General features: G+C 39.2%; 35 protein-coding genes, 6 tRNA genes, 1 rRNA gene and 1 pseudogene (2 of these 43 running past the window's edge). 4 read left to right on the forward strand and 39 right to left on the reverse strand.

Annotation, left to right across the window (positions count from 1 at the left end):
- The 3 genes in view from dndD to J5A74_00570 are tightly spaced (at most 2 nt apart) and all read left to right on the forward strand, a layout consistent with a single transcriptional unit that may run on beyond the window.
- On the forward strand, positions 1-839 hold the 3' portion of the coding sequence (dndD, locus tag J5A74_00560; GenBank protein QUI95900.1) for a DNA sulfur modification protein DndD. The gene continues 1,165 nt to the left of window position 1, outside the view; 839 of the gene's 2,004 nt are visible here — the last part of the coding sequence; its start codon lies beyond the left edge, outside the window; the stop codon is at positions 837-839.
- The gene (gene dndE / locus J5A74_00565) at positions 829-1,212 is read left to right on the forward strand and encodes a DNA sulfur modification protein DndE (protein QUI95901.1); all 384 of its coding nucleotides are present in this window, start codon (positions 829-831) and stop codon (positions 1,210-1,212) included. The genes dndD and dndE overlap by 11 nt, the downstream gene beginning before the upstream one ends.
- Positions 1,213-1,214: 2 nt before the next feature.
- Positions 1,215-2,345 (forward strand): aminotransferase class V-fold PLP-dependent enzyme, encoded by a 1,131-nt coding sequence (locus J5A74_00570; GenBank protein QUI95902.1) that lies wholly within the window; start codon positions 1,215-1,217, stop codon positions 2,343-2,345.
- Positions 2,346-2,386: 41 nt separating this feature from the next.
- Here the strand turns inward: J5A74_00570 and J5A74_00575 are convergent, their stop codons facing one another.
- The 25 genes and pseudogenes from J5A74_00575 to J5A74_00695 all read right to left on the reverse strand — a co-directional run bounded on the left by J5A74_00575 (position 2,387) and on the right by J5A74_00695 (position 36,416).
- On the reverse strand, positions 2,387-3,049 hold the full coding sequence (locus J5A74_00575; GenBank protein QUI95903.1) for a hypothetical protein: 663 nt from the start codon (positions 3,047-3,049) through the stop codon (positions 2,387-2,389).
- A gap of 2 nt (positions 3,050-3,051) precedes the next feature.
- Complete coding sequence (locus tag J5A74_00580; protein QUI95904.1) at positions 3,052-6,105, reverse strand: hypothetical protein; 3,054 nt, start codon at positions 6,103-6,105, stop codon at positions 3,052-3,054.
- Entirely contained in the window at positions 6,105-6,881 is a 777-nt protein-coding gene (locus J5A74_00585) for a hypothetical protein (protein QUI95905.1), read from the reverse strand. Before J5A74_00585 ends, J5A74_00580 begins: the two co-directional genes overlap by 1 nt.
- 12 nt (positions 6,882-6,893) lie before the next feature.
- Complete coding sequence (locus tag J5A74_00590) at positions 6,894-9,386, reverse strand: ATP-dependent DNA helicase RecQ (protein QUI95906.1); 2,493 nt, start codon at positions 9,384-9,386, stop codon at positions 6,894-6,896.
- A 4-nt stretch (positions 9,387-9,390) separates the two neighbouring features.
- Positions 9,391-12,726, reverse strand: coding sequence for a DEAD/DEAH box helicase family protein (locus J5A74_00595; protein ID QUI95907.1), 3,336 nt, complete (start codon positions 12,724-12,726; stop codon positions 9,391-9,393).
- A gap of 153 nt (positions 12,727-12,879) precedes the next feature.
- Positions 12,880-13,062 carry a hypothetical protein gene (locus J5A74_00600; protein ID QUI95908.1) on the reverse strand — a complete coding sequence of 61 codons (183 nt, stop codon included), beginning with the start codon at positions 13,060-13,062 and terminating at the stop codon, positions 12,880-12,882.
- Positions 13,063-13,165: 103 nt separating this feature from the next.
- Complete coding sequence (locus J5A74_00605; protein QUI95909.1) at positions 13,166-16,072, reverse strand: hypothetical protein; 2,907 nt, start codon at positions 16,070-16,072, stop codon at positions 13,166-13,168.
- A complete protein-coding gene (locus tag J5A74_00610) occupies positions 16,062-19,394 on the reverse strand; it encodes a UvrD-helicase domain-containing protein (GenBank protein ID QUI95910.1) in 3,333 nt (1,110 codons plus the stop codon). The genes J5A74_00605 and J5A74_00610 overlap by 11 nt, the downstream gene beginning before the upstream one ends.
- 30 nt (positions 19,395-19,424) lie before the next feature.
- Positions 19,425-19,529: a hypothetical protein gene (locus tag J5A74_00615; protein QUI95911.1), complete on the reverse strand. Its 105-nt coding sequence runs from the start codon at positions 19,527-19,529 to the stop codon at positions 19,425-19,427.
- Between the two features lie 237 nt (positions 19,530-19,766).
- Positions 19,767-20,349, reverse strand: a pseudogene (locus tag J5A74_00620) (aldo/keto reductase).
- A 16-nt stretch (positions 20,350-20,365) separates the two neighbouring features.
- Positions 20,366-20,563: a hypothetical protein gene (locus J5A74_00625; GenBank protein QUI95912.1), complete on the reverse strand. Its 198-nt coding sequence runs from the start codon at positions 20,561-20,563 to the stop codon at positions 20,366-20,368.
- A complete protein-coding gene (locus J5A74_00630; GenBank protein QUI95913.1) occupies positions 20,560-21,051 on the reverse strand; it encodes a hypothetical protein in 492 nt (163 codons plus the stop codon). Before J5A74_00630 ends, J5A74_00625 begins: the two co-directional genes overlap by 4 nt.
- A 453-nt stretch (positions 21,052-21,504) precedes the next feature.
- Positions 21,505-23,493, reverse strand: coding sequence for a lysine--tRNA ligase (lysS, locus tag J5A74_00635; protein QUI95914.1), 1,989 nt, complete (start codon positions 23,491-23,493; stop codon positions 21,505-21,507).
- Between the two features lie 21 nt (positions 23,494-23,514).
- A complete protein-coding gene (gene greA / locus J5A74_00640; protein QUI95915.1) occupies positions 23,515-23,994 on the reverse strand; it encodes a transcription elongation factor GreA in 480 nt (159 codons plus the stop codon).
- Between the two features lie 70 nt (positions 23,995-24,064).
- Complete coding sequence (gene dusB / locus J5A74_00645; GenBank protein QUI95916.1) at positions 24,065-25,033, reverse strand: tRNA dihydrouridine synthase DusB; 969 nt, start codon at positions 25,031-25,033, stop codon at positions 24,065-24,067.
- Complete coding sequence (locus tag J5A74_00650) at positions 25,017-25,379, reverse strand: hypothetical protein (protein QUI95917.1); 363 nt, start codon at positions 25,377-25,379, stop codon at positions 25,017-25,019. Before J5A74_00650 ends, dusB begins: the two co-directional genes overlap by 17 nt.
- A 2-nt stretch (positions 25,380-25,381) precedes the next feature.
- Positions 25,382-26,356, reverse strand: coding sequence for a 6-phosphofructokinase (pfkA, locus tag J5A74_00655; GenBank protein ID QUI95918.1), 975 nt, complete (start codon positions 26,354-26,356; stop codon positions 25,382-25,384).
- Between the two features lie 57 nt (positions 26,357-26,413).
- On the reverse strand, positions 26,414-29,890 hold the full coding sequence (locus tag J5A74_00660) for a DNA polymerase III subunit alpha (GenBank protein QUI95919.1): 3,477 nt from the start codon (positions 29,888-29,890) through the stop codon (positions 26,414-26,416).
- Positions 29,891-29,959: 69 nt separating this feature from the next.
- Positions 29,960-30,214: an HPr family phosphocarrier protein gene (locus tag J5A74_00665; GenBank protein ID QUI95920.1), complete on the reverse strand. Its 255-nt coding sequence runs from the start codon at positions 30,212-30,214 to the stop codon at positions 29,960-29,962.
- Positions 30,211-31,179: a DNA-binding protein WhiA gene (gene whiA / locus J5A74_00670; GenBank protein QUI95921.1), complete on the reverse strand. Its 969-nt coding sequence runs from the start codon at positions 31,177-31,179 to the stop codon at positions 30,211-30,213. Before whiA ends, J5A74_00665 begins: the two co-directional genes overlap by 4 nt.
- A gap of 1 nt (position 31,180) precedes the next feature.
- Positions 31,181-32,053, reverse strand: coding sequence for an RNase adapter RapZ (rapZ, locus tag J5A74_00675; GenBank protein ID QUI95922.1), 873 nt, complete (start codon positions 32,051-32,053; stop codon positions 31,181-31,183).
- Positions 32,054-32,968, reverse strand: a complete 915-nt coding sequence (gene murB, locus J5A74_00680; protein ID QUI95923.1) for a UDP-N-acetylmuramate dehydrogenase — start codon at positions 32,966-32,968, stop codon at positions 32,054-32,056.
- A gap of 2 nt (positions 32,969-32,970) precedes the next feature.
- Positions 32,971-33,900: an HPr(Ser) kinase/phosphatase gene (gene hprK, locus J5A74_00685; protein QUI95924.1), complete on the reverse strand. Its 930-nt coding sequence runs from the start codon at positions 33,898-33,900 to the stop codon at positions 32,971-32,973.
- Positions 33,901-33,942: 42 nt separating this feature from the next.
- Positions 33,943-35,775 carry an excinuclease ABC subunit UvrC gene (gene uvrC / locus J5A74_00690; GenBank protein ID QUI95925.1) on the reverse strand — a complete coding sequence of 611 codons (1,833 nt, stop codon included), beginning with the start codon at positions 35,773-35,775 and terminating at the stop codon, positions 33,943-33,945.
- A 14-nt stretch (positions 35,776-35,789) separates the two neighbouring features.
- Positions 35,790-36,416: a DUF1653 domain-containing protein gene (locus J5A74_00695; GenBank protein QUI95926.1), complete on the reverse strand. Its 627-nt coding sequence runs from the start codon at positions 36,414-36,416 to the stop codon at positions 35,790-35,792.
- Positions 36,417-36,514: 98 nt separating this feature from the next.
- Here J5A74_00695 and J5A74_00700 point away from each other — a divergent pair, with 98 nt between their 5' ends.
- Entirely contained in the window at positions 36,515-37,972 is a 1,458-nt protein-coding gene (locus tag J5A74_00700) for a DUF1846 domain-containing protein (protein ID QUI95927.1), read from the forward strand.
- A gap of 74 nt (positions 37,973-38,046) precedes the next feature.
- Here the strand turns inward: J5A74_00700 and truA are convergent, their stop codons facing one another.
- The 14 genes from truA to J5A74_00770 form a co-directional block, all read right to left on the reverse strand.
- Positions 38,047-38,793, reverse strand: a complete 747-nt coding sequence (gene truA / locus J5A74_00705; protein ID QUI95928.1) for a tRNA pseudouridine(38-40) synthase TruA — start codon at positions 38,791-38,793, stop codon at positions 38,047-38,049.
- A complete protein-coding gene (locus J5A74_00710; protein ID QUI95929.1) occupies positions 38,790-39,626 on the reverse strand; it encodes an energy-coupling factor transporter transmembrane protein EcfT in 837 nt (278 codons plus the stop codon). Before J5A74_00710 ends, truA begins: the two co-directional genes overlap by 4 nt.
- Positions 39,627-39,628: 2 nt before the next feature.
- A complete protein-coding gene (locus tag J5A74_00715; GenBank protein QUI95930.1) occupies positions 39,629-40,486 on the reverse strand; it encodes an energy-coupling factor transporter ATPase in 858 nt (285 codons plus the stop codon).
- A 9-nt stretch (positions 40,487-40,495) separates the two neighbouring features.
- Positions 40,496-41,353 (reverse strand): energy-coupling factor transporter ATPase, encoded by an 858-nt coding sequence (locus J5A74_00720; protein QUI95931.1) that lies wholly within the window; start codon positions 41,351-41,353, stop codon positions 40,496-40,498.
- Between the two features lie 86 nt (positions 41,354-41,439).
- Positions 41,440-41,513 (reverse strand) — tRNA-Arg (locus tag J5A74_00725).
- A gap of 40 nt (positions 41,514-41,553) precedes the next feature.
- Positions 41,554-42,372: a DNA-3-methyladenine glycosylase 2 gene (locus tag J5A74_00730; GenBank protein ID QUI95932.1), complete on the reverse strand. Its 819-nt coding sequence runs from the start codon at positions 42,370-42,372 to the stop codon at positions 41,554-41,556.
- Complete coding sequence (locus J5A74_00735) at positions 42,373-43,719, reverse strand: DEAD/DEAH box helicase (GenBank protein QUI95933.1); 1,347 nt, start codon at positions 43,717-43,719, stop codon at positions 42,373-42,375.
- Between the two features lie 123 nt (positions 43,720-43,842).
- Positions 43,843-44,505: a YkgJ family cysteine cluster protein gene (locus J5A74_00740; GenBank protein QUI95934.1), complete on the reverse strand. Its 663-nt coding sequence runs from the start codon at positions 44,503-44,505 to the stop codon at positions 43,843-43,845.
- 70 nt (positions 44,506-44,575) lie between these two features.
- Positions 44,576-44,661: transfer RNA gene (locus J5A74_00745), tRNA-Leu, on the reverse strand.
- Positions 44,662-44,688: 27 nt separating this feature from the next.
- Positions 44,689-44,762: transfer RNA gene (locus J5A74_00750), tRNA-Asp, on the reverse strand.
- A gap of 18 nt (positions 44,763-44,780) precedes the next feature.
- Positions 44,781-44,853: transfer RNA gene (locus J5A74_00755), tRNA-Asn, on the reverse strand.
- A 13-nt stretch (positions 44,854-44,866) separates the two neighbouring features.
- Positions 44,867-44,940: transfer RNA gene (locus tag J5A74_00760), tRNA-Ile, on the reverse strand.
- Positions 44,941-44,953: 13 nt separating this feature from the next.
- Positions 44,954-45,025 (reverse strand) — tRNA-Glu (locus J5A74_00765).
- Between the two features lie 67 nt (positions 45,026-45,092).
- Positions 45,093-47,157 (reverse strand): 23S ribosomal RNA (locus tag J5A74_00770) (it continues 830 nt past the right edge of the window).

Genomic DNA, 47,157 nt, shown 5'->3' on the forward strand with positions numbered 1-47,157 from the left:
GTGAAGATATAACACGGATATCATCCGAAGCGATAAGTATTATTTCAGAAAACCAAAAAGTTATAACTGAGCTAGAGCAATTAGAAGTTCACCTGAGCAGTAGTGCCGAAAAGAATGATACTATCAAGCTCCTTAACGAAATAAAGGAATTACAGGCCAAGAAAACCAAGCTAGAAACAGAGATATCTAGATGTGATGTTCAAATTCACTCCGCTCAGTTTGAAAAAGAACAAATTGAACATCAGCTAAACAAAGTACTCTTGAAAATTGCAAGTAATGCAGATACAAGCGATGATAATGTGCGAATAATTGAGTATTCAACCATGATATTAGATGTAATGCATGAATTTGTTCACCGACTGCAAACTCAAAAAGTCAATATTCTTGAAAAGAACATCACTTCCTGTTTTAAGTTCCTTGCCCAAAAGCAAGCCATAATAACATCCATTACCATTGACCCTAAAACGCTTGATATTATCTTGAAGGATTACCAAGGTGGTGTACTCCTTAAGGATCAGTTATCTGCTGGAGAAAAGCAAATGTTCGCTATATCAATATTATGGGGGCTTGCTCTTTCATCTGGCTATAAGCTCCCAGTAATAATTGATACGCCTATGGCTCGACTTGATTCCGTGCACAGAAGCAACTTTATCAACAAATATCTTCCAAATGCAAGCTCTCAGGTAATTGTTCTCTCTACAGACGAAGAAATTAATGGAAAATACCTGGATGATATAAAAGTATATGTTAATAAGGCATACACTCTTATATATAATGACTCCGAAAAATGTAGTACTATAGAACCAGGATATTTTGGAGGTAGATATAATGATCTGTAAACAATTCAAGCTTTCACAACCAGAAAAAGATAAGCTGATACGAATAAAGTCCAGAACTGGAATACAAAACTGGAATATAATCTGTAGATGGGCCTTATGCTGGTCATTAAATGAAAAATCTATTCCAGGTGGCGTGGATCCCCAGTCAGACAGCAATGTAGAAATAACTTGGCTTACATTCGCTGGTGAATACCACGAAATATATGAGGAACTCATTCGTGTTCGTTGTCTTACAGATGGGTTAAGCGATAATCCAGAAACTCTATATCGGTACTTCCGATTACACTTAAATAGAGGCATTAATCATTATAGTTCACGTGATGTTCTCAAAAGTATCCATGATCTTATCAACACCTTGCCAAAGGAGGAATAGCTATGTCCCTATACTTGGATTATAATGCTTCTACTCCAATTCTCCCTGAAGTGTTGGACACCATGATAGAAGCATACAAAAACACTCCTGGTAACGCCGACAGTCGCACTCACATATATGGCACCAATGCACAAAAGCTGGTTAACGAATCAAGAGTATCTATAGCATCTGTGCTTGGTATTAATCCATCAGAACTTATATTTACAAGTGGTTCAACCGAAAGCAACAATACCGTCATTTTAGGCATACAGGAATATGCAGAACAAACCGATAAAAAGCACATTGTAACAACAGCCATCGAACATAAAGCAATTTTAGAGCCGCTGCACTATCTTGAATCCAAGGGATACAAAGTAGATATTATTAAACCTGACTCATCAGGTCGAGTCTCAGCAAAAGATGTTCTCGAAAAAGTATCTGATCAAACATGTCTGGCTTCAGTCATGTTTGTCAATAGCGAGACAGGAATTATACAGCCGGTAGATGAAATTGGAACAAAATTAAAAAAGCTTGGTATTCCCTTCCATGTCGATGCCACACAAGCTCTTGGTAAGCTAAATCCAGAAATCCGCAAACTGGATTATGACTTATTAAGTATTGCCAGTCACAAGATTGGTGGACCACAAGGCATCGGTGCACTAATCAGGAAAAGAAACACCAATTACAAAAATCCTCCAATAAAGCAATTGATGTATGGTGGTGGGCAAGAAAGAGGTTTTAGACCCGGCACAACGCCTGTTGCACTTGTTGCAGGCTTCGCCAAAGCAGTTGAGCTTTCAGAAAAAAATCTTATTTCTTCTATAGAAAAATGCAAAGCCATAAAAGCAAAGTTTTTCGAAGCAATTACTGGTCTTACTTACGAAGTTAATGGTGATCCTAAATATTGCCTTCCTTCTACTGTCAACATAAGCATAGATGGACTTGATGCAGAGGCTGCTTTCTTGTGTCTTGGAGATATGTATTCTTTTTCCAATGGTTCAGCCTGTAATTCATCCTCGCATACTTTGAGCTATGTCCTCGATGCAATGGGGTTAAGTGAAAAAAGAAAGTCTGAAGCTATAAGACTATCTTGGAATGGCCAAAGCGATATCGATTTTAGTGATTTCATATCTGTTGTAAAATCTATGATATAAATATCAAAGAGGGAATGTCATCGATGACACTCCCTCTCTTTTTAGAATATCACTTTTATTTGTCTAGTCAAGTGATTCTCCTTTAACCAATCCATAATGTGTGGAGAAAGATCAGCAACTGTAGCTTGTTGATTCCTTACTTTCCCAATAAACTTCTCCGCTTCTTCGTCCAAATGAAGTCCATCAATCAGACCTTTGCCTCGTTTAACACTCTCTAAAAAAATATCTATCGCCTTTGAAGATCTCGGAATTGAAACCTTTGCTTTTTGCAAAGCTTCCAAAAGATCTTCTGCCTCTTGTTTGTTTTGAAGTAGCCCTTTCAACGATGTCAAAGAATTTTCAACATCATTAGAGAGATCATTTGCAGCTTCCTTCCAGATAATATCAACATTTTTGCGGCATAGCTCTATTGCGTTTTTTAATGCTGTCACAGCACTTACATCTAATGTATGATCCTTTGTCTTCTGACCACATGTATCCACAGCTTCCTGTAAAGAATCCTTTATCTCTACCGTAAAGATTTTTGATGAAATCTTCTTTTTTTGCATAGCTTTAATAAGATTCAATAACTGTTCAAGCTGCGATGTGTATTGACTCAATGTAATCACCTGATCCTTAAATGCTTTTGCAGCTTGTTTGTTACTCGTAGCCTGAACCGAATATGAAATTGTACTATTAGTAGATTTAAGTGATTCCAATATCATCCTTACACCTCCATCTCTTCTATTGTGTTGCTAAGACTTTCCAGCTCCTCTAATGCCTCTTCAAGAATAGGCGGATCGATCTGATCAATATCCCCCGACATTTTACTATGGTTGTCTTTCAGTTTAAGTGCAAAGGTTTCAACCTGTATTAGACTCGACATAATATCATCCAGTTTTTCACGCGGAGCTTCTGCAAATATTTGAAGCAGTCTCATATTATCTTTGCTCTTAGAATTATCTTTTAACAAATGATATAAGCCTATTGCCTCTTTGGCCTGTTCTTTTGGAGTCTTCCTTTCAAATTGTTCTTTCAATACACTGGCATACACTTCATGAGCCATATTACATGTTCTATAAAACTCACTTATTGCCTTCACAACATCAATAAAGTCTTCTTCCGACGGATCCGTCCCCAAGAGTTCCTCAAATTTCTTGATTGTCTTTTCAGTAAGTTTCATCTCGCTTGTAACTACCATATCTACTTTAGCATATAACCCCTGAAGATATGAACGTATATTTTCATATGCTTTTGAATTGTAATTTGCTAATTCGCTACTAATATCCCAACCTTTGGATTCCAAATGTCTTAGTGAATTAAACAATTCATAAGTTCTGTAAAACTGAACCTTTCCAGAGGCAGTATCACCGACAATTCCCATTATTGTGTTGCTTCCAGAAATAAGAGAATTTCTCACTGTGCCACGCATAGATGCCTGATTTGTAAGATAAGTCAGCACATCTTTCCATTCTTTGTTCGTTCTTTCTGAAATAATCTTGCTGCTATTTTCAAACATTATCTGATGAAGCAATTGTTCCTCAGACATCCCATCAAAACTGATTCCATTTATCAAGCCTTGAATATATCCTACTGCCATACACCATGTAATTACTGGATGTTCTTTCTCTCCGACACTATCTCCAAAAAGATTATTAATAAAGGTCTGTTTATTCTTCTCAATCCAATTAATCAACACCATTTGATAATATGGTGCATTTTCAAATTCCCAGTCCTTATAATAATCGAACAGAGATAATCCCATAAGAATGGTTCTTGCTTCTGAATTTCTTTTAAGGATTACTACTGCCTTGTTCTGATTAGTATCAAGCTTTGAATCCTCTATATAGACAAAGCTACCATTTCTTAGTCTTTGCGTTACAAGATCTCCCGGTAATCCTTCGTCCTGCCAAGCAATGGATTGAACAACAAAACTCCCAACCCACTTATTATAATCAGACGAATACTCTAAAGTCTTCTTTTCTTCAAACCAGCTCTCTATATCCTCTTTCTTTCTATTCAGAGCTATTTCTTTTTGAGATTGAGCAGGTTTTACTGGTTCTTTCCCTGCTACAGATGACTGCAGTTTCTTTATAGGTGTTGCTGAAGAGCCTCCTTCCACTCCCTTAAATGCTCCCAATCCAATTGATGCAAGGAACTCCGCCCTAACTCCACCTACTATATTCCCTCTGGCTTCTGTCGTCTCATCCCCCCATATACTAAACAACACCTTCAAACGTTGCTTATCTGAATCTAAAAAATCAGTATTTTCAACGCTATCTGCATATGGTGGTTGAAGAGTAACAACGGAGATATATGTTGGAATCTCAGGGAATCTCCAATTATCCCCGTATTCCATTCCATCCGCAAAATGTGCGAAGAAATGTTGGATTACATATGTCAAATAATATCTCGGACTTTTGTGCTTCAATTTGTTATAAAGAGAAATCAGACTCTTTTTATTAAATGGGTAGAGTGTATACTGCTTTTTATTGATTTCTACGAAATCCCATTCTATGTCAGGCTTATAAGCAGGATCAGGTAAAGAACTATTCTCTGTGTTTCCATCATACCAATCCTTTACAATATCTCTTGGACAATAGATAGCATTAAGATATCTAGCAGCAAGTTCCAAAAGAAACTCATCATCGCTAAAAGATTGTTCCGTCACCTTTATCTGCTTTGTTACCCTATCCTTGAAATTATCTCTAAACGAATCATAATATCCGTCCGTAATTCCAATAACAGATGTAACTCGACATAAATCACTATATTCACCGCCATTTTCAACTGCAAGAGCTGTGATTAACTCACTTTCAACTATACTGAAAGATGTAAAATCTTCGATAAAGATTGTAAGATTCTTACCTTCTTTGCATAATGACTTTCTCAAATTAACAAATAGATCTCTTGCATTTTCGCTGGTGATATTTGCACAACTCTGCATAACTCCAGATGTAAAATGATTAAGGTATGAAACCAGCTTAGCAATAGCATCCTCATCATCCCTTAAATCATATAAATAATAATTCCTTACTTCTTGAGCTGCATCTTTTTTTATCATATTGGCTATGTTACGAGGAAATACAAAGTCTTCCTTGTCAAAAATTATTTCCATAGAATCCGTAACCATAGCTTTAGCTCCGGATGTGATCATTTGGTAACATCTATCAATCGGTCCTCCTGCTCTCATCAAGTGTTCTTGCACACGCAAATCGTAAAGAAACGCTGCTATATTTTTACACGCTATCTGTTTATATGTAGAATTTGACACATCTGTAGCTACACGCTTTACATATTCGCTGTATATAGATGTTTTGAATTCAGATTCGCTTTGCGACTCAACCGCATCACAAAACTTTGTGAATTTCTCATATAATTCTTTATCCTGTACTAGCCCTTCGTTCAGCATCTGCTGGACAGCACCTCGAACTGTATTACCTAATCGACGCAAGAAAATTACTTTTTCCTTGCCTCCATCATAATTATCTTTATCATTTATAAAACGATTATGGAGCCAGTATATCAAATGAGATTTTCCTGTACCGTTCATGCCGCGGACTATGATCATTTGATGTTTATTAGCCTTATTAACTATGTACTTTTCATATATCTGCTCTTCCGTCAGATTTATCGATTTAGAATCTGTGTCTCCGAACTCAATAAATTCAAGTTCTCTAAAAGGAACATGGGTCGCCATGAAGTATTCATTGTCAACCGCAGTGCCATCTTTTTTGATGACATATTGATCCATACGATCAGAACAATCAATCCAATTCATCAGTCGCACCCCCTGATTACGATTTCAGAAAAGTCATTAAGTTCAACCCCGTTGAGCTGATATAATGAGGTTCTGACAGCATCTCTCGTCGAAACAAGTTCTATTACACCCTCATTGTTTAATATTCTTAATCCGTTTGAAACAGCCAAGGGCAATAAGGCCTCCGTACAGGCCGAAGCCGCTTCCGGTATATTTTCCTTAATCCAACCTACGAACTGAGTACATGACATCTTTGTATCTTTAGGTATATCTAACAATACATCCTCTATCCTTGTTTTCATATTAGGAATCAGAGTCTTATTGTACTGGTAAGCAAACCCTAAATACCGCATCCAGAATCTCCATCCCAAAATATCATTCTCAGTTACAGAAAAAACTCCTGATCTTGCTGCTGTAGCAGCAAGATCATCAAATCTGTTAAGCTTCAACACCTCATCAGAATTCTTTATAAACCATTCTGTGAGCTTGAAAAAGGTAGTCTTTTTATTTTTGAATGCAACAGAAGAAACAAGTCTCCGAAACTCTTTGGCAGTATCCAAATATTTCACATCTATTACAAGTTCATATCTATTTTTATTCTTCTTAATGAAACCAAGCTCTTCAGCAGAATCAATAGAAGATCTGATCGCTTCATCATTCAAATCAGCATCTTCATTCAACACACATTTCTTGTAAATATCCTGATTTGTATATGATCCTTGACTTATCAACCGGCAAACAGCCAGCACACGTTCAGGTGTAGGTCCTGGTCTCATATTATCGTTTTCCTTGAACACGCAAATACCTCCTTAAATGGTCTCTAAATTGCAAGTCCTACAATTGAGAAAATCATGAATCGTTCTATTCCTACTTAGAATCATAGTATCTATTTTGCAACACCAGACTTTTCTATAATACTCAATACCATTCTTATTAGCCGCCTCAAAAATTATATTATTATTATTGGCATTGTCTGATAGAATAATGAACAATCCATTTCTCATAATCCATGCAACTTTAGATGCTACCACTATAAACTCACTGTGAGAGAAAAACAAACACCCTACCTCTCTTGTTGGTTCACATCCATCTGGATAAACCACACAGGAAACATTTAGTTTCTTTGCCTTTTCCCCTATCAGATCTATATCTAAATCACGATAATCATTTATCGGAACAAGCAAATCTGTAAGAGGTCCCATATATCTTTTAAGAAGTCTTGACAGCTCCGACACCTCGCAATCAACTTCAGATTTCAATCTTATTCTTATCCTATCTTCTATTGCAGAAGTCCTTCCTTCATGTGCTGGGCATCCGCTGCATATTGGCTCTGCAAGCGAAAACAAAGAAACAAACTGCCTTCCCCAACATTTCGCCTTTGGATGATGTACAATATCAGCCATCTTATGATATCCACTTACTCGCATATCATATTCATTTTGACGGTCTGAAGCAATTTTTTCTCCCAGTCTATCTTTATCATAGAGCAGGGCAACATCAAGTATTTTCAATGTAAAGATATATGTTTTCTGTTGAGCATCATAAGATACATGAGTTATTCTGATATATCCTTTCCTATGTAGTAACAACAGCATATTAGTATTCCAGAACATATTACGCATACCAGCATATTGAGCTTCATCATCAGTAAAGGAATTGGGTACTGTATTTACATTCACTATAATTATATCGCCTTCAATCAGCGTTCTCTGGTCTTTTAAAATACTATCTAATCGAATCAATAGATTCTCTTTCTTCAGAATACTCTTATTGACCAATCCAAAAGCTACAGATAAATCATTTCTGCTGTCATCTTTTGATGTAAACACCGCCATAATGCTTAATGATGGCAAGCCATCACGACCACCTCTTCCTACTTCCTGATAAAATCTACTGAGATTTTCTGGCACACATGCATGAATAATAGTTCTTACATTGTTCTTGTCAACGCCCATACCAAATGCAGATGTAGCAATCATTACATCAAATTCATTGGCTTTCCATTTCTCCAAAAGTAGTTTCCTATCCATATCTGAAGTATCTCCCGTATAAGAGAAAACATTGGTAAATCCCATACTTCTAAGTTGTTTACAATACTTATTAGCCGTATCCGGTTCAATCACATATACAATCAAAGGTTTAGGCACATACTTAATCATCTCTATTACTGCATTTACTCTCTCATCATAATTTCTGTATTCTTTTATGATGTATCTTGGTTCCGGTCTTAATGCATCGCATCTATACTGTATATTGTTACCATCGCTACCAAACAATGAAAATAACACATCAACTACATCATCCGATAATGTAGCAGAAAGCAAATATGTTCTAATATGCTTCCTTGAAGCCTCTTGCAGTTCATTCAGTATTACTGAAAAAATCTGAAAATCTGGTCTAAAGTGTACACCCCAGTCAGGAACTATATGAGCTTCATCAATTACAATATTATGCAGGTATCCATCCTTTGCCGCTTCTCTTATTGCATTATTAAAATATATACTCTTAATTACTGCTTCTGGGGATGTGAATATCAATCTCGCTGTTTTATTTTTAATTCCCGATATAATAGCACTATTATCTGAGTCTCCTTGATAACAGAAAACACTATCACAGGCCACTTTATCCGTAATGCAGCTCTTTGCCTGTAAACACTGGTCTTTCGCAAGAGAAACTGTTGGAACTATTACCAATGTCAGTTTTGCCTCAGTAGCTGCTAAAAGCTGAGTCACCAGACTCTTACCACCACCTGTGGGAAGCGAAATCATTAGGGTATAATTATCCGGCAAATCTATAGCACTATGTACAGCTACTTTCTGCTCTAAAGAACAGTATTTTTTAAACTTCGTAAACTTATAGATGTAATCATCTCCGAATGAAGTTCGGTTGCTCTGTATCTCCACCTCTGATAATGAGTAAACTTCCTCTATGTATGTCTTTTGCTCTTTCAAAGCCTCTGGAATTATAACAGTTGCATCAACAGCACCATCACTTGCAACAAACAAGCCCAATTTACTCCCATCATGTCGTACAGCATCCTGAATAAGCCTTGGGAATCGAACTCTCCCCACATAAAGCACAAAATCTCTTAGAAACAACATCAAATCATTTCCATTTATTTTTCCAGTATTGTACTGACAATACCGAATAAAATAGGTCAAACATAATATTGCTTTTTCATACTCTTTTATTTTTTCAGACAGCAAAAAAGCATCCGCCTGTTGTCTTATAAGTTCTGACGCTTTAGTGCTATCTATATCGCCTTCTATGCATTTCAGAAATACTTCCATATAATCATCCATCGCTCTACCGCCTCGATAAAAACATTAAGGATATCGAATCTAATGAAATCACCGGATTAGACAAAGCATAATATACTGCTTCATACTGAGATTTGATTGATTTAAGATTGTCCATATCTTTTCCCAAATATATATATTCAGACTCATATCCACTAACGATACGATCTATCTCTCTCTTGGCCCCACTTAAATCCGCCAATTTGATCGCTTTCTTCTTAGCCTTATCCATCGATATTTTTCCTATTTTTCTCACAGTTTCCTGCCACTCACTCTCAGGGTATTCTTCCATAAATCTCTCTAATGGAGACATCTCTCCCCTTTTACCTGAGCGTTGTCCAATATGATCAGCATTTTGGACATTTCTTTTTTCAAAGATGTAATCTATAAGTTTTTCATCAGATACATTGTCTCCTTTGCATATGGAAACAAATACTATTATCTGCTTCATCGGCAGGTACATTCTAAACTGAGACAAGAGCTGAATCGGGATCCCATTATCATAGAGATAATTAATTTCTGGCTCTACATTGTAGATGCAAGCAAATCCCGTAAAGTTAAACGGAGCCATGTTTGCAAACACACAACAACGACCTCTGCTGCTATCAACTGCATTTCCAATGATACTATCAAAAACAGGATCTCCTGGTGCATAAAACAACAGATCCTCTCTTTTGATTGCTGTAGATCGGTCAAATGTTCCCAGTATCCTACCCTCTTTTCTTACAATAGGCGTATCATCGTATAGTTCCCAAGCTGGAGGGATAAAGAGCGACTGTATCGCAGCTCTTTCTTTAAACATTGACGCAGCAAATTGAACCACCCCAGCTTTTGACACAGAACTGCCCAAACCAACCTGCATAGCCCACCCTAACATTGATGATTGGAACAGGTCACTTTCACCACCACTATATGTTGACAGCATCTGCTTAACTGCTAACGAAAGAGGTCTATAGATAACACTACCTGAATCATATAGTTGCTCTTCCTCAACAGTGTCGCATACCTCTTCTGTCATATCTATGATTTCTGACAGTGCATTTCCCAGTCCCGTATGCACATCCTCAAAAATTGCATTCGATATTTTCTCATTAAGTTCGGCAGTAATGATTTCAAGTCCACTCAATGATTTGGTAAAAAGATTTAATCCTTCATTCCATATGCAGAATAACTGTTCCTCTATCGTTCCTTTCCCATAGAACACCACCGAATTTACCTGCATATGATTCTTATCTCTGCCCAATCTATCCAGTCTACCAATTCGTTGTTCGATTGCATTGGCCGTCCATGGTAAATCAACATGGATCACCCAGTCCGCATTTTGGAAGTTTCGTCCTTCACCGCCTGTTACATCGCAAAGAATAACACGGCACTCCTCGTTATTCTGGAAGTCATAAACACTATCTTCTAACTCTTGCTGAAGCATATTAGCTGTGAAGCAAACAGCGTTAATATCTCTCTTTTCCAGCAATTCTCCTAATTTCCAAAGCGTTGCAGGAAATTCAGAAAAAATCACAACCTTCCCATTATTGTCCTTGGTGATTCTTACTTCCTGTTCTATAAAATCAATCACATGAAGCAATCTACCTTTTATATCATCAGGATTCTCATCGAGGAGATACTCAGCTTGATTAATCTCATCATCACCCTGTGTAATCCACAACCCAAGATTTGCAAGCAGATCCTGATCATCTATGCCCAATTCATCTACGACATCCTTAAGTGCCCAAGGTGAACTAAACATAGCCTGAAGCAACAAATATAGTTTATCAGCGTCTATGCTATCTCCTTCTATTTTTCCTGAAATGTATTCAAGAAGAGCATAATAAACATTCTGCTCGGAATAGTTGTCATCAGCATTCTTTACATCATAACCATTCTCATAGATTTTTCTTTGTCCTAACGCCTCATTTATATAATTTCGCCGATTTCGTATTACATTTCTCTCTATCCGATAATTTTCTGAAATATATGACAATGCCTGTTCTGCATATTTCTGTCCGCCATCGTTATCAGAAATATTTACACTATCAATTATCTTGCTAAGGTGTATATCATCCAATTCTTCAGCAAGTTCAGTTAGTTTATCCAAAGTATCCTCTTTATAATCTTCGTATTGGTTCATGTGTATCAACATCGCATTGACACGCCTTTGTATCTTCTTCTGCCTTGCCAAAATGGATCCAAATTCCTTAACCGTCATGCGACAATACTGATCAGGCTGCAATAAAGACAATAGTTTCAGATACTCTTCTTTACGATCCTGAATAGGCGTTGCACTCAAAAATAGAGCATTAGGTACTCTTTTGCTAAGTTGGAGAACCAAATCGTACTTCTCATTTTGTGATAAAAGCCTGTGAGTCTCATCCACAAGCAGTATATCCCACTTTCTGTCCATAACATCACAATACTCATCCAAATCTTCAAGTGAAAATATTAGATGCTTTGCATATGAAGCCATTGCATCACCAATCAATGCATTTATGTTAAACTTATACTTCAACTCATTTAACCATTGTTGTGCTAATGCAGCCGGAACAATGTATAATACCCTTAAGTTCTGTGTTTCTGACAACAATATCTTGATTATTGAAGCGGCTTCTATAGTCTTTCCAAGTCCTACCTCATCAGCCAACATATACCGAATAGGTCTTGATTCAAATGCCCTTACAATAGTGCTTATCTGGTGTTCCATCAAATATGTCCTGCATCCAGCAAGCTCCTTAAAACCATACACAGTATTATTAACCATGTGCATATTATTACTTACATGGAGCCTATTTGCATACCATGTTGGATTCTGAAACTCATATTGCATCATCTGCTTTAATGGTTGATAGTCTGATGCAGAATATTCTATTTCCAATATATCCTCAGAATAAGAATTAATTTCACCGTTGAAAAGCATAACATAATATTCGTACATTGCATCTTCTGTTTGTTCAATCTTTTTGGAAAGGATTTTTCCCCTTCCGTCAGGGGTAACAACAGGTGCACCTTTTGTCGCACCACATCTCCTTACCTTATCAATGGCGAACTTACACTTTTCAAAGGCATGCACATAAAACCTCTTACTGTCCTTCAGGTCGTAAATTTTCACATCTATTTCACCCGAAAGATCATTTATCGAAGTAATCTTTCCCAAGACAAAGTTACGCGGAAAGTAAGTATCATTCTCTTCAAATACAATTGGGCATCTCACATATTGTCCGACTTTCATGTAATAACCTCCAAATACAATAATAAGTCCAGCGAATTCGCTTATATCTTCAAAGTAATCCTCATCTATTTTATAAACGATGTACTCTTTTATTCTTTCAAGTCCAACGCTATGCTTTATCATTAACTCAACTCGGAAATCTCCATCAATCCAATTTGTTTTCTGCTTTTTACATTAACAAAATCCAGTATTTCTTTTGTAAACTTTGATGTTATAATGACAACCCCTTTCTCGTCCTTTTGCATCACTCCAATAAAGCGTTGAATTTATGGTTACCTAACCAGATTTATCATCGCATCCATAGCCCATAGCAAGTAAAAAATCCACTACCAGCTTTTCAAAGAAACTCAGATGGCATTCTCTTACTTTCTTAAGCAAGAAATGCTTTAAAACCCCCAAATATCTGTGATATGCTTGTGCCATTTTTTCCTCTGGTAGCAGTTCATCTTCAATGTCCAAAACATATTACAAATTTTCTAGTTCAATAGAAGATGGATTCATATCATCAACTAAGCTATAATTGCATCACATATTGTTCTCTTCTTCATATCCCACATCACCTCTATTTATTCTCTACCACATAGGATTCTAAGCATATACCTTTATTAGGGCAGAAGACACACCAGCTTCCTGCATGTGCCATATTCTCATCAGTATCATTCAAATACTGCAAGGTAGCTTCGATTAATTCTTTCTTCTCCAAAATTGGTATATCATGTAGTCCGTAAATCTTCTTTCCGTCTTCCCACCTTGTTATATTTTCAAATGTCTTATATGGATGTGATTTTGGATAATCCTGACCATTTTCAGCAAATAAAGCATTTCCAAAGTTTTCTCTTAACTGCATATGTGTCCGATCACACTTGTGCACTTTAGTGTCCCCATCACGAAATATGCTATGGACCACATAGTTTTCCGCTCTTCTTTCAAGATCGAGAATCTCCGTTTCTCTAAAGAACGGGAAATATGGTCTCATTTTTTTAGATTCTGCCCCTACCACAGACGACAATACTCTTTTGGCATCATTCATCGGCTCGTTATCAAGCTGTTGCCATACACTTTTTATCAGTAAATTCTCATAAAGTTTCTGGAACAAGAATTTCCCTGAAAAAATAGGCTGTGGATTCAATACAAAATCAAACAGATATCTGTATGGGCACAAAAACATATCTGCCATTTGTTCCGGTGCATAAGTCATTGAAATAATCGGTTCTGTTCCGAACTCTATTCTGATCACATTATCACAGTCACCCATCCTTTCCCCATCAGGACCATCAGCCTTTTCTACGCCAATGAGTTTTAGCATCTCATACAAGTCAGTTGTATTATCTCCATATCTTTTTACAAAGCTGATCTTTGATTCGCATTGGTTGAAATATAGCCCATAAAACAGTGCATATCGCAAGAAATTACTCTTTTCTCCCAAAGCTGCATAATAAACTTGAAACAGTAGCTCTTTAGGATTATATGCTCTTTCAATGAACATCTCTGATAAAGGCCATGGTAACAAGTCATCAATATCTTTATTCATATCTGCATCGGATACGCATGCAAAATGATATACTTTTTTAAATCCTGGTTTATTCTGTGCCTTACTATTTAATACATCACCATCTATCTGTTCGAAATTCTTTACAAACCAATCTGATACTGGTTCTTCTTTTTGCTTTAAGAAGAAATACAATCCTTTACGAAGGTCTTCAAAAGTACCCTCATATTCATCTTCTTTTTTCTTCATCTGGATTATATCCAATTTAGTAAGAAGCTGAGTTATGAGTGTTTTTTCCTCTTCACTAACCAAGGTATCCTGTCTCTCTCTTACAAATTCTTCAAGCCGTTCAAAATGCTTCTTAAAATTAATCTTGTCTTCGGTGGTTCCTGTAAACAGTTTCTTTGCTATCTCATTAATCTCACATATTGCCTTATAAAGATTATCAAAATCATTTGCAGTAATCTTATATGTATTATATATGTTCATTGCTTTAAGTGAAAAAGCAATCGAACCCTGATTTGAACTAGATACCTGAGAATAAGCATTCTTATACTTTTTGCCAATAATCCTATCAAAATCCTCAACTGTCTCAACATGTTCAAATAAAGGCTGAACATTCATCAATGTTTTAAGTAGTGCTTCAGCACTATACTTTGAAAGAATACCGGAATTAACGCATTCCCTCAGAAAGTCGTAATCCAGTCCAAGACTTTGAGTGTCTGGATCCCACATAGCATAAAGGGCAGTAAAAAACTGTCCTACTGGATAAGCGAGAAAATGTCTGTTTCTGGCATACTCAGGATGATACACCTGAAGTAAGTCATCGACATCCTTATTAGCTGTATATACAACTTCCTGCATTTTTCTTAAAATCGCCGCAGTTCCTGCATTTTTCTTAAAAGGCTTTTCAGATAACGACATTGTATCACTCATGCTTGCTTCAGCTTCCATAAACTCATCAGAAATATACCCAGCATATTCCGAAATGTTATCAAATTCCTGTACCCTAACATCTTTATACAGATCATAGTTATCTCTCATCCTTTTGTCAGTTCGAGATACCGTCTCTTCACATAATAATCCAAAATTACTTGCTATAGCATTTCCAGGTCTCTTAAACTGACCTATTGGAACATACGAGCCAACATTTCTGTCATGGTGTATAGGTGTGTTAAACTGCTGGTAAATATAAGTCCATGATGAATATATTTCCTTAAACTCAGGAACATAATTGTGTACGAAAATAACCTCCACACCTAACTTATCCAAGTGGGTTATAAAACGCAATTGAAGAGGCGTGAACTGATGTATTCCATGAATAACAATATGCTTGCCATCCCAATGATTTGTGCTTTCAATCATACGATCAAGCAGCTTCTCTTCCTGTTTCCAAAGCTTACTATCATCTGTATCCTTATACTCATTTCTTATGGTCTCCTTCTCAACCTTTTCATCCTCAGCCTGTTTTTTTAACATAGATATAATCTCTGGTAAATTAGGCATTTTGGGCAGTTTAAAGAGTCTCTCATTCTCAGTTATCTTCAGCATATATGCAAACAGTCTATGTTCCATACTCAGACCGTCTGTTTTTAACGATGAAGAATCTATGCCCAGTTCAATGAACAACCGCAGTGAATCAAGCATTTCATCTTTGTTGTGAGTCAATGCAATATACAAATCATCAGATAGTTTCTTATTCTGATTCCATCTTCTATACACTGCACTCAGCTCGCTGTATTGAAGGATTCGCACTCCAATGTCATTAGTCCATGTCCTAAAGATTTTTTCGTTTACAATATCATCAATAGGACATATCAGAGACTCTATATCCTCTCTCATTACACTTATAAGACCATTTACCAATGTTCTGGATGCACACAACTGAGGATAATCTTTAATATGGTCAACATTACCATTCCAAAAGTCTGTCTCTCTTATCCTATATGGGTCTGCATAAGTATAGATTTTATAAGCCATTATTCTTATCCTCCCATATAAGATTTTGCCAGCATTTACCATTCTTTCCGTTTAGAGCTATCCAAGAAAATGTTCTTATGGCTCTCGTCATTGCAACATATAAGATACGTGTTTCTTCTCTCATTCGTTCGCTTTTTTCCATACTTTCATCAAAATAATCATTCTGGTATATGTCCTGGTATCTGTCATCATCTGTTTTTGTTTTAATTTGATATCCGACCTTTATTCCAGATTCATTCACAACAGAAACATTAATAGTAGACTGCTTCATAATATTGATTGCATCTGAACAGTAAGGTAAAATAACTGAACCATATTCCAACCCTTTCGATTTATGTACAGTTACACATTTAATAACACATTCTTGTCCTTTTGCATCTGGAAGACGGCTATCCACATTTTTTACACCGACTATGTTCGCAGTTAATCTATCCACAAGCGAATTAATCGACAAAGAATCCATGTTTGCTGCCTTAATCAGTTCTTCTAAAAGCATATCCACATTCAGTCGATAATTGTCCCGCTTCCATTTGCTGTCTTGTCCATAATGTACCCACGGCTTCAAAATACTGTATATTTTTCTCATCACTTGAAGAACCGGCATCACTCTTAGAGCTCGGATGATATTATTCCAGTTTTTCCATTGATCACCTTCTGCAACAGACAGTTTCATATCTATCATCTTCTGTAACTTTCTTGCTTGAGAAGTATCTTGAATCTTTGATTTCTTCCAACCAGATTTTTTATCGTTCTCTCGAATCTGATACATTCTTGATTTACTCATTCCGCCGCCTATAAAATTGGACGAAACGAAGGCGAATAGATAATCGGATTCATCATAATGCAAGAGTGCATTCGCCAAAGTAAGCATATCAAGAGCAGGTGCTGACATATACAAATCACCACCAGTATTTGTAAGCACCTCATACCCCTTCTCCTTTCCTCCCTGCTTAATAAATTCCGCTTGCCAGTTTTCTCTTACAAGAATAGCAATTTCTTTATCCTTATCTGACAAAGCTATTCCTTGACCTTCCAAGCTCTTGATCCTTTCTTTTATTCTGTTTACTTCCTCAAATACCGCTGAAATCCTATCTTCCTCAGCAGCAATCGAAATCTTTTTATAAAATTCTGATGGGTTTGTACTTCGGTTATAATCACGAGTACCAATCAGTCTATCTGTATTGAAGCCTGTAGCATTTTCCTTATATATCAATAATGGTTCACCACCCTCGGTCCTGTTTCCCAAATCAGAGAATGTTGAATGGAATACATCTAACAACTGAGCGTCCGTTCTATAATTTTTATAAAGAGAATATATTTGCCATTCAGGACTATTATCTACTCCAAGCCGCTTAAATGCATTCTCTTTGGCACCTCTAAACCTATAAATACATTGCTTTACATCGCCTACCACAAACAGCTTGTACTGTAACAATTTTGCAATCTGCAAAATGGCATCAATCTGGACATCATCAGTATCCTGGAACTCATCAACAAACATATACTGCGGTCTTCCAGTCTGCATTTTTATAAGTCTTTCAACATTTTCTTTCCTTTCAATACATAACTGAAGCGTAGACATCATATTATTCAAATGAATTTTATTCTGCTTCTTTAAATATATGTCCAATTCCCTCTCAACCTTGGGGATGATATCCTGAATAAGTTTATGAAACTCTCCATCAATTCCTCCGGAAACCATTTCTCCAAAATTTTCTGCTTTCAACTGTCTCACATCTATACTCTGATTATGAAGCCTTGTAAGAATGTTCAGTATATCCTTGTTAATCAGATAAATTGGCATCCCAAGTTTCTTAACATATGAATCACCATATTCCCTCTGTTTTTGAGATATATATTGGTCAACTAAATCAGCTATAATCTGCTTTATCTTATAGTCACCAGAAGTAACCGATATGTCTGTTCCATATCCTAACTCAATTCCAAGAACAGAGATGATTTTCTTCGCATATGAGTGAATTGTACTTATCTGCATTCCCTCTATCTGATTGATAAAGGCAAGGCAGTCACTATCTCCTGTAAGCAGATAGTAATTATTGAAATGCTGCCTGATCTTATCTTCCATCTGATTAGCAGCATCATCAGTAAATGTAATCATTACAATTCTTTTTGCCATTTCCTTCATGGAGCAGTTTTGGATATGACATATGTATGCAATCCTTGAAATCATCGTGAAGGTCTTTCCTGTTCCGGCACCGGCCTTGACGACAATATTTTTAGTGGAATCTGTATGTTCAATCCTATACTGTTCAAGATTGAAATTGCACATTTTGTCAATTTGCTTCATTACCACAAACTTTTTCTCGGTAATGTTTTTTCCGTCTTCAATGACAAATAACGATTCCCCCATATCCAACGGAGACACCGAATATACCACACAATTAAACACTTGGAATGTTGTTATCCCTGAGATCTTCTTTTCCTTGCTCTGCCCTTCAAAGTTGATTTTTAGATTTAAGCCTTCTGCAACAAGTCCTTTTTCAATGATTACACCCTTAATAGCCTCCGCTATTATCGCCAAATCTCCTGGCTCTTCCGTTATGATATAAAGCTTTGTTCCCACACTGTATGCCTTAGTCAGCCTTTTCTTTATGTCATCATTCATATCAGAATGTGGAATATAGGCAAACAAAGAATACGCCGATTTGATAGGGCTTTCTGCATCCTTTATCAAATCCATGTTCTCTATCGTTATATCCTCAATATTCAAATCTGTTTCAAATATCTTCCGAACTCTATACATTAACTCTGGGGTAAAATCAGCACAATGACTCAATGCACCCCTATGGTTTTTGATTCCAAGATTCATTTTCTCGTAAAAGGCTTTCTTGGAATCAAGATCTTCTCTCAAAATCGTAGATTCAAATTCACAGACCGTTTCTATGCCTTTGTTATCATAATTGTCTTTTGATAGATTAGGAAAGGCTACCATATCATAGATTAAAGGTATCTTTCCGGTCTTTTGCCGAATTTTGCTACGCATTTTATATACATAATCTCTGGCTTGAGAAGTAGGGTTTTCTATACTCTCTCCCTCTTCACCAGTTTCTGCATCTTTTGTCTTAATCAAAATCGAATCACCATTTTTTACTTCCTTTATGGTGTCCAGTCTCCATGACTTAACTTCAAAAATGATGATGCCTATTTTGGGAGCGAGAAGGCATACATCAAATTGAGCACCAAATATGGGACGGTTTCTATATATCACATAAGAATCATCAAAGTATTCCTTCAATTTCTTTATCAAATAATCCTCTCCCCAGTTATCACTCTGAAGATCCGAGCCAATAAACTTTGCCATACTTAAACCTCTCCTTTGAAAGGATTCTCCTTATTTTTCATTCGGAAGAATTTCTACCACACCGTCAATTTCACAATCTAATGTGCCACAAATCTTGACCATAACTTTCATAGTCACATTCTCATTATTAGCCAACTTAGTTATAGTAGTGCTTCCTATGCCATCTATGTACTAAACTATACTCAATAACACCTGTCTATAATCCACTATAATACAGTATAGCATATTCTTCCAATTTTAGAGATAAAATGTTGTGGTTTTAGGATCCCTCTTGTTCATATGTAAAAAAGGGCATCCAACACTATTTCGTGTTAAATGCCGCGTATTCCTATTAACGAATGTCTAACAGAATCTCCACTTTCCACTTTGATTTTAATTTATTTCAAATATGATCCTAAACCCACCTTTATCTCTCATAAGTCGGCTACCAATTGACAAATTGAGTGAGTTGCTCATCTGTGTATGCCATCTCAAAATAATCTGTGCAGATGATTTTCCATACTTTTCTCCCAATTTTGTAAAGACAGGTTCGTTAATAAGAGCTTTGTCGCCATGGACCAATGGATACCAAGCCATAATTTTAATTCCATATTTGTCCAAGATCTTTCTAAGCTCCTTTTGTGTAAAATATGGATGTGCCTCTACTTGAATAAATTGAGGAACTACTTCCCATTTTTGTTCAAGTTCAGCAAGATACTTTCCCTCAAAATTAGAAATTCCAATTGCCTTGGCATTTCCCGCTCTATAAGCCTTTTCAAGCTGCCTATATCCAGCAAGCCAATCACCTGCTGGCTGATGAATATAGAGAAGATCAACATAATCAACTCTATTCTGTAGGCCAAAGTTTTGTTGAAAGAAAAACATCTTCTCTCTTCGTGCTTGACTCTTTTATTCCTCTTCCTACAGCTCGCTCATTCACATAGGCATTTTCTGTATCTACAAGAAAATAGCCCATGTTTATTTTTTCACCCTTACCACTCCTTGTTTCGCTCTACAATTTTCTCAGCAAAATTCATTTGAATTTCTCCCGAGTAAAGGGTTTCCAAGTGTGCCTTCATATCCTTTACTTCCTGCTCTGTGACATTAATAAGCTTGCTATTGGTGCAATATGGCTTTCTGCACAGGGCTTGTACATCTTTTTTTGTTAGTTGTGTAATTGGCTGTTTCATCTCGAATTCCTCCAGTCCACAAGAATTTTTCTAATCTGCACAAGTTTTTCGCTTTCCTTGTCCATCAGCATCATTTCTGTAAAGATCTTTGCCATTTCTGGTAAGTCAACCTCTGCTTCTCTGACACCATCAGATTTAATACTGACTAATGCCTGCTTTAGGACTTCAAGATAATTAGCCTGCAACAGTTGTAATAGGTACTGAGTCTGCAACACCTTTAGGGTATCAATTTGCCCAAGAATATCTTTCTTCACCTGTTCAAGCTTTGCCGCAGTTATTTCATCATAGCGAGCCTGAAAGCTTGTAAATACAGGAGTGTCTTCACCCTTTTTAACATTGCTAAGCAGCACCTGTATTTCCTTCCAATTAGAGATATTCTGTGCCACATCAACCATCCGAACAAAGACCGCAGATCTTGACATATCCTGTGCAGAATCCAATCTTTTTATTTCATATTCCTGTGCAGCATGCTTCCAATTACATTTCACATTAAATAATACCATATTTCTATTGCCTTTCTAAATATTTATTAGGTATTTTAAAACTACCTATAAACCATTATATGCTTTTAAAGGTATTTTGTCAATACCTAATTAACACTTTAAAGGTGTTGAAAAAAATATCTTATGGTGTACGAAACTTTAAATATTCTAGAAACAGAATTTTAATGGCAATGGCTTAAAAAGAAGTAGGGACGAGTTTTTTGTGGTACAAAAATATCCCTAACCAAAACAGATATAGGGTATTCTATAGACCTGTTAGAAAAAACTATGCAATTCCTTCAGAAAGAGTGGGTTGAAAATCAACCCGACAAAGAACCGAAAAAAGCACCTCCTAGATTAACTCTAAGAAGTGCTTTAACGATTCATCATTATTCCCAATTTTGTTGTCAAATTGTCATGTGGTCTTACATCATGGTTTTTGACATTTTATATTTCATTTTAGTACAACTTTGCCCCAGCTGGGATGTGGTTATCCACCATAAGAAGGTGAAGCTCCTCGCCGTCTCCCTCCTTAAACTCGCTCACTGCAGAAAGCAGCATGCCACAGGACTCGATGCCCATCATTGCTCTCGGTGGGAGATTGGTAATGGCAATCAGGGTCTTTCCAATCAATTCCTCTGGCTCATAAAATGCATGGATACCAGAAAGAATCGTCCTGTCTTTACCTGAACCATCATCCAAAGTAAATTGAAGAAGCTTCTTTGACTTTGGTACTGCGGCACAATCCTTTACCTTTACTGCTCTAAAGTCAGACTTACTAAAGGTTTCAAAGTCCACACTCTCTTCAAAAAGTGGCTCAATCTTGACATTACTAAAATCAATTTGATTATTTGGTGTAAAGAAGCCCGTCTTTGACTCCTCTGCTTTGTTCTCATCTGCTTCCTTTTCACTTCCCTCACCTGCTGGCTTTGACAAACTCTTCATTGTAGGGAAGAGAAGTACATCTCGAATTGCTGGTGAGTTGGTAAGAAGCATCACAAGCCTGTCGATACCATAGCCAATACCACCTGTTGGCGGCATACCAATCTCAAGGGCATTTAAGAAGTCCTCGTCGGTGTGATTGGCCTCGTCATCACCTGCTGCAAATGCTGCCTCCTGTGCGGCGAAACGCTCCCTCTGGTCAATTGGATCATTGAGCTCTGAGTAGGCATTGGCCATCTCACGGCCATAGATATAGAGCTCAAATCGCTCTACCTTTGATGGATCAGAAGGCTTTTTCTTTGTCAATGGAGAAATCTCAACCGGATGATCTGTGACAAATGTTGGCTGAATTAATTTCTCCTCAACAAATTCTTCAAAGAATAAATTTAGGATATCTCCCTTTTGGTGACGCTCCTCAAATGTAATATTTTTCTCCTTGGCAATGGCTCTTGCCTCTTCAAGGGTCTCAATGGCATCAAAGTCAACGCCTGCATATTTCTTTACAGCATCGATCATTGTGATTCGTTCAAAAGGCTTTCCCAAATCGATCATTGCCTCAGCATAAGGAATGGTTGTTGAACCGCACACCGTCTGTGCGAGATGACGAAACATTCTCTCTGTCAAATCCATCATTCCATTGTAATCCGTATAGGCCTGATATAATTCCATTAAAGTAAACTCAGGATTGTGTCTTGTGTCCACTCCTTCATTTCTAAAAACACGACCAATCTCATAGACTCTCTCAAGACCACCGACAATTAATCTCTTTAAGTAAAGCTCAAGTGAAATGCGAAGCTTCACATCCTCATCGAGGGCGTTGTAATGGGTATTAAATGGTCTAGCTGCTGCACCACCTGCGTTGCTCACTAACATTGGTGTCTCCACTTCCATAAAGTTCTCGCCATCGAGGAATTTTCTGATTTCAGAGATAATCCTTGACCTCTTGATAAATGTATCCTTTACTTCAGGATTCATAATCAAATCAACATATCTTTGGCGATATCTTGTGTCCGTATCTGTAAGACCATGGAACTTTTCTGGGAGTGGCTTTAAGCTCTTTGACAAAAGCACAACTTTTACAGCATGAATACTGCATTCTCCTGTCTTTGTCTTAAATACCGTTCCCTCAACACCAACAATGTCTCCAATATCCAACTTCTTAAAGGCAGCATACTCATCTGTTCCAATCGCATCTCTAGCGACATAAGATTGAATCTTTCCTTCTTTATCTTGGATATGGCAAAAAGAAGCCTTTCCCATAACACGCTTTGACATCAGTCGTCCTGCAATGCGCACTAGGATAGGCTCTTGACCTTCTTTTGTCTCCAATGTTTCAAAATTTTCAATAATCTCTTGGCTGTGATGGGTCACATCAAACTTTGTTATCTGATAAGGGTCATTTCCCTCGGCCTGCAAAGCTGCAAGCTTGTCTCTTCTTGCCTGAAGAATATGGTTTAACTCTTCGGTGGTAATTTCCTTTTCATTTTGCTGATTTGTATCTGCCACGCCTGTTCTCCTTTACTCTATCTATACTCTGTGGATGTCCAATACCTTGTACTTAATTGGTCCAGCCTGTGTTTCTACCTCAACAATATCGCCCACTCTCTTCTTTAAGAGTGCCCGACCTACTGGAGATTCATTGCTGATTTTTCCTTCTAGAGAATTGGCCTCTGTAGAGCCCACAATCTTATAGGTCATCTCGTCATCATATTCCATATCAAGAAGGGTGACATTGCAACCAATGCTAATGGTATCCAAATCGACCTCTTCTTCAACAACAACTTCGGCATTCTTTAGAAGAGTCTCCAGCTCCTCAATTCTTGCCTCAATATCTCTTTGCTCGTCCTTTGCTGCATCATACTCTGCATTCTCTGACAAGTCTCCCTGTTCTCTTGCTTCCTTAATCTTTCCAGCAATCTCTTTTCTCTGGTTTACCTTAAGGTCTTGTAATTCCTCCTCATATTTCTTTAAACCTTCATAGGTCAAAATATGCTTCTTATCCGCCATTTTTTTCTCCTTATAAGCGCAACTATGCGTTAATTATATCGAAATATTATACCTTTAGGACATAGGAATGTCAAGAAAACAACTGCTTTAAGAGCTTTTCAAGCTCTACATAACTTTCAATATGGTTGACTTGATTTCGAAATGCAGAAGATCCCTTCATCCCATGAGTATACCACGCAATATGCTTTCTCATTTGTCGTATGCCCATATACTCCCCATCGTACTCTATTTGCATTCTTGTCTGTCGCAAGATCATATCTGCAATCTCAGGAAGCGAAATGGGATCCATCTTTGTGCCATCCTCTAAGTATTGTAACACCGCCCGAAATATCCAAGGATTTCCCTGTGCACCTCTGGCAATCATCACCCCATCACAACCTGTCTCTTCCACGAGTTGCTTTGCTGATGGTCCATCGATCACATCACCATTTCCAATGACAGGAATCGACACTGCCCGCTTGACATCGGCAATAATTCTCCAATCCGCCTTGCCAGAATAATATTGCTCTCTTGTTCTTCCATGCACAGCAATGGCCGATACTCCTGCTGCCTGAGCAGCTTTTGCCACCTCCACGGCATTGATATGTTGTTCATCAAAGCCCTTTCGTATTTTGACAGTCACTGGCTTTTTTACCTTAGATACCATATTTTGTAATATTTGATAGACCAAGTCCGGATTTTTCATTAATGCCGATCCCTCATGATTATTGACAATTTTGGGCACTGGACATCCCATGTTGACATCAATCATATCCCACGGTCCGTCTTCAATTTGATGAGCAATATCTCCCATCAATTCGGGGTCTGAACCAAAGAGCTGAATGGCCAATGGATTTTCTCTCTCATCCGACTTCATCAATCCAAAAGTATTTTTATTTTTATAAGAAATGGCCTTTGCACTGACCATTTCTGTGCACACAAGAGAGCATCCTTGCTCTTTACAGAGCAGACGAAATGGCAGGTCTGTCACCCCTGCCATTGGTCCAAGACATAAGCCTCCCTCGATGTTTATATCTCCAATCTTAAACTGTAACTTCATCAATATCTTGTTTCAAAAATACAACACGGTAGTAGAGCTCTAATTGCTCCATCAGCTCTTCCTTTTCCCTTTGAAATTTTGAGATATGTAAACCGCTCTCAATTTCATCAAAGAGATAATCGCCATCATCTACACGAACGGTAAATTTGATATTGCCTTTCTCATCAAATTCTACTGTGAAAATTCCACCTGCCTCTTCGGCAAAAGTCACACACATCATTTGCAACTCATTCCGAATGGACTCTGGCAATTGAGCAAAATCCGGATTGAAGTAGTACTTTTGCTCATAGGAATTTGCCCCGCATAGCACAACATTTTCTGTTGTTCTATTCAATCCTTCACTCATTTTTAGCGCACCAATAATTTGGCAATTCTGTACTGATCCTCAGAAATGTCCTTCTTCATTGCCAATGCTTCCTGAATATCATAATCTACATACTCGCCATGGCGATAAGCAATGACACGATTTGACTTTCCTTCAATCAACTTCTCCACAGCCTTTGCACCCATAATCGAAGCATAAACTCTGTCCTTGCAAGTTGGTGCACCACCTCTTTGCATATGTCCAAGGATGGTTGCTCTCGTTTCAATTCCTGTTGCTGCCTCAATTCTCTTTGCCATAGAATTTGAATGTCCAATTCCCTCGGCATTGATAATGATGTGATGCTTCTTTCCACGCTTTCTGTTTTCAATAATGCGGTTGATCAATGCCTGCTCATCGCCATCATAGTGCTCTGGCAAAAGAATATCTTCTGCACCATTGGCAATACCACACCACAATGCAATATATCCTGCACTTCTTCCCATAACCTCGATAATACTGCATCGCTCATGAGATGTCGAAGTATCTCTAACCTTATCAATAGCTTCCATAGCTGTGTTTACTGCTGTATCAAAACCAATGGTATAATCTGTGCAGGCAATATCTAAGTCAATGGTGCCTGGAAGTCCAATGGTATTGATGCCAAGTGCTGAAAGTTTTCCTGCTCCTTGGAATGAACCATCACCACCAATAACTACAATTCCATCAATGCCATGTTTTCTACAAATCTCAGCACCCTTTTGCTGACCTTCTGCAGTCACAAATTCCTTACATCTTGCTGTGTATAAGATGGTTCCACCGCGATGAATAATATCTGCAACACTGGTTCCATCCATATCTACAATCTCTTCTTCCAAAAGACCTGCATAACCTCTCATAATTCCCTTTACAGTGATACCATTATGGATTGCTGTGCGGACAACGGCACGAATAGCCGCATTCATTCCTGGTGCGTCACCACCACTTGTTAATACACCAATTGTTTTAATTGCTTTTGACATATCTATAGCCCTCCTCATTGATAACTAACTCAATATGCTTTTCATTCTAATTCATTTTTACAGCGTTTTCAAGCGTTTTGTTACTATTTTGACATTTTCTTGACCAAGTATTTCCTCAAACCTCGATTTTAAGCCATCTGTAAGAGCAATTAAATATCTCTCTCCAAGAAATTTTTTTGCATGCTCCTTCTTGAGATAAATATAAACTCCGTCTATTCCACTTTGAGCTTGCTGTAAAATCTCCGTCATCTCTTTCTCTCGGGCAGCAAAATCCTCTTTATCGGCATATTGCAGCCACAATTCCTTGCCCGTCTGATCAAATGGCAATATTTTTTCGCCAATCAGCTGTCCAACCCCATCTTCTTGGATCTGTACACGCCCCTCAACATACACTCTCGCTTCCTCGTTGAGGTACTTTTTAGTCTGCTCATAGATTTTTGGAAATACAATGACTTCAACACTCCCCACCATGTCTTCCAACTCGACAAAGGCCATCATCTGCATCTTCTTTGTCATCATTTTTTTCATGGATGTAATCATTCCACCAATAATCACTTTTTGACCATCACTCAGTTTTGCTTCATTGCTCTCCTCATCAATGGCAAAGTCACTGGTTTTTGCTGTCACATTTTTTTCCATCTCATCAGCATAATCTTCCAAGGGATGACCGCTAATATAGATACCGAGAGTCTCCTTTTCAAAGAGTAAAATTTGTTCTCGACTCAATTCTTGGACCTCAGGCATTTGAACTTGAAAGCTTTTTTTATCTTCTTCTGTGGCAAAATCAAATAGTGACATCTGTCCCGAAATCACATTTTTTTGATTTTTGCTCTTGTTATTAAGAACTTGAGATACAATCTGCAATTTTTGATTTCGATTGCCCTCTAAGCTATCCACTGCACCCGATTTAATAAAGTTTTCTAGTGTTCGCCGATTGACCTCTTTATTACTTGTCCTCTCCACTAAATCCTCAAGAGAATGAAACTTTCCCCCTTCTTTCCTTATGCGTATAATTTCATCAGACACCGAAATGCCCACACCTTTAATTGCTGACAGTCCAAAGCGAATGCCCCCCTCAGCCACTGAAAATTTGCTCTCTCCCTCATTGATATCTGGTGGCAAAATGGCAATGCCCATCTGTCTACAGCTCAAAATGTACTCGGACACCTTTGTTGTATTGTCCATCACTGATGTCAAAAGAGAAGCCATAAATTCCTTTGGATAATAATACTTTAAATAGGCCGTCTGATAAGAAATATAGGCATAGCAAGCGGCATGAGACTTATTAAAGGCATACTTAGCAAAATCAATCATTTCGTCAAAAATTCGATTGGCCACATCTTCCTTTATTCCATTGGCAATGCATCCTTTTACACCCTCTTCCTCGTTGCCATAGACAAAGTTTTTTCTTTCTTTTTCCATGACCGATGCCTTCTTTTTGCTCATCGCTCGGCGAACCATATCACTTCTGCCCAGTGTATATCCTGCCAAATCTCGAACAATCTGCATTACCTGCTCCTGATAAACAATGCATCCATAGGTCGGTGATAAAATGCTCTCAAGCTGTGGACAATCGTAGACAATTTCTCCTCGGTGATCCTTTCCCTTAATATACTTTGGAATAAAATCCATTGGACCTGGACGATATAAAGAAATGCCCGCAATCACATCTTCTAAAGACTCCGGACGAAGCTCCTTCATAAAGCTTTGCATGCCACTGCTCTCAATCTGAAATACACCCTCGGTCTTTCCTGTACATATCGCATCATAGACCTTTTTATCATTGTAATCAATGGCTAACATGTCCAGCTTTTTGCCATAATTTCTTTCAATTTGATCTACGGTATTTTGAATAACGGTCAATGTGCGAAGCCCCAAAAAGTCCATCTTCAATAGGCCAAGTTCTTCCAAGGTAGTCATCGTAAATTGTGTGGTGATCGATCCATCACTCGCTCTAGAAAGTGGAACATACTCATCCACTTCTTTTTTAGAAATCACAACACCTGCGGCATGCATGGAGGAATGTCTTGGTAGTCCTTCCAATTTTCTACTCATATCCACAAGATTTTTAATTTCTGGATCGCTCTCATAAACTTCCCTAAATTCCTTGCTCAATTTTAAGGAAAGATCAAGCGTAATCCCCAGCTCCTTTGGAACTAACTTCGCAATTTGGTCGCACTTTGCATAGGGAATGTCAAGAGCCCTTCCGACATCTCGAAGAACACCCTTGGCCGCCATGGTACCAAAAGTCACAATCTGGCACACACGATCTTTTCCATATTTTTCAACAACATAGTTAATTACTTCCTGGCGACGTTCATAACAAAAATCCACATCAATATCTGGCATGGAAACTCGCTCTGGATTTAAAAATCGCTCAAATAGAAGCTGATATTTGAGTGGATCAATGTCGGTGATGCCAAGGCAATAAGAAACAATGCTTCCTGCTGCCGAACCTCTTCCCGGTCCCACTGCAATGCCATGAGATTTTGCATAGTGAATATAATCCCACACAATCAAAAAATAATCCACATATCCCATTTTTTCAATGATGCCAAGCTCATACCGCATTCGCTCCCAGATTTCATCATTAGCATCGTGATATCTTCTTTTTAATCCTTCTTCACAAAGCTTTGAAAGATAGGAAACTGCAGTCTCGTTTTCTGGCACAGGATATTCTGGCAACTTCGTCACTCCAAATTCGATCTCTACATTACAGCGGTCAGCAATTTTTTGTGTATTTTCAATTGCTTCTGGAGCATAGGGAAAGATTTCTTTCATCTCTTCCTCGGACCGCAAATAAAACTCTCCCTCTTTGTAACGCATACGGTCTTCATCCATCACCTTTTTTGCTGTCTGTATGCACAGCAAGATGTCATGTGCCTCCCAGTCCTCCTTATTGATGTAGTGAACATCATTGGTGACCACAAGGTCAATTCCTGTCTCCTTACTCAGTCTGACCAACTGTTGATTGACAATCTTTTGTTCAAAAATCCCATGGTCTTGTAATTCCAAGAAAAAGTTTCCTTCTCCAAAGATATCTCGATACTCCAATGCCTTTTTCTTTGCCTCATCATAGAGACCTCTTGCCAAAAGTTTGGGTATCTCTCCCGCAAGACAGGCCGAAAGAGCAATGATGCCTTCATGGTATTCTCTCAACAGTTCAATATCTATTCGTGGTTTATAATAAAAACCTTCCACAAATCCCTTAGATACAATTTTCATCAAGTTGGCATAACCTGTATTATTTTCTGCCAAAAGAATCAAATGATAGTAGCGATCTCCACTATTTTCTCTGTTTTCTCTATCAAATCGAGAACCTGGTGCCACATAGACTTCACAGCCAAGAATGGGTTTAATTCCCACTTCCTTTGCCGCACGATAAAAATCAATCACACCATACATCACACCATGATCGGTAATCGCAAGCGAATCCATTCCCAGATCCTTTGCTCGACGAACGAGTTCCTTAATCTTACTCGACCCATCTAGAAGTGAATATTCGGTATGTGTGTGTAAATGTGTAAACGCCATCTTCCTTCCTTTCCCGTTTGTAAAAATAAAGAGCTGCATCGAATATCGACCAACTCTTTACTATTTACACTATTGGTTTGTTAAATATGACTCTATTCCTGTGACGGCCGCTCGTTCATCCTCACCATCAGCTAGTACGGTCACTTTCGTGCCATTTTTTAATGCCATTGTCATCATTCCCATAATGCTCTTTGCATTTACCTTCTTATTTTCACTTTCTAGATAAATACTACTTGCAAATTGGCTAGCCAGCTGCACTAACATCGCAATTGGTCTTGCCTCCAATCCACTTTCTAATTCCACAGTAATTGTCTTCTTGATCATGTCCTTTTCTCCTCATCCATTTCTTCTCGGAGCTTGTCCGCCACTTCAGCTAATTTCCGAAGCCTGTGGTTGACTCCGCTCTTTCCCACTGGCGGATTTAAGTAATTGCCCAATATCATTAAATTGGCATCTGGATATTCCAATCTCACCTTTGCCATTTCTTGCAAATTAGGTTTTAATGCATCCAATCCAATTGTTTTGACAATGAGCTCAATATCCGCCTTTTGTTTCAAGTAAGCATTAACCGTCTTGTTAAGATTAGCCGTCTCACAATTGACGGAGCGATTAACTTTATTTCGCATTCCCTTAAGTATACGCACATTCTCAAACTCCATTAAAGAATTTGCCGCTGACATTGTGCGCAGGGCATCGCCAATAAAATCACCCTCCTTCAAATAGACAATATACGACTTCTTTCTCATCACTATCTTAGCTTCCAGATTCAGCTCTTTCATGATGTGCTGAATCTGCATAGCTCGTCCCTTTGTTGGACAGACGATTTCAAAGTGGTATGCTTTCTCTGGGTCCGAAACCGAACCACTCGCTAAGAAAGCACCACGTAAGAAAGCTCTCCTGCAACAACCCTTAGAAACAACTCTATTTTTTTGAAGAGTTAGATCCTCACCAATTCGACCATATTTGTCGATCAATTTTGTACTTTCTAATACCCTCTTTGTATCTTCATCGCTTTTGAGTTTCACTATATAAGTATGTCTGCGATGTAGGAAAGAATTCTTACTAATTGCAATACTCGTCTTTATATTAAATGTTTTCTTGAGCAAAGTAAAGCACTTTCTAGCTGTACCTGCATGCTCTGTAGAGATTGAGAGCATATACTCGTCATTTTCTGAAATATGTACTCTTCCAATAAAGCTCAAAATCCCTGCAAGTTCTGCAATTTGGCTCTCACACTCATCGGGCATTACTCTTGACAATTCATCTTTTACTGATGTTGAATATGACATACTAACTTAACCTTTTAATATTCCGATCACAATCTCGATGTTCCAAATTTAATGAAATCCCTGAATATTTTTTTAGTCGCTCTGCCAAGGCACAGGCAATGCACACAGAGCGATGTTGACCGCCCGTACAGCCAATGGCAATGACTAATTGACTTCTTCCCTCTTTGACATATTGTGGAATTAAAAATTCCACCATATCCTGAAGTTTCGTCATAAATATTTCTGCCATACCATCCCGAAAGATATACTCCTTTACCTTTTTATCTTCTCCAGATTTTAAGCGAAGGTCTGCCTCATAAAATGGATTGGTCAAAAAACGCACATCAAAAACTAAATCTGCATCTTTTGGAATACCATAGGCAAAGCCAAAAGATAGGACATTGACAAATAAATCCCTGTGCACCTTTTTGTCCGCAAAAATCGAAACAATTTCTGCTCGCAATTCCTTAGTCAAAAAGTGACTGGTATCTATATAGTACTCTGCCCGGTTGCGCAAAAACTCAAGTGCCTTTCTCTCCTTTTCAATGCCTGTTTCAATTCTTCCATCCTTTGACAGGGGATGACTTCTTCTTGTCTCCTTGTAGCGCTTAATGAGTGTCTCATTATCCGCATCCAAAAATAAAATGCTATACTCTACATTTTTATTGTCGACATCTTCTAGAATCTTTTGCATATTCTCCAAAGATTCCTTTCTTCGGATGTCAATTCCAAATGCTGTCATTGCTGTTGCACCCTTAGACTTTTCTATCTCCACAAGTTTTGGCAACAACTCCACCGGAAGGTTATCCATGCAATCGTATCCTATATCCTCTAATGCTTTTAAGGCCACTGTCTTACCAGACCCACTCATTCCAGTTACGATGACAAATTTCATTTAAAACTCTCCCAACATTCGAACTTCTGGGTGCAATTCCACCCCAAATTTTTCCTTTACAATTCTTTGCACATCACCAATCAGTCCATAGACATCTTCTGCTGTAGCATGGTCTACATTGATGACAAATCCACAATGTTTCTTTGAAACTTGTGCTCCTCCTCTTTGATACCCACAAAGCCCAGCATCCGAAATTAATTTTCCTGCAAAATATCCCTTCGGTCGCTTAAATGTTGACCCTGCACTTGGATACTCAAGAGGTTGCTTTTCCTCCCTTCTTCTTGTGAGATCCAAAATCTTTGCGTTAATTTCCTCTGGATTCCCCTTCTTTAGTGTGAACCTTCCCGCCAAAATCGTTCTCTTTTTTTCCTCAATATTGCTGTGGCGATAACCTAGGTCAAGGTCCTCCATCGGCACCCAATGAATAATTCCATCACTTTCTAAAATCAATGCCTCACTGAGCACATGAGAAATTTCACTTTCATAGGCACCTGCATTCATAAAAATAGCTCCACCAACACTTCCAGGAATTCCACAAGAAAACTCCAGTCCCATTAATTTTGCCTCTGCAGCTGTCTTTGACAAGTCTGCCAAAAAAACACCTGCTCCTGCAACAATTTGCTCCCCTTCCACTGCAATTTTATCTAAACCTGCTGTGCTCACAATCACGCCATTATAGCCTCTGTCACTGACCAAAAGATCGCTTCCTCTGCCAAGTACAAAGTAATCTACACCCTCATTTTGAATGATTTCAAGCACCAATCTTATTTTTTCTTCCGTCTTTGGCTCGACAAACAGTGCAGCAGGTCCTCCAATGTGAAATGTAGTATGGGCTGACATTGGTTCTGCAATGCGAATCTCATCTTCAGTCAAAATCTCTTGCAATTTTTCTTGCAACCTATTCTTCCAATCCATCGCTACATTTTTCCCTTATTAATATTTGCTTGCACTCGTCTATAAAGTTCCTCTGCTGCATTGTATCCCATCTTCTTTTGTCTGTGGTTAACAGAGGCTGCCTCACAAATGACTGCCAAATTTCTTCCTGGACGAATTGGAAGCACATGGCAAACTACCTTATTGCCTAAAAACTCGGTGTAATTGTCCTCTAAGCCAATGCGGTCATAAGCTTCTTCCTTGTTCCAGTCTTCAAGCTTAATCACCATATCAATCTGCTGTGTATCCTTTACACTCTCCACACCAAAGAGAGCCTTGACATCAATAATTCCAATGCCACGCAACTCAATAAAATGTTTGGTGATATCTGGTGCGGAACCAATTAAGGTTACATCAGATATCTTTCGTATCTCCACCACATCATCAGAAACCAAGCGATGCCCTCTCTTAATTAACTCCAAAGCCGCTTCACTCTTTCCAATTCCACTCTCGCCCATAATGAGCACGCCCTCACCAAAGACATCAACCAAAACACCGTGGATACTAATGCATGGTGCAAGCTCAGCCTTTAGCCAGCGAATAATTTCTGCCATAATCTCTGTTGTGCTTCGGTCTGAAGTCAAACAAGGAACGCCATAGTGCTCACAATAAGCTAACATATCTTCATCTGGCTTTCTTCCTGCCGCATAGACCATGGCTGGAAGTTTATAGGAGAGCAATTTATCGTAGATGGCAACCTTTTGTGCCCTTTCTAGTGTCTCAAGATAGGCACATTCTACATTTCCCATAATTTGCACCCTCTCATTGTCAAAGTGAGCAAAAAATCCTGTCAGCTGTAATGCTGGACGATTAACTTCTGCATTCTTTACAAAGATGACCTCAGTATCAATTCCTGGTGTCAAATTTGTCAATTTATTATTATTAATTAATTCTGTTATGGTAACTCCGTCCATACCTTTCCTCCCTTCTCTTGTTCCCCCTAGCATAACACAATTTTACTGCTTTGGGTGGAAAAATTCATACACAGCCTGTGCGGCTTTTTTGTCCATCTCGTGCACTTTCAAAAGCTCCTCAACTTCTGCCTCCTGAATCTTTTTGATTTCGCCAAAGTATCGCATCAAGGCCTTTCTTCTGACTGGTCCAATGCCTAAAATTTCATCAAGTACTGATTTGACTTGTGTCTTACCTCGCAAACTTCGGTGGTATTCAATCGCAAAGCGATGTGCCTCATCCTGAATTCTTGTAATGAGATGAAATGCCTCATCATGTACATCCATTGGCAATTCCATGTTGTTAAAATAAAGTCCCCTCGTTCGATGATGATCATCCTTGACCATTCCACAGACAGGAATATCTAAATCTAACTTTTTCAACACACCCCTTGCAATATTGATCTGTCCTTTTCCACCATCCATTAAAATCAAGTCGGGCAGTTTCACAAAATGTTCGTCCAAAGAGAGGGCATCCCTAAAGCGTCTCGTGAGCACTTCTTCCATCGAAGCATAATCATTGGGTCCAATAACCGTCTGAATCCGAAACTTTCTATAGTCGCTCTTTTTGGGTTTTCCATTCTCATAGACAACCATGGAACCCACAGAAGACACTCCACTGATATTTGAAATATCATAGGCCTCCATGCGAGAAATCGGAGAAAATCCAAGAATTTTTTCAATTTCCCTCACCGCACCTATACTTCTTTTTTCTTCTCGCTTTAACTTATCTGCATCCTTTGCAAGCACAAGTTCTGCATTTTTTCTGGCAAGCTCCATTAATTTTTCCTTCTCTCCCCTCTGAGGAAAGATGAGACAAACTTTGCTGCCTCGCTTGGCACTCAACCACTCACCAATCAATTCTGCATCCAAAAGATGACTTTCTACCCAGATTTCTTTAGGAATAAATGGTGTCCCCGCATAGAATTGCTTCATAAAGCTCTCTAAAATCTCTGAGCGACTCTCTTCCATGGCCACTTGAATGTAGTGGTGCTCTCTGCCAACCATTCTTCCCTCACGCACAAAAAACACTTGAATGACGGCATCTCTATCGTCTTTGGCCAACGCAATAATATCCCTGTCTTCTACCCCTTCTGAGGTGATTTTTTGACGCTGTGCCACATGTCGGACAGACTGAATCAAATCCCTATACTTTAGTGCCTCCTCGTAATCCATCAATTCTGATGCCTCCATCATCTGTTTTGTCAATTTTTCAATAACAGGCTCAAAATTTCCATTTAAAAAATCGAGTACCCCACTAATATTTTCTTGATACTGTTTCGCACCAATATAGCCCTGGCAGGGTGCCTTACATTGATGAATATGATAATTCAAACATGGTCTTTGTACGCCAATATCCCTCGGAAGAACTCGATGACATATCCGAATTTGAAATACCCTCTGCAAAAGATCTATTGTATCCTTTACGGCCGTAGCACTAGAAAATGGTCCAAAATACTTTGCCCCATCTTTTTTAAATTGCCTAGTCAACAAAATTCGTGGAAAATCCTCTCTGACGGTCACCTTGATATAGGGATAGGTCTTATCATCCTTTAGTAAGGTGTTATATTTTGGCCGATTTTCTTTAATTAAATTATTCTCTAAAATTAATGCCTCAAGCTCTGTGTCGGTCACAATATATTCAAATCGAACGATTTTTGACACCATTTTTTTTATCTTTTCTGTTTTATCTCTGCTCGATTGAAAATATTGACGAACACGATTTTTTAAAGAAATCGCCTTACCAACATAAATAATCTCATCCCGTTCATCGTGCATAATATACACACCTGGCGAAGAGGGTAACTTTTTCAATTCTTCCTCAATCACAAATGCCAATGTCTTGCCCTCTTCTATTTATTGCGCAATCTTCCGCCTTCATAGTGCTCTTGCATATCGAGGTAGCGAACAATACCAGCCACCTGTTGCGGTTCATTGCCTGCCATCTTTTCAATGTCCAAAGTCGTATAAATACAATCTAAATCCTTTTGTGTAAAACTATTTTTGTTGTGTAAAAGAATTGCCTTTTTGTCACCTAAAGACTGTGCATCCAAGAATTTTACAAGATAATTCTTTTCTTCTGCCTTTTTTGTCTCCATTTTCTTTCTCTGCTCATCTGCACCTTCCTGCAATTCCTTTGTCACTTCTTCTACGGCTTCCTGCACTTCGGGTTTAAAGATTTTAGGTCTTCTCGCCACTTTTTCCCCATCCCTTTCCTTCACTTCTTCCTCGCTCTCCTTGCCCATATCCACAAGTTCAAAGCGATATTTTTGTGTCACAGCGGGATATTTCTCATGATCGACTTCACTCATAAACATCTCTATTGGTCTCGCATAAATTCCAAACTCACCATAGAGTGCCTGATAGATGACTAGCTTCTCACCAGTCTCCGAATGCTTAGCCACGGTTACTACCTGATATAATTTATCCTTAAAATGCTTATAAAACTCGCCTGCTCTTGGATCTTTCCTTGCTTCCATTGTAGTCTCCTTATGAATTAAAAATAAAACTTGTACACATTATAACATACTTGTGCTAAAATTTAATCCATATTGTTATTATTATTGAGGAGGAGTTTATGAAACAAGGATTTGACAATCAAAAATATTTAACCATGCAATCAGAGCACATCAAAGAGCGAATTAGCCACTTTGGCGACAAACTCTATCTGGAATTTGGTGGAAAGCTCTTTGATGACTATCATGCCTCCCGTGTACTTCCAGGATTTGCTCCCGATTCCAAGTTAAGAATGCTGTTGCAACTCTCTGACCAAGCCGAAATTGTTATCGTTATCTCTGCTGCCGATATTGAAAAAAACAAAATTCGTGCAGACCTTGGCATCACCTATGACGCAGATGTCTTGCGCCTAATCCAAAATTTCAAGGACAAAGGTCTCTATGTCGGCAGTGTCACCATTACACAGTACAGTGGACAAAGAAGTGCAGATAAGTTTAAAGAAAAACTAGAAAAATTGGGCATCAAGGTTTATCGCCACTACATTATCGAGGGCTACCCAAGCAATGTCAAACTCATTGTCAGCGAAGATGGCTACGGAAAAAATGACTACATTGAAACCACAAGACCGCTTGTCATTATCACCGCTCCTGGCCCTGGAAGTGGAAAGATGGCCACCTGCCTTTCACAGCTTTACCACGAGAATAAACGAGGTGTCAAGGCAGGTTATGCAAAATTTGAGACCTTCCCGATTTGGAATCTCCCACTCAAGCATCCTGTCAATCTTGCCTACGAGGCAGCCACTGCGGACTTAAACGATATCAATATGATTGACCCATTCCATCTTGAAGCCTACAATGAGACTACGGTCAACTACAATCGAGATGTTGAAATCTATCCTGTCCTTGCTGCTATGTTTGAAGAAATTTATGGTGAATGTCCTTACAAATCCCCAACCGATATGGGTGTCAATATGGCAGGAAATTGTATTTGTGACGATGAGGTCTGTAAAGAAGCCAGTTGTCAAGAAATTATTCGCCGCTACTACTCTGCAATTAATCGCCTAGCTAAGGGAGAATGTAAGCCTGAGGAGGTCTATAAAATTGAACTTCTCATGAAGCAGGCAAAGATTACTACCGCCATCCGAAAAACCGTTTCTGCTGCTCTTCTAAAAGAAGAAATTACAGGTGCACCGACTGCAGCTATTGAACTTTTGGATGGACGCATCGTGACAGGAAAGACAACGCCTCTTCTTGGTGCTGCTTCTGCAATGCTTCTAAATGCAGTAAAGACTCTCGGCGGCATTGACGACTCCATTCATCTCATTCAGCCAAATGTCATCGAACCTGTACAAAAATTAAAGACACATCACTTTGGCAGCAAAAATCCAAGGCTTCACACAGATGAAGTCCTCATTGCCTTGTCCATCAATGCAGCTACAGACACCAATGCACAACTTGCCCTCGATCAATTAGAGAAGCTTCGTGGCTGTCAGGTTCACTCCTCTGTGATGCTCTCCTCTGTTGACACAAAGGTATTCAAAAAGCTTGGTATCGAATTGACCTGCGAACCTGTTCACTAAAAATATTCACTATAAAATAACGCAAAAAAAGGGGGTGTGAAAAAACTTGATTGAGTTTTTTCACACCCCCTTTTTTATTGTTCATCTTCATATTCAATTTCTACAAGGGTCAATCCCTTGGCGGGCATTGTTTGCCCTGCCAATTTTCGATTCTTTCCCGCCAAAATCTCTGCAACATGTTCTGGTGGATACACACCCATTCCCACTTTGATTAATGTTCCTGCCAAAATACGAATCATATTGTAGAGGAATCCATCTCCTCTGACAACAATGGTAATCATGTCCTCATCTTGTAAAATATCCAAGGAATAAATCGTCCTAATGGTCGAGGAAGCCTGTGTCTTTTGTGAGCAAAGACTGACAAAATCATGAGTTCCTACAAAATACCCCGTCGCCTCTCTCATCTTCTCCACATCTAAGCGAAAATAACAAAAATGGGCATAGAGTCTCTCTGTTGGAATATCAATCTTTCGATTTAAAATTCGATAAGTATAGGTTTTTACACAATTTCGCTTTCTTGGATGCCAATTTAATCCCACCTCATCGGAATATTGAATCCGAATATCATCCGGCAATCTCTGATTGAGCGCAAAAGCAAATTTATCTGCTGCCATTCGCATATCTGTGTCAAATACAGCGACATTGCCATAGGCATGTACACCCGAATCCGTGCGACTTGCACCAATCACTTCAACGCTGTGACCACAGAGTTCTGATAAATGTTTATTGAGCACCTCCTCTATAGTGAGACCATTGGGCTGTTTTTGCCAACCACAGTAATTTGTTCCATCATAGGATACAATCAATCGAATTCTTCTCATCTCATTCCTCTCGTTAAAATCTCTAACTCAAATGTCGGTGCTGTTATCGAAAGTACAATGCTGATCACTAACAAAGAAATTAACACCAGATACGCTATATGATCAAGCTTTGTATAGCGAAGTGGTTTCATCTTTGTTCTTCCCTCTCCGCCATGATAACACCTAGCTTCCATTGCCATTGCCAAATCCGTTGCTCTGCGAAATGCAGAGATAAAAAGCGGCACCAGAAGTGGAACCATCGCCTTTGCTTTTCTCACAATATTTCCTGTTTCAAAATCAGCACCTCTGGCCATCTGTGCCTTCTTGATCTTGTCTGTCTCTTCCACGAGAATAGGAATAAAGCGAAGAGCAATGCTCATCATCATTGCAATCTCATGAACTGGAATTTTTATTATCTTTAAAAATCCAAGGCTCTTTTCTAGTCCATCTGTCAATGCATTTGGTGTCGTTGTCAATGTCATCACGGAAGATCCAACAACCAAATACACTAGACGCAATGCCATAAAGATAGAAATTCTTATGCCTTCCCTAGTAATCTTTAGAAATCCTATATGAAAAATGGGATCTCCTGGAGTCAAAAACAAATTAAAACTCACACTAATCAAAAGCAAAAAGATAATCGCCCGCAAGCCCTTGAGCATCATCTTGATTGGAACATTGGAAAGCTTAATACATAACAACAAAAAAATAGTCATCAGCACATATCCTGTCACTGAATTGCTCAAGAAGAGGGCAATAATAAAAATCATTGTTCCAAAGAGCTTTGTTCTTGGATCCATTCGATGAATCACTGAATCCACAGGATAGTACTGCCCAAGCGTTAATTCTCCCATTTCTATCCCTTTCTTTGTCTAATTAAATTGGCAATGGCACGAGCCGCTTCTGGCACCGTGGTAATCTCGTCATCAATTGGCACACCTTCGGACTTTAATCTCTGCACAATGTAGGTAATCTGCGGTGCGGAAAGCCCAATCTTTTCAAGCTCCTTATAATGCTTAAAGACCTCTTTTGGTGTGCCATCAAAAACCTTTTGCCCAGCATTCATCACCATCAGACGAGAGACATATTTGGCCACATCCTCCATACTATGAGAGACAAGAACCACCGTCATCTTGGTATCCTCTCTAAGCCCCGCCACACGATCTAAAATCTCATCCCGTCCCTTTGGATCAAGACCTGCTGTTGGCTCATCCAGAACAAGCACTTGAGGTTTCATAGCCAACACGCCCGCAATGGCCACTCTCCTCTTTTGTCCTCCCGAAAGTTCAAATGGAGACTTTTCATAGTAACTTTCATCCAATCCCACAAGGTGCAACGCTTCTTTTGCTCTCTCCTTTGCCTCATCCACCGATAATCCCTGATTCTTTGGCCCAAAGCAAACATCGGAGAGCACATCGACTTCAAACAGTTGATGCTCTGGATATTGAAATACTAGTCCCACTTTTTGTCTCAACTTTTTTAAATCATAACCTGGAGCGTAGATGTCCTCTCCATTAAAGTAAATCTTGCCACTGGTCGCCTTGATCAATCCATTTAAATGCTGAATCAGTGTGGATTTACCTGAGCCTGTGTGACCAATAATGCCTACAAACTCACCATCTTGTATTTCAAAATTGATATCCTTTAGTGCATACTGTTCAAACGCTGTACCCTTCCCATAGATATAATTTAGATTCTCTGCCCGAATTGACATATTCTCTCCTTATCCCTTCAACATTGGTAGTAATGCCTCCATTAGCTCGTCCGTCGTCAAAATTCCTCTTGGAAGCTCCACACCCAACTTTCCCAACTCATCCGCAAGCTCTGTCACGGCTGGCACATCTAAGCGTAATTTTTTCAATTCATCAACTCGGGAAAAGATTTCTCTCGGTGTCCCATCCATTACAACCTTGCCCTCATCCATCACGACTACACGGTCAGCCCCAACGACTTCTTCCATATAGTGTGTAATAAGCAAAATCGTTATTCCCTCTTTTTTATTGAGTTCTCTCGCTGTTGCAATGACCTCCTTGCGTCCATTTGGGTCAAGCATTGCTGTTGGCTCATCGAGCACAATACACTTTGGCTTCATAGCCATAATCCCTGCAATGGCCACTCGCTGTTTTTGTCCGCCAGAAAGTTTATTTGGTGACTTTAATCGATAGGCCGTCATTCCCACTGCCTTTAAGCTTTCATCTACTCGCCTCCAAATCTCCTCCGTTGGCACACCAATGTTCTCTGGTCCAAAACCCACATCCTCTTCGACAACATTTCCAATGATCTGATTATCTGGATTTTGGAATACCATCCCCACAGTCTTTCGAATATCTAAAAGATGGGTATCATCTCTTGTGTCCATATTTGAAATCAAAACTGTGCCCTCTGACGGAAGCAAAATCCCATTTGTCTGCTTAGCAAATGTGGATTTTCCTGAACCATTGTGTCCCAATATTGCCACAAAATCTCCCTGTGCAATATCTAGATCCACCGAATCAAGGGCCCGATTGACCTCTTTGACTTGATTGGCATCATCATGCGTAATATAGTCAAATATTAATTTTGCTGCTCTAATTATCCCCATTGCCGCCTCCATGTGATGCAAAATTTATTTCTACTTTTATATACAACAATACCCCCAAAACCATTTGATTTTGAGGGTATCCTTCGCGTGCGTGAGAAGATTCGAACTCCCGACACCTTGGTCCGTAGCCAAGTGCTCTATCCAGCTGAGCTACACACACTTATGTTGCTCTAGTAATATAACCTGTATTGTAACTTTTGTCAACAACTTTTTTTATTTTTTTCTACTGCTCTTCCATAATAAAACATATACTGTTGAATAACACCAGCATATCCGCAATATCGCTCAATCGGAAATTTTCCATTGTAATAGTGATCAATCACCTTTTGTATCCACACATCAACAGGAAAGGCATCAATTCTATGATATCCAAAGAGGGCCACACAGTTGGCCACCTTTGTGCCAACTCCACTGCATCGCTTTAACTCTTCCACTAATTCTCGATCTGAAAGCTCTCCAATAGATTGAAGATCGATTTCTCCATTTACCACCATTTGTGCCGTCTTTTGAATATATTCCTGTCGATATCCCAAACTGCAATTCGAGAGTTTTCCTTCATCCGCAAATGCAATGGCCTCAGGAGTTGGAAAGGCATACTTGCCATTCTCAATCTCCCTTCCCAAATACATACACAATTTCTCTACACTTGTTCGAATCGCAGGGATACTCTTTCTCTGTGAAATAATAAAGGTGATTAACATTTCGAAGGGATCTTGATGCAAAATGCGAATTCCCCTAGCATATCTTTCTGCCTCCTGTAAAAAGTAATCATCCCCAGCAATATCTTTTGCAAATGCAGAATAATCAGTATCCATATCAAAGTAATCTCTCCAAAAAAGATCATATTCCATTTGGTCACAATTAAAGGCATAGCATCCCTCTCCCAATGTCTCTATATCCAATAGGTGCTGTCCTGCTATCAATTCAAATCTTTTCTCTGTTATCTTATACATCCGAAAGATCTGACCACTATTTGCAATTTTTTCCATATCCATATAAGATGATTGAACTTTTATCATTTATAATTTGACTTCCTTTTTTACTGTACGTCTTCTTCTTACATACTCAAATCGCTGTCCCTGTTGATTTTCTGTATGATCGCTGTTTCTATTCCACTTGCGATTATCTCTTCGCCGCATATCTTCCTGACAATATACTTCCCCAGATCGATAACGCTGATACTTTCCGTAATTTCCGTAATTTCCATAATTTCTTCGACTGCTTCTTGGTCTCACTCGGTCAACTTTTACAGACCACTGAGTCTCAATTTCCTTCAATTCTCGATTCAATAGTTTTTCAATATCAAGTAATCGTCCAATTTCATCTGGTGAACACAAACTAATCGCTTCTCCTGTTGCTCCAGCTCTTCCTGTCCTACCTATGCGATGAATATAAATCTCTGATTCTTCTGGAATATCATAATTAAAAACATGAGAAAGTGCAGGAATATCCAGTCCTCTCGCAGCTACATCTGTTGCCACCATCACATTGACACGACCTGATTTAAAACTTCGAAGTGCCTGTTGCCTCTGCCCCTGTGATTTATCCCCATGAATACTCACTGCTGGAATTTCTTCCTTCTCCAAATCCTTGGCCAAGCGATCAGCTCCATGCTTTGTTCTCGTAAAGACAATCGCATTTTTCACATTCTCTTCTTTGAGCATTTGACTGAGTACTAAATTCTTATCTTCTTTTTTTGTAAAACAAATACTTTGTTCCACAGTTTCTGCTGGTGTTGACTGTGGTGCCACTTTTACTGTTGCTGGAGATGTCAATAGCTCTCTTGCCAATTCCTCAATTTTTGATGGCATAGTTGCTGAAAACATCACTGTCTGATGCTCCTTGGTAATATATGAAACTATCTTTCGAATATCAGAAATAAATCCCATATCAAGCATCTGATCTGCCTCATCGAGCACAAATGTTGTGATATGCTCTAGGGTAAAAATGCCCTGCCTCATCAAATCCATCAATCTTCCCGGCGTTGCCACCAAAATCTCAACACCTCGCTCAATTGCTGCAACTTGTGGCCCTTGTTTTGCTCCGCCATAAATACAGGCTGTGCGCAATGGAATATATCGACTATAATTTTTAAAATTATTGAAAATTTGGATTGCCAATTCCCTTGTCGGTGTCAGAACCAATGCCTGAATAGTCTTTGGCTTTCTATCTATCATTAAATTATTTAAAATTGGTAAAGCAAATGCCGCTGTCTTTCCTGTTCCTGTCTGTGCACATGCAATTAAATCGCGATTTTCCAAAATTTCTGGAATCGCCTTCTCTTGAATTGGAGACGGCTCTGTGTAACCTTCTTTCTTAATTGCTCTCAGAAGTTCTCCTCTTAGTTTCAAATCTTTAAATGTCATTGCGTCTCCTCTATGTTTGTCCAACATTCTAAAAAAGACCTGCCCAAAAATGCCAGGGCAGATCTCCAATTGCTTATCTTCCACTAATACTATATCACAATCATAAATATATGATAAGTGGCATTAGTTACAAATTTCGACAAATAATGTGTACCGTTTCATAAATTCTAACAAGAAGTGTTCCACATTTTCATAGGGCTTCAAGAAAAAAATTCGAAGAAAATTTGCATTGATATTGCGAGAAAATTCTTCATCATTTGACTTTGCAATGACATTTCGAGTGATTTCACATAGATGATGCCAACAGCGAATAAACTCCTCATATTCCTTGATATTCTCGATGTCAAGCCATTTTTTCACCTTGATTTTTGTTCTTTTTTCTTTTGTACATTCATGGATTTGAATAAAATATTGAAACTGATCTACATCATAAATTCTTCCTAGAGGAAAGAGTCTACAAAGTCCCGGACGAATGGAATGAATGCTACATCTTCCAGTTTTATCCAAATAGGAGCAGGAATCGTTTTCAGATTTTATCTTTAAGTTTGGCAATACGATACCATCTGAAACCTTTAGCTCTATTGTTGTACGAAATAACTCTTCCACAGAAACATTCAAACCAAAGCTTAATTTACACACATCCATAGGATCTAATTTAATGCTGTCTCCCATCCCCTTACAGCAATCACAACATCCTCTACAACCATCTACGCCAACTTTAACCAAATCATTGGCCGTATATCGCTTTCCATCAGAAATTTCATCCATATTCACTTCCCGTCTCATGTTTACCGATCCCTCTCTTTCTTCCACTAAAAAAGCTTCAAAGTCTTAAGACTTTGAAGCTCCCTCTTGCTGCCGCAGACCGGAATCGAACCGGTACGGGTATTTCTACCCACGGGATTTTAAGTCCCGGGCGTCTGCCAGTTCCGCCACTGCGGCATAAAACAAACTATTAAATAATAGCAACGACCCGGATCGGACTCGAACCGACGACCTCCGCCGTGACAGGGCGGCGCTCTAACCAACTGAGCCACCGGGCCAAAATATGAATTACTAAGCTCCCTGAGTAGGACTCGAACCTACGACACCGCGGTTAACAGCCGCGTGCTCTACCGACTGAGCTATCAAGGAATAATGATAAAAATGGAGCTTCAGGGACTTGAACCCGGGACCGATCGGTTATGAGCCGATTGCTCTAACCAACTGAGCTAAAGCTCCCCAAAAAACCAAATGACCCCAACGAGATTTGAACTCGTGTTACCGCCGTGAAAGGGCGATGTCTTAACCGCTTGACCATGGGGCCTTATATTTATCGTACCTTCAAAACCACATATCAAACACCATCTATCCATTTTCAACCAATCCGACTTGTTGGTTAAACCCTCGACCGATTAGTAACAGTCAGCTAAGTATGTTGCCACACTTACACCTCTGCCCTATCTACCTCGTCGTCTTCAAGGGGTCTTACTACTTGCGTATGAGATATCTCATCTTGAGGGGGGCTTCACGCTTAGATGCCTTCAGCGTTTATCCCGGCCCGACTTGGCTACCCTGCGATGGGGTTGCTCCCCAACAGGTGCACCAGCGGTCAGTCCATCCCGGTCCTCTCGTACTAAGGACAGCTCCTCTCAAATATCTTACGCCCACGCCGGATAGGGACCGAACTGTCTCACGACGTTCTGAACCCAGCTCGCGTACCGCTTTAATGGGCGAACAGCCCAACCCTTGGGACCGACTTCAGCCCCAGGATGCGATGAGCCGACATCGAGGTGCCAAACCACTCCGTCGATGTGAACTCTTGGGAGTGATAAGCCTGTTATCCCCAGGGTAGCTTTTATCCGTTGAGCGATGGCAATCCCACTTTATACCACCGGATCACTAAGTCCTACTTTCGTACCTGCTACACCCGTCGGTGTCGCAGTCAAGCTCCCTTCTGCCTTTGCACTCTTTGAATGGTTTCCGACCATTCTGAGGGAACCTTTGAGCGCCTCCGATACCCTTTCGGAGGCGACCGCCCCAGTCAAACTCCCCATCTGACAGTGTCCCCCACCCGGATCACGGGTGCAGGTTAGAAATCCAATCATACAAGGGTGGTATCCCAACAGCGGCTCTGCAAAGACTGGCGTCCTTGCTTCTTCGCCTCCCACCTATCCTGTACAGGTATAATCGAATCCCAGTATCAAACTAGAGTAAAGCTCCATGGGGTCTTTCCGTCCTGGCGCAGGTAACCAGCATCTTCACTGGTACTTCAATTTCACCGGGTGCATTGTTGAGACAGTGCTCAAATCATTACGCCTTTCGTGCGGGTCGGAACTTACCCGACAAGGAATTTCGCTACCTTAGGACCGTTATAGTTACGGCCGCCGTTTACTGGGGCTTCAATTCAAAGCTTCGTTGCCTGACTTCTCCTCTTAACCTTCCAGCACCGGGCAGGCGTCAGCCCATATACCTCACCTTTCGGTTTCGCATAGACCTGTGTTTTTGCTAAACAGTTGCTTGAGCCTATTTTCTGTGGCCATCCCGGAGGATGGCACCCCTTCTCCCGAAGTTACGGGGTCATTTTGCCGAGTTCCTTAACAATGCTTCTCCCGCCGGCCTTAGGATTCTCTCCTCATCCACCTGTGTCGGTTTACGGTACGGGCACTTATTACACAATAGCGGCTTTTCTTGACAGCTCCTTCTCCAACTTCCCTACTTGATTTCGGTCCGCATCACCTATTCCTGTTGCATGGCGGATTTTCCTGCCATACCAGTACTTGGCTTGCCCCAGTCTTTGCATTCCTGGGTTTGGATACGTCTCTGTGTCCCCACATTTCTGATAATAAGCGGTACAGGAATCTAAACCTGTTGTCCATCGACTACGTCTTTCGACCTTGCCTTAGGTCCCGACTTACCCAGAGCAGATCAGCTTTACCCTGGAAACCTTAGATATTCGGCCTGAAGGATTCTCACCTTCATCTCGCTACTCATTCCGGCATTCTCTCTTTTTATTACTCCACTGCTCCTTATCGGTACAGCTTCTACGCCTATAAAAATGCTCCTCTACCAATGTATTGCTACATTCCTAAGCTTCGGTGTTGTGTTTTAGCCCCGGACATTTTCGGCGCAAGACCTCTCGACTAGTGAGCTATTACGCACTCTTTGAATGTGTGGCTGCTTCTAAGCCAACATCCTAGTTGTCTCTGAAATCTCACATCCTTTTCCACTGAACACATACTTTGGGACCTTAGCTGTAGGTCTGGGCTCTTTCCCTTTTGACTACCCAACTTATCTCGTGCAGTCTGACTCCTGTTCATCATTTCGATGGCATTCGCAGTTTGATATCTCTTAGTAAGCTTTGACGCCCCCTTAAGAATTCAGAGCTCTACCTCCATGAAACTAAAACAAGGCTAGTCCTAAAACTATTTCGAGGAGAACCAGCTATCTCCGGGTTCG

It is taken from the genome of Lachnospiraceae bacterium oral taxon 096, from assembly GCA_018141845.1.
Lineage (GTDB): Bacteria > Bacillota > Clostridia > Lachnospirales > Lachnospiraceae > F0428.

Excerpts from the sequence above, each read along its gene's own strand:
- truA (QUI95928.1), bottom strand. The coding sequence starts at position 38,793 with ATGAGAAGAATTCGATTGATTGTATCCTATGATGGAACAAATTACTGT.
- J5A74_00575 (QUI95903.1), bottom strand. The coding sequence starts at position 3,049 with ATGATATTGGAATCACTTAAATCTACTAATAGTACAATTTCATATTCG.
- greA (QUI95915.1), bottom strand. The coding sequence starts at position 23,994 with ATGGCGGATAAGAAGCATATTTTGACCTATGAAGGTTTAAAGAAATAT.
- hprK (QUI95924.1), bottom strand. The coding sequence starts at position 33,900 with ATGGACGGAGTTACCATAACAGAATTAATTAATAATAATAAATTGACA.
- whiA (QUI95921.1), bottom strand. The coding sequence starts at position 31,179 with ATGTCATATTCAACATCAGTAAAAGATGAATTGTCAAGAGTAATGCCC.
- J5A74_00710 (QUI95929.1), bottom strand. The coding sequence starts at position 39,626 with ATGGGAGAATTAACGCTTGGGCAGTACTATCCTGTGGATTCAGTGATT.
- J5A74_00605 (QUI95909.1), bottom strand. The coding sequence starts at position 16,072 with ATGGCTTATAAAATCTATACTTATGCAGACCCATATAGGATAAGAGAG.
- J5A74_00720 (QUI95931.1), bottom strand. The coding sequence starts at position 41,353 with ATGGGGATAATTAGAGCAGCAAAATTAATATTTGACTATATTACGCAT.
- J5A74_00570 (QUI95902.1), top strand. The coding sequence starts at position 1,215 with ATGTCCCTATACTTGGATTATAATGCTTCTACTCCAATTCTCCCTGAA.
- rapZ (QUI95922.1), bottom strand. The coding sequence starts at position 32,053 with ATGAAATTTGTCATCGTAACTGGAATGAGTGGGTCTGGTAAGACAGTG.
- pfkA (QUI95918.1), bottom strand. The coding sequence starts at position 26,356 with ATGTCAAAAGCAATTAAAACAATTGGTGTATTAACAAGTGGTGGTGAC.
- J5A74_00715 (QUI95930.1), bottom strand. The coding sequence starts at position 40,486 with ATGTCAATTCGGGCAGAGAATCTAAATTATATCTATGGGAAGGGTACA.
- J5A74_00665 (QUI95920.1), bottom strand. The coding sequence starts at position 30,214 with ATGATCAAGAAGACAATTACTGTGGAATTAGAAAGTGGATTGGAGGCA.
- J5A74_00660 (QUI95919.1), bottom strand. The coding sequence starts at position 29,890 with ATGGCGTTTACACATTTACACACACATACCGAATATTCACTTCTAGAT.
- dndE (QUI95901.1), top strand. The coding sequence starts at position 829 with ATGATCTGTAAACAATTCAAGCTTTCACAACCAGAAAAAGATAAGCTG.
- dusB (QUI95916.1), bottom strand. The coding sequence starts at position 25,033 with ATGAAGTTACAGTTTAAGATTGGAGATATAAACATCGAGGGAGGCTTA.
- J5A74_00580 (QUI95904.1), bottom strand. The coding sequence starts at position 6,105 with ATGAATTGGATTGATTGTTCTGATCGTATGGATCAATATGTCATCAAA.
- J5A74_00610 (QUI95910.1), bottom strand. The coding sequence starts at position 19,394 with ATGGCAAAGTTTATTGGCTCGGATCTTCAGAGTGATAACTGGGGAGAG.
- J5A74_00740 (QUI95934.1), bottom strand. The coding sequence starts at position 44,505 with ATGAGACGGGAAGTGAATATGGATGAAATTTCTGATGGAAAGCGATAT.
- J5A74_00695 (QUI95926.1), bottom strand. The coding sequence starts at position 36,416 with ATGGAAGCAAGGAAAGATCCAAGAGCAGGCGAGTTTTATAAGCATTTT.
- murB (QUI95923.1), bottom strand. The coding sequence starts at position 32,968 with ATGGATTGGAAGAATAGGTTGCAAGAAAAATTGCAAGAGATTTTGACT.
- J5A74_00625 (QUI95912.1), bottom strand. The coding sequence starts at position 20,563 with ATGAAACAGCCAATTACACAACTAACAAAAAAAGATGTACAAGCCCTG.
- J5A74_00730 (QUI95932.1), bottom strand. The coding sequence starts at position 42,372 with ATGATAAAAGTTCAATCATCTTATATGGATATGGAAAAAATTGCAAAT.
- J5A74_00590 (QUI95906.1), bottom strand. The coding sequence starts at position 9,386 with ATGGATGATTATATGGAAGTATTTCTGAAATGCATAGAAGGCGATATA.
- J5A74_00595 (QUI95907.1), bottom strand. The coding sequence starts at position 12,726 with ATGATAAAGCATAGCGTTGGACTTGAAAGAATAAAAGAGTACATCGTT.
- J5A74_00700 (QUI95927.1), top strand. The coding sequence starts at position 36,515 with ATGAAACAAGGATTTGACAATCAAAAATATTTAACCATGCAATCAGAG.
- J5A74_00735 (QUI95933.1), bottom strand. The coding sequence starts at position 43,719 with ATGACATTTAAAGATTTGAAACTAAGAGGAGAACTTCTGAGAGCAATT.
- J5A74_00650 (QUI95917.1), bottom strand. The coding sequence starts at position 25,379 with ATGAGTGAAGGATTGAATAGAACAACAGAAAATGTTGTGCTATGCGGG.